Origin of the sequence: Clostridium yunnanense (genome assembly GCF_016595795.1) — a bacterium.
In the GTDB taxonomy this organism is placed as follows: domain Bacteria; phylum Bacillota; class Clostridia; order Clostridiales; family Clostridiaceae; genus Clostridium_AR; species Clostridium_AR yunnanense.
The window spans coordinates 57,672-115,342 of record NZ_JAENHN010000028.1; the positions used below are offsets into that span (position 1 = coordinate 57,672).

Consider the following 57,671-nt stretch of genomic DNA (forward strand, 5'->3'; position numbering starts at 1 on the left):
AATATTTTTCTTATCTTTATCCATTTATCTTCACTTTTGGTAATATAAGCGTGAACATCTTCTATGTTTTTTATTCCGCTATCATGCCAAGCTAATGCCACTTTTTCTATATATCTAGAGTCAGCCTTTCCTTTGGATACGCAGTATTCTATAAGCATTAATATCATTTCTGAAGAAAAAGAAAAATCATTTTGTAACCCAAGATATGTTGACATTTCCTTAGGGGATAGTGGTCTAGCTAGCAGCCTTTCGACTTCCTTAAGCATATCTTTAGTATTGTTCTTATTTAATTCATCTAACAAGTTAAGTGTAGATTCGGTATTTTCATCACCACTTAATTCCATAAACTTTATATTGAAATTATTCATTTTGTCTATAGGAACCAATTGTATTATACCTTCGTCATGCCAATAGTTTAAAGCATTCATTATATCGGATTCTAAAAGATTTAAGTTAGAAGCTATAATGGATGAGCTAACTCCTAATTCACCTGAAATACTATACTTAAGCATCATTAGGTAAACTTTTACAAATTCACCTCTTGCTTTTGGCATATATCTTTCTAGGAAGATATTGCTTACAGGAGTAAATTGTACAGGAGAATTTTTAAGCATAAATGTACTCATAGGGTAATAACCCTCCATTCAATGTAATTTGTAGATCTTTATCGTTATAAAACGATAAACTTTGATGTAATTATATTATAACAGAGGGGAGAGGTTCTCTCAATAATGATAGCCTGCCAATTAATAACTAATACTAGTTTGCTCATCATGGTATCAAATGATACATAAAGCCATGCATAATAAAGCTAACTAAAGGAGATATTAAAAAAGAATGCTGATTTTTTACCATTAATAATATATTACAGGAAAGGTAAAAGGTATATAAAATGGGTAGTAGAGATATTAAACTTTTCTTAATAAAAGTAATGATTTTATTAGTAGTACCAGCTGTCATTTATATAAATGTACTTAATAAGGTAGATTACTATTGCTTTTATGAAAATGGAGTATATGTTGCTTGCGTAAATGATAAGGAGGAAGTAAGGGAAGCCTTCAATCAGGTAAAAGGTGATATAAACAAAAGGTTTGGCGCTACTATAGATAAATCTAATAATATATCTTTTAAAAAATCAAGTGAAAATGTAGTATCTGAATATACATTAAATGAGCTAAAAGAGAGTATAGTTAAAAATTTAAATTTAAATGTAACTGCATTTAGATTTGTTATAGGAAAGAATAGTATAGGATATATAGCTAACAAAGAAGAAGGAAAACAGATATTAGAGAAGGTAGCAGATAGATACATAGATATAGGTAAGATAGATAAAAGCGACATAGTATCAATAAGTATTGATACTAATAGTGAGTATATAGAAGAGAAGACATCTGTATCCAATGTTTTGCCTACAGATGAGGTAGTAAATAAAATAATTGAAACAGATAAAGACAGTGAAGACCCTTTAGTGAAAGTTGAGGTAAAAACAAAAGATAAAACTATGATAGATGTAGAACCAGCTACTATAATAAATTCAAGCAAAGATTTGTTTATTGGTGAATCTAAGATAGATAAAGGCACTAATGGAAAGAATGAAGTAGAAGAAGAAGGTACATATATAAATGGTAAGAAGATTAATACAGAGAAATTAGGTGAAAAGGTTGTAGTGAAGCCAATAGATACAGTTATACATACAGGAACGAAAAATCCTATACCATCAGGTATAGCTTTCTTATCGAGACCTTCTAGAGGCAATATTAGTTCAAGTTTTGGAGCTAGGTGGGGGGAAGTACATCATGGGATAGATATTGCTTCAAATGTGGGAGATCCTATAGGCGCGGCTCTAGATGGTGTAGTAAAGGAAACCTCGTATAATAGTATATACGGTAATATGATAGTTGTTGACCATGGGGGAGGTATAGAAACTATATATGGTCATTGCAGTAAGGTATTGGTTAAGCCTGGTCAGAAAATAAAAAGAGGAGATACAATCGGTAAAGTAGGAACTACGGGAAGAAGTACAGGGCCACATCTTCACTTTGAATTAAGAGTTAATGGAACTGCTATAAATCCTAATAAATATATAAAGTAATAGAAAAAGCACTAAGCTTTTTAAATACTTAGTGCTTTGTATTATGTCAATAATTTATCTAAGTTTAGAGTTCCATCACCTTCCGCATATCTTGGGAGTTCATGTGAATCTGCAGATATTTGCAGCAATGATCTAATATCATTAAAGGTAAGGGACGGGTTTTTCTCTAGTATTAATGCACATACACCGCAAACATATGCGGCAGAGCAAGATGTTCCAGAGTAAGTCGTATAAGGCTCTGCGAGTTTAGATGGATATATTTTTAATCCATTTCTCTCTGAGATATAGTTTTTATCACAATTTAAGGATTGAATATTTACACAGCCTGCAGATATTTCTGGTTTTTGTAATTTACCTACAGGACCTGCTGACGAATAAGAATAAGGTTTGATGGTCTTAGATGTATCTAAACCACCTATAGTTAAACAACTACTTAATGTGGCTAAACCTCTTATTGAATATTCTTTGCTTGGGTTACTGCCAGAAGGAACTATTGGAATCAAGTTTTTAGATGTTGCGAGTGATAAGAGTTTATCAAATTGTTCTAAATAAAATATGTTATCATTTGCTAGTTCGAATGGAAGCAGAATTAATCTTATGTTTTCATCTTCAGATGAGGCTATTAAGGAATTAATAGCAAAAAGAATATCGGAGACGTATCCTTTTCCGGTACTATTAAAAGCTTTATAACAATAAAGGTTAGCTTTATCAGCAATGCCTTTATACAAACCATCTGAGTTACCACCACTTCCACACAATATGCCACTTATAAATGTTCCATGACCATTATCATCGTAGGGGTATTTTAAGTCATTTATAAGGTCTACAAAAAGTCGTATCTTATTCATCGGACTTAGAAGATCAGGATGAGGGAACACGCCGCTATCTACCAGTCCTATTCCTACTCCTCTTCCTGTAAATTTATATCTTCCACCTAAATTTACATTGTTTGCTGAAGCAACACTTGTTCCACACAGTAAACAATATCCATCTAGACTTACATATTCAACTTCAGGGTATTCAATAAGTCTATCTATAGCTCTAGGAGACACTTCAGCTGTTATAAGGTTTAGCCAATCAATTTTATTTATAATAGTACCTTTAAATGAAGATATTCTTTTTAAGATAGTATCGCTAAAAGATTTATATTTTATAATAATTCTATATTTTTTAAAATATTCTTTTGACATATAATATCTCAGAGAAGTATCAAGCTTGCTTTTTAAAGAAAACATTATACACTCCTTTAATATTGTTAAAAGATTTCGCGTATCATAACTATCCATAAGAGTAATAAAACAGTTAAAATTATAAAATTGGAAATCTCATACAATATATTATATGTAAGAGTGTAAATTTGCTATACGATACATATGATATAGTTTAAAAATTATATAAGGTTCTAAAAATCTATACATTGGCCTATATTAATTATCTTTATATTAGTATCGTTCAAAGAAACTAATCTATCATAAGTCTCTTTGAAATCTTCTAAGGATAATATGAAGGTCTTGTAATGAATTGGAACCATCTTACAACAATTCATCATCTTAAACATTTTATAGCTCTCTTCTGGTGTACAATGCATCTCTGAAAATCTATCTGGTTTATAGCAACCTACAGGCATTAAAGCTATATTAGCATCTAAGTTTTTAAATTCTTCTGTAAAAGCAGTATCTCCAGCATAAAAAACTTGTTTGTCACCGGAAGTTATTAGATAAGAGTTGGAGTAACTATTTTTTCCTATATAAAACCTTCTGCCATCATGCTTTGCTTCAAATGCTTTTACGGATACATTAGTATCAGAATAAATTTCACCAGGGCTTATAGCAAAAACCTTTTTAAAGCCTATAAGTTTTAATATATATTTATAGCCTTTAGGGCATAGAACAATAGCATTTCTATTTAACTTTCTTAGAGATGGAAAGTTTATGTGGTCAGTATGACCATGAGATAGTAATATATAATTCACCTTCAGATAATTAATATCATCTGGAACCTTTACCTGTCTCTTTATATGTCCTAGAAATGAATTAAATAATGGATCAGTCATAATTATATTGTTGTTTATGTTTATTAGTGAAGTTGCATGACCTAACCAACGTACAGAGTTTTCTTTAATCTGCTCTTTATGAGCTTCTTCCATTGGTTTACTATAAGTTTTTATATTTTTCCAAGCCATTTTAGATAAAAATATTAAATTAGAAAATATCATAACAAGTATCCTACCTTTTTTATCTTTTCCATTTAAATATTATTATACCAGCAATCATTATCATTACTCCAAGTATTTCATTTAAGCCGAAAGAAATTTTTTTGCATTCGAACAGGCCAAAGGCATCTATTAATGCAGCGGCTGTAAGTTGGGCTATTAATATAGTCGCTATTGAGTAAGTTGCACCAAGATTTTTTATACCTTCTATGACTGTAAATATAATAATTACGCCTAGAACACCGCCAAGGAGATATATTTTGCTAACATCTTTGATATTTTTAAAACTTCCTTTTCCTATTGTTAAAGCTAAAATAATAGTAATTGCAAAGGCTGATCCTTGGACAATAGCGTTTGTCTCCCAAGTGCCAATCCTTGATTCAACTCTAGTATTAAATACTCCTTGTAAACTCATAGCAATACCAGCTATTATAGAAAAAATAATTCCCATAAGAAAAATCACCTCAAGAATTATTGTAACCATTAAAATATAAAACCTATGCAAACTTATTTTTTATTCTTTAAAAATAAAAAAGTTGCTGAAGTGATCTTTTTCAGCAAGCTTTTTTAACGCATCTGCCTTTCCGAATGTATATGAGGAAAATCTGGCAGCGAATAAGCTATATTTTTTTACGGTACAGCCATAAAAAGCTTCTAAGACCATTGAAGTCTCTAGGTTTAGCTAATAAAAAGTTCATACTTTCCTTAACAGTAAAAAAAAAAGCCCTTAAAGGGCTACTTTACGTAAACTATTGTTTATAAATAATTCCTCAATTTGTTTTTCTGAGAAACAAAGGCTTGTTCCAAGGCTTAGATAATCTTCTAATAATGTTTGATAGTGGTCTTTTGACGGAGAGATTATTAAGTCATTAACATCTATGAATAAGTTTAAAAATTGGTCGCTTAAACAATAATCATTAGGCTTAATTACTAGTTCTTCTACTTCATCATATTTCTCATCTATTCCAATTGTTAGAATACTGCTTAAACAATTTATGTAATTGTCTAACACTGAAGATTTTATTAACTTTACATCTTTTTCAACCCAATACTTATAACATTTAGTTTCTTCTGCTAATACGCCTATCTTTATCTGAAGTTCTAAAAACTTTCTTTGAGTAAGTTTATAGTCATTTAAATTTGGGTCGAGGAGTAATGTCTTATTTAGTTCTTTTTGTTTTGTAAAAAACTTATTAAGATTCATATGTATATCCCCCTATCTTCTTGGGCAAATGCCACGATAATATTGTACAAAATCTTTTGACAAATGAAAAGTTCAGTAAACGAATACAGTTTAAAAATATTTTATTTTCTAAAAAAATATATAAATTACGCTAATAAATCATAAACTATTAGGATTGGCTAAAGTATATTAACTTTAGATTGTCAAAATTATATTTTCCAAAAATTAAGGTTTTTATAAATAATTATAGTAACAAGCAAAAAATGCTACAGTATTTACAATGTAGCATTTTAAAACTTAAATATTAAAGTTTTATTAAAATGGTTAGTTTAATATTCTTATGAAAATATATCATTAAGCAACGGTATAAGAAACTAAGTTATGTATAACTAATAAGTTTTTAAGTTATAAGTTTTAATAACCATATCTTTTTTGTTGTTCACTGGCTTCCATAATTCTATTCGATTTATCTTAGCCATATTGTAGAAACCTTCTATCTTTGCAGTACTGCAAGCTACCTCATACTCTTGCTTTTTCCATTCTCTCTGAGCAAAGTTAGTATTTGCTAGTGAGACATGCAGATCCCAGTCGCTTATATTTTCTCTTACTGAAAAACCATGCAGTTTTAAAGTATCATTTATATTTCTAGCTAGTCTCTTTATATAGCCTTTATTTTCTACCTTCAAATTGACAGACTTATGAGGTTCGCCAAAACAAATAATATCTTTAAGTTCAACTTTAAATTTCTTGTAAGGTTTGATTATTTTAGAAATTACTTCATCTAATTTATCTAAATTTGGATTTTCTATTACTTCTAATGTAATGTGCAAGGTTGGTAAGTTTTTATACAACCTATACTTTTTAGAAAGATTTTTTTGTATAGGTTCTATTGATTTGTAGGAGTCATCGTCGAATAGCGCAACTAAATAATACCTCATGTTTAACCTCTTTCAATACAATTCTCATTATATAATATACAGACTTTGTTATAAATTATAACATATTACAAGGTATAAAAAAATATGCGAATACTTAAAATAGATATGCAAATTGTAATTTTGCAAAAATTTAAATTTAGTATTAAGTAGGAGGATAAAGCCATGAAACATAATGATAGTATAGGATGTGTAGTTACAGAGTGCAAATACCACGCTAAGGATAAGAATTTTTGCAGCCTAGATCAAATAATGGTTGTAAAACATACTGCAAAAGCTGAAGATGTACAATGTACAGATTGTGGAAGTTTTGAAGAAGAAGGAAGATAAAAAATACTAGAAAGAGGGCAATGCTACAGGGCATTGTCCTTTTTTTAGTATAAAAGAATATATTATTGATTTTTTATTTGTAAAATAAATAAATATTTATTAAAATTATTACATAAATATAGAAATTTAATTAAAAATTTCATAAAGGTACATTTTTCCATGGTATCAACATAAAAAATCACTTTAATTATTATTACGTTATGATATAATGGAAACTATGGACAAGTGCTTTATTTAGCGATTTTTAACAATCTTGTATGTAATATTTTGTTGAAAATTGTAAGGCATTATTTGGATAATTGTTCTTTAGTTAGGGGAATTTATATATATAAAATAAGTGAGCAAGGGTGAAGTAGTATGGAAAGGTTAGTTATAAATGGAGGCTACAAGCTTAGGGGAGTAGTAGAAATTGCTGGTGCAAAAAATGCAGCTGTAGCTATATTACCTGCAGCTATATTAGCAAGTGAAGGGAAATCTATAATAGATAATATACCTGATATAGAAGATGTTCACTGCTTAGAGAGAATACTTAAAGGTTTAGGATGTACTGTAAATAAGATAGATAATAATACTTTAGAGATAGATTCATCAGATATGAATACGGTAGAAGCATGCACAGCAGATGTGAGAGCTATGAGAGCTTCTTACTATTTCATTGGGGCTATGTTATCAAGATTTAAGAGAGCAAAGGTAGATCTTCCAGGAGGATGCCCTATAGGGGTTAGACCTATAGATCAACATATAAAAGGCTTCGAAGCTATGGGAGCAGAGGTTATAATAGAGCATGGTGCTGTAAATATAAAAGCAGATAGATTAGTTGGAGCTAACATCTTTTTTGATGTTGTAAGTGTAGGAGCTACTATTAATGTTATGATAGCAGCAACTATGGCTGAAGGCGTAACTATATTAGAAAATGTTGCAAAAGAGCCACATGTAGTAGATGTAGCAAACTTCCTCAATTCAATGGGTGCTGATATAAAAGGTGCTGGAACTGATATAATAAGAATAAGAGGAGTAGAGTCTATGAAAGGACACAACTATAGTGTTATACCTGATCAAATTGAAGCAGGTACTTTCATGATTGCTGCTGCTGCAACTAAAGGTGATGTTACAATAACAAATGTTATTCCGAAGCATCTTGAATCAATAACTGCCAAGCTTTTAGAGATGGGAGCAATAATTGAAGAAGGCGATGACAGTATTAGAGTTGCGGTAGATAAGCCGTTAAGAGGAGTTAGCATAAAGACTGCGCCATACCCTGGATTTCCAACAGATGTTCAACAGCCTATGTCTACGCTTCTTTGTGTAGCTGATGGAAGAAGTATGATAACAGAAACAATATGGGAAAGCAGATTAAAACACCTTGATGAACTTAAGAAGATGGGTGCATCTGTGAAAGTTGAAGGCAGAGTTGCTGTTTTAGAAGGTGTAAACAAGTTGACAGGTGCAATTGTAAAGGCTACAGATCTTAGAGCTGGGGCTGCAATGGTTATTGCAGGCTTAGTTGCGGAAGGAAAAACTGAGATATGCAGTATTGAACACATTGATAGAGGGTATCCGCATATAGAAACTAAGTTTAGAGAATTAGGTGCAGATATATACAGAATACAAGAGGAATAAAAAATAGAATCATGGGGGAAAAGGCATGATATTTTGCTCATTATACAGTGGTAGTAGTGGCAATAGTATATTTGTGCGTTCAGATAGCGGAAAAGTACTAATAGATGCTGGGCTGCCAGGGAAGAAAATTGATTCAGCTTTAAGTGAAATAGGACAGAATCCTTCCGAAATAGATGGAATATTTATAACCCATGAGCATTCAGATCATATTAAAGGTATAGGAGTTTTATCTAGGAAGTACAATATTCCTATATATGCAAATGAAGCTACTTGGAATGCCATGGAGAATCAAGTAGGCAAAATAAAAGAAGAAAATATCAGAATTATAGATAAAAGAAGTACAATTGAAGTTAAAGACTTGGAAGTTAAGTGTTTTAATATACCTCATGATGCTGCTGGCCCTATGGGGTATACTATAAGGTCTAAAGGGAAGTCAGTAAGTGTTGCAACAGACTTTGGTACATTCACTGAGGAGATAAAGGAAAATATAAAGGATTCTGAAGTTATACTTTTGGAAAGTAATCATGACATACAGATGCTTAAATATGGACCTTATCCATATCCTTTAAAGCGAAGGATATTAAGTGAAATAGGGCATCTTTCAAATGAGGATTGTGGTAAAGCAATTGTAGATATACTTACAGGAGATGAGCCTAAGAAGATAATATTAGGGCATTTAAGTAATACCAATAATCATCCGGATTTAGCTTTCCAAACAGTATTAAATGTATTGAATGATAACAATATAAAAGATGGAAGAGATGTTTATCTAACTCTAGCAGATAGACATAAACCAAGTAGTTATATCGAGCTTAAATAATTTAAATATAAGAAAGGTATGATATAATGAGCGATTATATTGAAAAGCTAAGTTGTGAAGATCATGTGGATATGGCAATCGATGAGTACATAGATAAATTTGAGACCTTTCCTACTTTAGAAAATACGGATACTGGAATATGCAGTTATTGCAAGTTGAAGGCAGTATACAAAATCAGTGGGGAAAAATAGCAAATTATAAATTATAATCTTGAAAAACATAGAAGTAATTAGTATAATTTCAATAGAATAACATTAAGAAGGAGATAATATAATGAGTTTATATAGTCAATGGACAGATATGGTTGTAGATTATGTTAAGACTAAGGGGGAAGCAGCTTTTTGGTCAGAATATAGTGATATAGAAAGAAGAATATACACTGAACTGCTTGGTAGTCACAATACAGTAAAGAAAGCTACAATTGAACAGTTAGCTAAAGATTATAACACAACATCAGAATTTGTAATGGGATTCGTTGATGGTATAAACGAAAGTCTTAAAAATCCTTATGAGCTTGAAAGTATAGCTGCTGATCAAGAATTAGTTTTCGATATAGATTTTGAACAACTATATTTTAATATGTTAGATGCTAAAGCTGACTATCTTTACGATCTTCCTCAATGGGATGGAATATTCTCAGTAGAAAAAAGAAAAGAAATAGGTGTTCAGTATAGAGAATCAAAAATAGCAAGAAATGAAAATAAAATTGGTAGAAATGATCCATGTCCATGTGGAAGTGGAAAGAAGTATAAAAAGTGCTGTGGTAAAGGCGAATAGATACTAGGTTTAAACTAGGTATTGATATAAAGGGTTCGGTAGTTACATCTACTGAACCTTTTCCGTATTCCATAACTTCATATAAAATATATAGCAATAAAAATAGTGAGAAAGTGTTAATGAATTGGTAATGATAACGATAACTATGTGTGGAGATAAATACTAGAATATTACATAAATGACAAGTGGAAGATCACTAAGATGAATGTTTTAGTTTTATTTTAATCTTGCAAATAAAAACCAGGAGGAAAAGTATGAAGAAAGAAAAGCAAAAGAATAGTTTAGGGTTTAGAAGTATAAGAGTAAAATTAATATTATTTTTTATTTTAATATGTCAGATTCCACTATTAGCATTCGCTTTAATATCTAACTATCAGTCAAAAAGTACATTATATAATAAGTTAAAAGTGACTACTACTCAAGAAATTGATCTAACTAATAAGATAATTGATAATTATTTTTTAATATTTTCTAGCGCTATAGATACTATGTCTGAGTTGGATGATATAAAAGGTGATGATGCCAGTGTATTAGATGTGCTTAAAGGATTTAAGGACGAGAATCCGGATATAGTAAATGATTATGTAGGCTTGGTTAATAAAAAGATGACTATATATCCGGAGACTACTATGCCAAATGGTTATGATCCTACTACAAGACCATGGTATACAGATGCTATAAACAATAAAGGAAAGGTTTCGTTTAGTTCTCCATATAAGGATGCAGCAACAGGTAAGTTAGTTATTTCTCTATCAAAAACACTTGAGAAAGATGGGCAAGTTATAGGTGTAGTATCTATAGATTTAAGCTTAGAAAACTTAGCTAAAACTTTTTCAAATGTAAAGGTAGGAGAAGAAGGATACGTCTATATATCTGACAACAAAGGAGTATTAATTTCTCATCCTACAGCTAGTTTGGTTGGAACTGATGAAGCTAAGAAACAAAGTTTCTGGAATAATGTTGAAAAAAACCCAAATGGATTTGAAGAGTATACATTTAATGGAGATAAGAAATACGTAAGCTATGATAAGAATAAGGTAACTGGATGGATTATATTTGCATCTATGAATGAAAGTGAACTTACTAAAGATACTAAAGTGTTAATAAAGACTTCTATAATAGATATGATAATAACTTTAGTAATTAACATAGGTGTTGCATATGGAATAAGTACATATATAGCAAGAAATATAGATAAGATAAGACTAGGATTAAATAAAGCAGCGAACGGTGATTTAACTCATAAGGTTGTTATAAACACTAAGGATGAGTTTAGCCAATTAGCTGATAGCTTTAATGAGATGATAACTAGTATGAATTCATTAATAGCAGGAGTAAAAGAATCATCTTTAACAATGGAAAGCACAGCGGTAACAATAGCAACAATGAGTAGTGATGTTACCACTGCAATTAGTGATGTAGCAAAAACTGTAGACCAGGTTGCTGCTGGAAGTTCAGAGCAAGCTAAGGATATTGAAGAGGGAGTTTATGAGCTTCAACAACTTATAAGTGAACTTAAGGTTGCCTATGATCAAATAGAGAATATGACTAGTTTAGCAATGGTAACTCAAGATATGACTAATGATGGAATAACAACAATGGACGTACTTAGTGAAAAATCTGAAGAGACAAACAAGTCATCGCAAAATATTGAAGAAGCAGTAAATGATATGACAAGCTCGGTAGGAACTATCAAATCCTTCACTAATATCATAAATGAGATAGCGGAACAAACTAACTTGCTTGCTTTAAATGCAGCAATAGAAGCAGCTAGAGCAGGGGAAGCAGGAAGAGGCTTTGCAGTAGTTGCTGATGAAATAAGAAAGCTTGCTGAACAAGTAACAGAATCAACTAAGGAAATTGGTTCCATAATAGATTTAGTGGACTCAAAATCAAGGAATGCACTTAATGCAATGGAAAATACAAAAACGGCAATCAGCAGTCAATCAGAAGCTGTTGAACAGACTAAGAATAATCTTCAGACTATATCTGAATTTATGGGCTTATTGTCTGAGGCTATAAACAGTGTTAAAACATCTATAGATGTAGTGGACAAGAGTAAGGACCACATAATGGAGAACATGCAGAGTATGTCAGCAATATCTGAAGAAACTGCAGCAAGTACAGAAGAGGTTTCTGCATCAACAGAAGAAATATCTGCTACAATGGATGAATTTAATCAAAACGCAGAAGTGTTAAAAGAAATAGCAGTTACATTAGAAGAAAAGATAGATAAATTTAAATTATAATAAGTATATAAGAATAGAAATTAGCACCGAGTATATTAATCGGTGCTAATTTTTTTTGTTCTTTAGAGTTTTATAATTCAATTAGGTCTATTGCTATAGATGTATCACTTTTATCCGAAATCTATTTTTAAAACTCTCAAGGGTTTTGGTGCTATGATGAATTTAATGCCTGTGTGCCAAATTGAATAGAATAAACCTATGATATAATTATTTTAGCGATACAAGACTAGTTAGCAAGATTTATATCCTGTTAATTTAGAACTAAATGTAACTATAATATTTGGGGGTGTTTGCTTTGGATTTAAATGTGTGTTGGTCAAAGGAAAAAAAGATAGAAAGAACTATTGAAGCTCTAAATAAGAATAGTATTAATGGATACTATATAAAGAGTAGAGAAGAGCTTATAGAAAAGATTTGCGAGTTGGTTTCAGAAGGTGAAACTGTGAGCTGTGGAGGTTCTGCTACACTTACTGAGACAGGTTTACTTGAACATCTAAGAAGTGGAAGATATAACTTTTTAGATAGAGCAGCTAAAGGAATTACAAAAGAAGGAATGAAAGAAGTTCATAGAAAGACTTTTAGTGCAGATGCTTTTTTTACAAGTACAAATGCTTTAACTGAAGCCGGAGAACTATTTAATGTAGATGGTGGAGGAAACAGGATAGCAGCTATGCTTTTTGGCCCGGATAAAGTTATAGTAGTGTGTGGAGTAAATAAGATTGTTAAGAATATTGAAGAAGCTGTAGAGAGAAATAAGAGAATCTCAGCACCTATAAATGCAAAAAGACTTAATAGGAATACTCCTTGTGCAAAAGTTGGTTATTGTATGAATTGCAGTAGTAATGATAGAATTTGCAATGAGTATACAGTGATAAAAAGACAAGGTGACAATACAAGGATGCATGTATTAATCTTAAATGAAAACTTAGGCTTCTAAGAGAATAGGTTTATCTCATATTAAAAGGATCTTTAATAGCTGAATAGTATATTAAAGTTCTTTTTTTACTGTATAGGAAAGTATAGTGAAATGCACTCAAAACCGCATTTTATAAGTAAATTTTTAAAAAGTTATTTAGATAAGATTTTAACTTGTTTATGTGTTTAAGAATAATATACATCATTATGGAGTCTCATCACATATAATTAGTTGGGACAGATGGCAGGAAAGTTAAATAAATTCAGGTTAACGTTGCTACTACAAAATGGCTTGTTTACTCTTTTAGTTAGTAAATATATAATAAATAAGAAATAATATTAGGTATGAACTTATGAGCTAAGAGATAAAAACAGATTAGGAGATATAGATTTATGAACATAACCTTAATAACAGTAGGTAAAATAAAAGAAAAGTACTTAAAAGATGCTATAGATGAATATTCAAAGAGACTAAAAAGATATTGTAAGCTAGATGTTATAGAGTTAACTGATGAGAAGACTCCAGACAATGCATCGGAAAAAGAAGAGCTTCAAATAAAGGAAAAGGAAGGGCAACTTATACTAAAATCCATAAAAGATACAATGTATGTTGTAGCCTTAGATTTAAAGGGTAATATGATATCCTCAGAAGAATTTTCAACCCTTATAGGTGACTTGGGAGTTAAGGGGGAAAGTCAGTTATGTTTTGTAATAGGTGGGTCCTTAGGTCTATCAAAGGAAGTTATACAAAGAGCTAATTATAAGCTTTGTTTTTCTAAGATGACATTTCCTCATCAATTGTTTAGAGTTATGCTTTTAGAGCAGATATATAGAGCTTATAGGATAATGAAAGGTGAACCTTACCACAAGTAAATCAAGATAAATTAGAGCTAATCAAAATAAAGAAATCACCAGAAGGTGATTTCTTTATTTTCTTTGATGAAATTTAATAGAACTTGATTTTATCGGAAGATAGTGTTTGTTAGAAACTATAGGAAACTCCGTATCCTCATACATAGTTTCTTGTATTAAATAAAATTGGTTTTCTGGCGATATTGGGGATGCTTTTGCTGTAAAATTGCCAGAGGTTGAATATTTAATTTCGGTTAATACATTACTACATATATCATAAATGTCCTTTTCTACAAACTGTAGAACTTTATCTTTATCATTCAAATCTATATTAAACTTTGAGATGGTTTCTATTGGCAATAAGGTAAAAGAGTAAGCAGAGGTATACTCTTGTGATTTATACCATCTATCTATTAATACTACAGCAGCGGTTTTTTTTCCTAAGGTTTGATTGAAATAGTCTGTGGAAGGTTCTATACGTAGCTGCAACTTAACCTCATCTATGGTATCAGTTGAACAGCTATACACTGGATGTCCAATAGTCTCTAAGCCAATAGGTTTATCAGAGTGACACTTTATTATAAAGTTTCCCTTTCCTCTGATATTTTTAACTACTCCATCATCTTGCAGTAGCGCAAGTGCTTGTCTTAACGTTGTTCGACTAACCCCAAGTAGCTTTGATAGATCTGGTTCTGATGGTAGTCTACTTCCTTCAGGAAAAGTACCTTCATTAATCATTTTAAAAAGTCGATTATATACAGCTACAAACTTTAATTCCTTTTCCTTTTCAACAATACTAAATTGATCCATTAAAATAACACCTTTCTGCTGAGTATGAATTTGTCTAGACAAGTATATCCACTAGCCTTTAAGTTGTATACAAAATATTATTAATATTAATTATAGCTATAATTTTATGATTAAACAATAGAATACTTATAATAGCTTTGTTATAGCTATAAAGGAACTATATAAAGCGTGAATTTATTAAGTTAAAACTATCTTAACCACTTTAAATAACTGATAATTATTAAAAAATTAAAGCGTAACAGAGCGGGTAGAAAAGAACTTGACAGGAAAAAGTAGACATGCTAAACTCAGTGTATAGACAAAGTACAAGTAAATAGACATGTTAAAGATATATTTATTTTTTATAGCATATCTGTAAACGTATAACGAATATTATTTATATTAGAGATATATGGAGGGGCAAATATGATTTACTCACAAGGTTCAGGAAAACAATATCATATTAATGTTGGAGAAGGGGAAGTTGGAAAGTATGTAATACTACCAGGAGATCCAAAAAGGTGTGAAAAGATAGCAGCACACTTTGATAATCCTAAATTAATTGCAGACAGCAGAGAGTACGTTACATACACAGGATACTTAGATGGAGTTAAGGTAAGTGTGACCTCTACTGGTATAGGTGGTCCATCAGCTGCCATAGCTTTAGAGGAACTGGTAAATTGCGGCGCTGATACTTTTATTAGGGTTGGAACTTGTGGTGGAATGGATATAGATGTTAAGGGTGGAGATGTAGTTGTAGCTACTGGCGCTATTAGAATGGAAGGTACAAGTAAGGAATATGCACCAATTGAGTTTCCTGCAGTAGCTAACTTCGATGTTGTAAACTCATTAGTTAAGGCTTCTAAGGATTTGAATAAAAGTTATCATGTTGGTGTAGTACAATGTAAAGACTCATTTTATGGACAACATTCTCCAGAGACAAAACCAGTTAGTTATGAATTGATGGACAAGTGGAATGCATGGTTAAGATGTGGAACGCTAGCATCTGAAATGGAGTCTGCAGCTTTATTTGTAGCAGGTAGCTATTTGAAAGTAAGGGTAGGATCAGTATTCTTAGTGGTTGCAAATCAAGAACGTGAAAGAGCAGGATTAGAAAATATACAAGTACATGATACAGAAGCAGCAATAGAAGTTGCTATAGAAGGTATTAGAAACTTAATAAAGTCTGATAAAGAAAAAATAGGTTAGTAAGATAATTTGTAAAGCATAAGGAGGGGTAGAATGGATAAGTATCAAGATATCATAGATAGAGCATTTAAAGCAGCTGAAAATGCGTATGTACCTTATTCCAATTATCAAGTTGGAGCGTGTGTTTTAACGAAAGATAATAAATATTTTATAGGTGCTAATGTTGAAAATGCATCTTATGGTCTAACAAACTGTGCTGAAAGAAATGCAATTTTCCAAGCTTACTCAAATGGGTATAGACAAGAGGATATAGAAGCTATAGCCATTGTAAGTAATGGTAAAACCTTAGCAACTCCTTGCGGAGCATGTAGACAAGTGTTAGTAGAACTATTGGAGAGACACACACCAATAGTGTTATCTAATCATAAAGTAGAGAAGATAACTAATATTGAGGAATTACTACCAATGTCTTTTACTAAAGAAGACTTGGATTAATAAAGAGTAGGATAATCTCTAAGTAGATTATCCTATATGTAAAACAAATGTGGAAGCGCTTACAGAGGAAGGGTATATACAGGTAATGGATAATGCAATTAGTAATGTGAAGAATAAATCATATAAGAGTTTTATAATAAGGATAGTAATATCATTAGTGGGAGTTTCACTTGTAGGTTTTGGATTAGCTTTTAATTCTGCAGGGGCGTTAGGAAATGACCCTGTGGCAGTTTTATATGATGGTGCTAGAAATATGCTTGGGCTTCAGCCAGAAAAACTTGGACTCGTAACTAACTTAGTTAATTTTATTCTGTTGGCCATGGTGTTCATCTTTGGCCGTAGATATATAAATATAGGAACATTTATATATGCACTTCCTATGGGTAATTTCGTGAGTATAGGATTTAAGTTTTATGAATCCCTAAATATAACAAGTAGTTTAGGTGGAAGAATACTAACTTCTTTTTGCGGATGTTCAATGTTATTTTTAGGTATTGGTATATTTATAGCAGTGAACATAGGAATGGACCCAGTTACAGGTGTAATTATGGTCTTAAGAGATAAAATAAATGCTCAATATAAGATAGCTAAAATAATATGTGATGTTATATCGCTATTATTAGGTTTCACGCTTGGAGGAAAGATTGGTGTTGTCACAGTTATTGCAGCTTGTATAGCTGGACCGATTATACAAAAGATATCAGAAGTTTTTGATAAAACAATTCTAAAGAAGATGAACTTAAGTAAGTTAGTTGTTGAGTAACTAGATAAAAATAAAAGGAGATAGATGATATGAGATTTTTCTTAGATACAGCAAATGTAGAACATATTAAACAAGCCAATAGAATGGGAGTAATCTGTGGTGTTACTACAAATCCATCATTAATAGCCAAAGAAGGTAGAGACTTTAATGAAGTCATAAATGATATAACAGAAATAGTAGATGGCCCCATAAGTGGAGAGGTTGTGAGTGAAGATGCAGAAGGAATGATAAAAGAAGGTAGAGAAATAGCTGCAATTCACAAAAATATGATAGTAAAGATTCCAATGACAGTAGAAGGTTTAGCGGCTACTAAGGTTTTAGCTGGCGAAGGAATAAGAACAAATGTAACTCTTATATTTTCAGCAACACAAGCTTTACTTGCGGCTAATGCAGGCGCAACTTATGTAAGTCCATTTTTAGGAAGATTAGATGATATATCAATGGATGGAATGGAATTGGTAAGAGATATAGCAGAAATTTTTGAAATCCATGCTATAGAAACAGAGATAATAGCAGCTAGCGTAAGAAACTCAATTCATGTTATACAAGCAGCAAAGGCTGGAGCACATATCGCTACAGTTCCTTATAGTTTGGTGCTTCAAATGGTAAAGCACCCATTAACAGATCAGGGATTAGAGAAGTTTAAAGCAGATTGGGAATCAGCTTTTGGAAAGTAGAATTAAATTTAAGTAAAGTATTAGTAGTAGGTAGAAAGTTTATAATAGTAGTTGATATAATAAGTGAAAAGCTTGTGCAATTAAGTAGATTTAAAATCTAGACTAGATAGTTTTAATGGGTCAATAGCTAAATTTGTGTAAATCAAAATTAGCTATTGACCCTAGTTGTTTAGGCTTGCAATATAGACAGTTTGGATATACATGAGCTTATTACTTTATATTATTGACTTCTTTTAAGATGTCCTCAAGCTTTTCCACGGATTCTATTCGATCATTACATTTGTCACTATCCAAACATATAGTAAAGCCGATTGATTTATAGCCACCTTCTGCAGCGTTAGATGTCTTACAGATAGGAGAAACAAAGGCTACTTCATTTTCTACGTGTATACAATTGCACAAGGAACAAATATTAGCCTTTTTAGAGTCTGTACTTGTTATCCTACACGCCATACCTATAATTTTATCATCCATATTGTAAGCTACAAATAGTTTGTTACTAGCTTTATCAATCCAACCTAGGTATACATTTTTTGAATTTTCTTGATTTAGGTCTGGCAACTTAAGTTTCTTTTCTTTTTTAAACAGTTTGCTGATTTGAGTGCTTGTGATTACAGGCATACCATATGCATATTTATCTAAACTAGTTAAATAATTATTGATATCAGATGGATCATTTATTTTGTCAAGGATAAGTAGTTCTCGCTCTTCTTCTGATAAGCTAGGAAAAAGATTGAATATCTTATCCTGTGTATATGATTTAAAAGCATCAATGACATTGCTATCAGAACAAGTTTTGTAAGTGTTACTTAAATCATTTAAGCATCTTTTTATATAATTATATTGATGTTTCTTTATAAAAGCTTTCATAAAATTCATTGCCTCTTTTCTAAAGTATATCTTTAAGGTTTATATTGCCTTAAATAAGATGGTCTCTATGGGGTTACTACAATAAAATAATAACATGAGTTAAAATAAGTGCTCAATCTAATTAATAATTCTGTAATGATTATGAGCATAGAAACATTTTTGTTTGTGATCTTTACAGGTATAAAATTCTAATTGAGAACTTTATAAAAACACAGTATAATATAAGTATAATTTATTAAAACAATTAGATGTAAATATATATGAAAGGTGTAAATAGTATGATTTGCAAACATGAATTGGGATTAAGAATCACTCCTTGCGAAGGCCATAAAAACTAAATCGGCTATGCTTTGCTTGGAGATTAATTTATTAAAATAGCTGATGTTGAATTTTATGGTCTTATTTAAGTTCTTTTTGATTTTCACTAAAGAGCTTTAATTAGCGTTCAATTATTCAGCATTGGTTAATTTAATAGATAATTTCATACATTTATTCCTTTATATTAAGAATAAAAACTGTTGCAAACATAGCTTTGTAACAGTTTTTTTGGTCTTTGCTTCAACAAAAAATTAAATTTTTGGAGGAGTAAAGATATGAAGTATAGTAATGCATACAATGTTTTGCCAGATGATATAGTGAAAATTATTCAAGAATATGTGAATGGTGAATATTTATATATACCTAGAAGAGAAGAAGAGCAAAAGAAGTGGGGAGAAAATAGCGGTTCAAGAAGTTCTTTAAAAAGAAGGAATGAAGAAATTTACCTAAAATATATAAGCGGTGCTGCAATTTTGGATTTAGCTCAGGAGTATTATCTTTCTGATAAAAGTATAAGAAGGATTATTGGTCAGCAAAAGAAGATTGTGTTCAAGAATAATACAGAATGATAAATAAGATTAAAAAACTCTAGCATTTTTGCTAGAGTTCTCATCCTCAGTTATGAGTTCCGTTAGATTTAGAGGATTGATTATATTAAATCCATTTCCTCCATTCATACCTTTATTAGCACTAATATTTGTTGTTTTTTGGGTGTTAATTGATGAGATGCGTTTTATTATGTTGTTCTTTAAGAAAAAGTCATACGTATCTTTAAAAGCCATGTAAGATAAAATTACTAATAACGAATATACTGGGTATATATACCTAGATTTTATCTCCCGTAATATATATAATCCAATAAAGCCTAGGATTACTAAAACTAAAAATAATTCGTCATATCTTTTAGTCTTTATTTTCCTCTGAAGTAGTTATCAATAGATAAAAGTATAGAAAAAAATGATGTTTCTAATAGTTTTTTCTTTTACAAATCTAATTATAAAATATATAGAACTAGTTAATAAAGCTGTTCCTATAATGTCATTATATATGAAGTTACTCATTAGAAATGCTGGGATGTAAGTAGCACCAAATACTAAAACACCATAGTCATGTTCTTTTGACTTATAATTAATTTGTTTATATATTAGGTAATTCATTAGAGTAGTAACTAGAGTAAACAAAATGCTGAAGGTTTTTATAATCAGTATAAGATAGATACATTAAATAAAGCTTAAAAAATATATACTTTTTATATTTATTCACAAATACTATATCTACAACTTATAGTATAAATATAAATAGATTGGGTGGTAAATAATTACTATTAACAAACCTTAAAAGATGGTTTATAATAAAGATTATGAGAATTATTATCATTTAAAAATATTTTAATACTTTAATTTATAAAAAGGAGGCTAGATTTTGTATGAGATAAAAGAATTATCTAGTTTAATTATATTAGTAATGACTATAATAGCAGGTTTATTATATTCTTCTTTAATTGAATATTGTCTTCATAGGTTTCTGCTTCATAATTCTTATGAGCAAGAACATGTGAAAGTTCATCATAAAGTATTTCATGGAATAGATTCCTATGAGCTCGAAGTGATAGATAAGGAAACCGTTCTATCAAGTTTTGGTGAAATCTTAAGGAATATAGTACTGTACCTTCCTTTAGCTATTGTAATATTTATGAGGAGTAAGTTTCTTGGAATTTTGTTTCTTATAGTATGTATTCTTTATAATATGTGGGAGGAATTTGTGCATTATTATTTTCATAAAAGAAATGAACACTTATTTGTGTTGAAACTTAAGCTATTTAATAAACTAAAGGAACATCATAGGATACATCATTATATGTATAGATATAACTTTGGGATTGGAACTAGATTGTGGGATGTTATATTTGGAACTATAAAAAAGGTTAGATAAAGATGGTAACTTTAGACCTAGAACCATTTTAAACACTCTTCTAGTTTTTGGGCAAAGTTTTTAAATACAAATTAATTATAAGTTTTTATATAGGTGTATAAGTAAAAATATTTAGGAAATTAAAAAGAAGAAGAGGTCCAGAGGGGTGGACTATTCTTCTTCTTTTTTTACTAACTTTAATTTCTTATTAGATAATCGAATGCACCTAGAGCCGCATTTGCACCTGAGCCCATGGAAATAATTATTTGTTTATATGCACTGTTTGTGCAATCTCCTGCGGCAAATACTCCAGGTATGTTTGTTGCACCATGATTATCAACAATTATCTCGCCTATGCGGTTACGTTCGACTGAATCATTTAACCAATCTGTATTTGGTACAAGACCGATTTGAACAAATACTCCTTGTAATTCAATATGTTTAACTTCTTGAGTATCACGTTCAATGTAAGAGATACCAGTAACTTTATCAGTACCAGTTATTTCTTTTGTTTGAGCATTTTTTATGACAGTTACATTTTTTAAGCTATAAAGGCGTTCTTGAAGCACAGCATCGGCTTTTAGCTCTGGTAAGAATTCTAAAACAGTTACATGATTTACAACTCCTGCAAGATCAATGGCTGCCTCGATACCAGAATTACCACCTCCAATTACTGCTACATGTTTTCCTTTGAATAAAGGAGCATCGCAATGAGGGCAATATGCTACACCTTTTGTTTTGAACTCATTTTCTCCAGGAACATTAACGTTACGCCAACGAGCACCTGTTGAAATTATTACAGCCTTACTCTTTAAAACAGCACCATTTTCAAGCTCTACTTCAATTAGATCCTTTTTGGTCAATCCCTTTACTCGTTGTAAATTCATGATATCAACATCATATTCCTTTACATGCTCTTCAAGGCTTGCTGCAAGTTTAGGGCCTTCCGTATACTTTACACTTATAAAGTTTTCAATTCCTACAGTATCCATCACTTGACCGCCGAAACGTTCAGCAACAATTCCTGTACGGATTCCTTTACGTGCGGCGTAAATGGCTGCGCTTGCTCCTGCTGGACCACCTCCAACAACAAGAACATCATAAGGTTCTTTGTTACTGAATTCTGATGGATCTTGAGTAGTACCAAGCTTTGCAAGAATCTCTTCTACAGTCATACGTCCACTGCCAAAGAATTCACCATTTAAGAAAACTGACGGCACAGCCATTATATTTTTGCTTTCAACTTCCTCTTTGAAAGCTCCACCATCAATCATCGTATGAGTAATGTTAGGGTTAAGAATACTCATAAGGTTTAGAGACTGAACCACTTCAGGACAGTTGTGGCAAGTTAAACTAATATAAGATTGAAAATTGTATTGTCCTTTAAGGTTTTTAATTTGATCAATTATTTTTTGGTCAACCTTTGGCGGTCTTCCGCTAACTTGTAGCAAAGCTAACACCAATGAAGTAAATTCATGACCTAAAGGAATACCAGCGAAAGTTACGCCTGTATCTTCACCGATGCGATTGACACTAAAGCTAGGGGTTTTTGGTAATGCTGCTTTCTCTACTTTAATTTTTGGTGACATAGAGGCTAGTTCATCTACTAATGAAATCATATCATTTGATATATTATCAGATCCTGCACTGATTTTAATAAGGACGTCGTCCTCCATCAATTGAAGATATTGGGCTAATTGACCCTTTATATCTGAATCAAGCATAATAAGCTTCTCCTTAGATCTTTCCTACAAGATCAAGACTTGGTTTAAGTGTTTCAGAACCTTCTTTCCATTTAGCAGGACAAACTTCACCAGGATTATTTCTAACGTATTGAGCAGCTTTAATCTTATTAACAAGAATGCTTGCATCACGACCTATACCACCAGCGTTTATCTCAACAGCTTGAATAACGCCATCTGGATCTATTATAAAAGTACCACGATCAGCTAGACCATCTGCTTCTATTAATACATCAAAGTTACGTGATATAGTATGTGACGGATCTCCTATCATAGTGTAAGTAATTTTCTTAATTGCCTCTGAAGTGTCGTGCCATGCTTTGTGAGTGAAATGAGTATCAGTAGAAACTGAATATGCTTCAACTCCTAGTGACTTTAAAGTTTCATAGTTATCTTGTAAGTCTTCTAGTTCAGTTGGACATACAAATGTAAAGTCTGCAGGGTAGAAACAAACTACGCTCCATTTTCCTTTAAAATCTGCTTCTGTAACATCTAAAAACTTGCCGTTTTTATAAGCTGATGCTTTGAATGGTTTTACTTCTGTTCCTATTAGTGACATAATAAAAATACCTCCTAAATTTGGTTTTATAATTAAAATTGAATTTTATATACGGTGTATAGTTAGTGATAAGTAATAATAATTATTACTTAATATTAATTATAAAACTAAAGAATTATTTGTCAATAGTTTTGTATAAATTTTCTTAATTTATTCCAAGAACTATTTAACATAATATAAAGATTGTACTTGTTGTATATTGTTTATAATCTAAGATATAAAGTATAAATAGAAAAAATTTTAATAAGCAATTTATATATAGATATTATTTCTACATGACAGAGAATGAGTCTTTTTATATAATATTAAGGTACTAAAAGTTTTGAAGAGGGGTTAAAGTATACCATGAAAAGAATAAATGAAATTTTTAGTGACTATGAAACAAGTGGCAACATAAATACTGCTATTGTAGAGTCGGTAGTCTTAAGTAAGAAGAGTAAACGGCTGGAGATGAAAATCAGCTCAGATAAATATATTGAAGTAAATGAATTTGAAAGACTTAATAAATTTATAAAGAAAAGATTCGCTTTAAATGATTCTATAATTTCTGTTAAGTATGCGGATGGAACGGATAAAAAGCCAATAGAACAGGAAATTAGAAATATTATTCTTCTTATGGCAGACAAACATCCTATGCTGAAGACAATTATAAACAACAGTGAATACAATGTGGATGATAATACAATACACTTTGATTTTAAAATTGCAGCATCTGGTTTCTTAAAAGCTATGAGTTATGATAAGCAACTGCGAGAGGCTATAAAGTCTCTTTACGGTACTACATATAATATAAAATTTGTTGATAAGATAAATAATGAAGAGCTAATGCTTCATGAGGAAGCACGTGAGAAAGAAATGCTTGCAGCTATAAAACAAATTAAAACTGAACAAAGTAGTAATGTACCTAAAGAAGCTCCAGTTAAAAAGGATGAAGTAAAAGAGGAGTCTGATGGTAAGAAAGGGGATCCGTTTGTAATCTTAGGAAGGAGTTCTAAGATTAAGGATACTGTGATAAAAATTACTGATATAACACCTGATGAAGGAAGAATAGCTTTAGAAGGTGAGATATCTAATATAGAAGCGAAGGAATTAAGAAGTGGAAAGACATTAGTGTCCTTTGATTTATATGATGGATCTAGTTCTATGACCTGTAAATCTTTCTTAAAACCAGGAGAGTATGAGATTGTACTATCAAGGCTTAAAAAAGCAAAAGGTGTCAGACTGGTTGGAAGTGCAAGCTTTAGTAAGTTCTCTGGCGAAGTTGAGATGATTGCTAATATTATAATTGAAACTCAAGGTATTAAAAGGGCGAAGAGGATGGATAATGCTGAAGTTAAGAGAGTAGAACTTCATATGCATACACAGATGAGCCAAATGGATGCTATGACTAGCGCCACTGATCTTATAAAAAGAGCCATGAGCTGGGGGATGAAATCAATTGCTATAACCGATCATGGAGTAGTTCAGGCTTTTCCAGAAGCACATAAGCTTTTAGGAAGAAATAATCCTGATATGAAGGTTTTATATGGAGTAGAGGCTTATTTAGCTCCTGACAAAAAGCCATCTGTAACAAATCCAAAAGGGCAGAGTATTGATACAACTTATTGTGTGCTAGATTTAGAAACTACAGGTTTTTCACCAGTAACTGAAAAAATCACTGAAATAGGAGTGATGAAGTATCAAGGTGGTAAGGTAATAGACCAGTTCAGCTGTTTTGTAAATCCTGAAAAGCCAATTCCTGAAAGGGTTATTGAGGTTACCAATATAACTGACGATATGGTAAAAGATGCAGAAACCATAGAAGTGGTTTTTCCAAAGTTGTTGGAGTTTATTGAGGGAAGCGTTTTGGTTGCTCATAATGCTGGCTTTGATGTGGGGTTTTTAAAGCATAATGCAAAGGTGCTAGGCTATGATTTTGATTTTACATATTTAGATACCTTATCTCTTGCTCAAGCTCTTTTCCCTGAGTATAAGAGTTATAAACTAGGAAGGATTGCTAAGAATCTTGGTATAAAAGTAGAAGTTGCTCATAGAGCATTGGATGATGTAGATACTACCGTTAAGGTTTTTGAGATAATGCTTGAAATGTTAAGTGAAAGAGGAGCAACCACTGTTGAAGATATAGATTTATATGGCTCTGATGAAGAATCTAAAAAGGAAGAATATAAAAAGCTTAGAACACACCATGCAATAATATTTGCAAAAGATTACGTGGGATTAAAGAATCTATATAGGCTTGTATCTTACTCTAGTTTAGATTATTTTTATAAAAAGCCTCGTATATTAAAAAGCATGTACAAAAAATATTCAGAGGGCTTAATTATTGGAAGTGCATGCAGTGATGGAGAGTTATATCAAGCAATACTTCTCGGAAAATCTGATGAAGAAATTGAAGCTATTGCAGAAGAATATGACTATTTAGAAATTCAGCCTATAGGAAACAATGACTATTTAGTGAGAAACGGGCAGGTACCTGATAGAAATTATCTAAAGGAAATAAATAAAAAAATCGTAGCACTTGGTGAAAAGCTTAATAAACTTGTAGTGGCTACAGGAGATGTGCATTTTATGGATCCTGAGGATGAAATATATAGACGTATACTTGAAGCAGGTCAGGGCTTTAAGGATGCAGACAATCAAGCACCGCTATATTTGAGAACAACTGAAGAAATGCTTAAGGAATTTGAATATTTGGGGAAAGTAAAGGCATATGAAGTAGTAGTTACAAATACTAATAAAATCGCTGATATGTGTGACCCAATAAGTCCAATATCTCCAGATAAAGCAACTCCACATATAGACGGTTGTGAGCAGACCATAAAGGATATTACTTATGGAAAGGCTCACGAACTATACGGGGAGCCGCTTCCACAATTAGTTCAGGACAGATTGGAGAGAGAGTTAGACTCAATCATAAAAAATGGTTTCTCTGTAATGTATATAATAGCTCAAAAGCTAGTGTGGAAATCTAATGAAGATGGATACTTGGTTGGTTCCAGAGGTTCTGTTGGTTCTTCTGTTGTTGCATACATGACTGGTATAACGGAAGTAAATGCGCTACCACCTCACTATAGATGTCCAAAGTGTAAGTATTCCGATTTTGAAGATCATGGTTTTAAGAATGGCTTTGACTTGCCTGATAAAGCTTGTCCTGTTTGTGGAGAACAGCTTGCTAAGGATGGCATAGATATTCCTTTTGAAACTTTCCTTGGGTTTAATGGAGATAAAGAACCAGATATAGACTTAAACTTTTCAGGTGAATATCAAGCAAAAGCTCATAAATATACTGAAGTTATCTTTGGAAAAGGAACAACTTTTAAAGCTGGAACTATTGGCACTATAGCTGAAAAGACAGCCTTTGGATATGTAAAAAAATATTTTGATGAAAAGAACATGACAGTAAGTAAGGCTGAAATCATGAGGATCTCAAAAGGCTGTACAGGTATAAAAAGAACCTCAGGACAGCATCCAGGAGGAATTATCGTTGTACCTAAGGGAAGAGAAATTTTTGAGTTCTGCCCAGTTCAACATCCTGCTGATGATCCGAATTCGGATATTATAACAACACATTTTGATTATCACTCCATTGATCAGAATCTATTGAAGCTAGATATACTTGGGCATGATGATCCAACAGTTATAAGAATGCTTCAAGATATAACAGGAGTAGATCCAAAAACCATACCGATGGATGAGAAGAAAACTATGTCTATATTTTCGTCTACTGAAGCTCTAGGAGTAACACCACAACAGATAAATTCTAAAGTGGGGACCTTTGGTATTCCTGAGTTTGGTACTAAGTTCGTAAGAGGAATGCTTTTAGATACTATGCCAAAAGCTTTTACAGATTTGATATGTATATCAGGACTATCCCATGGTACTGACGTATGGCTTGGAAATGCTAAAGACTTAATTGATCAAGGAGTAGTAACTCTAAGTGAAGCAGTATGTACGAGAGATGATATCATGATATATCTTATTAAAAAAGGGCTTCCTCCAAACACTGCTTTTAAGATAATGGAGACAGTGCGTAAGGGTAAGGCGTTAAAGGATCCAAAATGGCCAGAATACGAAGCGCTAATGAGGGAATGTCAGGTGCCAGAGTGGTATATAGATTCTTGTAGAAAGATAAAATACATGTTTCCTAAGGCCCATGCAGCAGCTTATGTAATGATGGCTTTCAGAATAGCTTGGTTTAAAGTTCATATACCTAAAGCCTACTATGCAGCCTTTTTCACTATCAGAGCAAAGGCTTTTGATGCAGAGTTTATGATCTTCGGAAAAGAAAGAGTTAAATCTAAGATGAAGGAAATTGAAATGCAAGGCATTCAGGCTGCTCCTAAAGATAAGGATATGTACGACGATTTGGAATTGGTTTTAGAAATGTATGAGAGAGGCCTTAAATTCCTCCCAATTGATTTATACAAGTCCCATTCTACAAACTTTCTTGTAGAGGAAGAGGGAATAAGACCTCCAATAAACAGTATATCTGGTATGGGAAATGTAGCGGCAGAAGGAATATATAATGCAATACAAGAGGCAATTAAAGATGATACACCTATAAATTCCATAGAAGATTTAAAGAAACGTGCTAAAATAGGTAATTCAGCTGTAGATTCACTTAGAAAGTTTGGATGTTTAAACGGCCTACCTGAAAAAGATCAGTTGAGTTTCTTTGACTTAATCTAATAACGAAAAAAATATGTAATTAAAGATGTTTTGCAGCCTTTATTAGTTAAAAGGCTGCATTTTCTATTTAGCAAAAATACTATTGTATATCAAAGGTTACTTCGCCTGTATCCATATGATATTTAGCCCCTACTATATTTACTTTCTTTTCGGTAGTTAATTTTTGGATAACTGAACTTTTATTAATCAAACTAATAGAATTTCTTACATTTTCATCAATTGTAAGATTATTAACTTCGTCTGAATTTTGGCTTTTTCCTTTAACCTTATCATAAGATGGCTTTATTTGATTTATTATTGCTGTGATATTTTCTGAGAAGTGCCCACCTTCTATTGCAGCTTTTACAGCTCCACATTTCTCATGACCTAAAACAATTATTAGCGGTGCACCTAAATGTTCACTTCCATATTCTATACTGCCTAGTGCTATAGGGTCAATTACATTACCAGCGTTTCTAATAATAAATAAGTCTCCGAGACCTTGATCGAATACTAGTTCAGGTGGGACTCTTGAATCTGAACAGCTTAATACTACGGCAAAAGGTTTTTGACCTTTAGTTGATAAATCCTTGCGTCGAGTATTACTTATGTCATGCCCAAGTATCTTGTTATCGACGTATCTCTTATTGCCCTCCATTAACAGTTGTTTTGCTTGATCGATGCTAACTGTTTCAGATCGCGTATACATCTGAGCAGTTGTTGCTTTATTTTCTGTAGTTGTCTTGTTTTCAGTACTGTTATTGCTAGCCGAATTATTAGCATTTCCGTTACTTGTACATCCAGTCAGCAAAAATGCTGCAACAAGAACTTTAGAAGTTATTAATGCAATACTGTGAAACGTTCTTTTGTGCATAATGAATCCTCCTAAGTTAAATTTAGATTATATAAATCGTTCATATTTTGTCATATAAATAAGGAATTTATCCAATAAAAAGTTATGTAATATGTGGCACATCTTTAACAATAATTTATAAAAAGCTAAAAAATCACTCAACAAATCTACGTTTTAAGAATACAGGCTTCTTTTTACTGTAAAGAGAATATTTTTAAGTTTTATTTGTATAAGTAAAAGCTTAGTAAAAATATTGGTGATTTTACTAAAAATATATTGAAAACGATTTACTAATAGTAGAAAATATAAGTATAGGTTTATATTAATATTTATAATAAAAGGGTTGGAGGAATTGTTATGGGTTTTAAGGTTCCTAGTACAGATTGGCTTTCTGATACTTCGATTTTTCAGGTGAATAGAATTGAAGCACATTCGGATCACAAATACTATATAACAGAAAAGGAAATGAACTCTGGAGATATGAAGCTAAGACAAAGTTTAAATGGAAACTGGAAGTTTAGTTTTGCTATAAATCCTAGTTCAAGAATTAAGGATTTTTATAATCTTGATTTTGATTGCAATTCATGGAAGGATATACAGGTTCCCGGGCATATACAACTCCAAGGATATGACAAACTTCAATATATAAACACTATGTATCCTTGGGATGGACACAGCGAATTGAGACCACCACAGGTATCTGAAGAATATAATCCAGTGGGAAGCTACGTTAAGTATTTTAATTTAGAGGACACTATAAAAAATGGTCCTGTTTATATATCATTTCAAGGAGTAGAAAGTGCCTTCTATGTTTGGCTAAATGGAAATTTTGTTGGATATAGTGAAGATAGTTTTACTCCGTCAGAGTTTGAGTTAACTCAATATATAAAAGAAGGGGAGAATAAGCTTTCTGTTGAGGTTTATAAAAGATCTACTGGTAGTTGGCTAGAAGATCAGGACTTTTGGAGATTTTCAGGGATTTTCAGGGATGTATATATATATTCAATTCCTAAGATTCATGTTCAAGACCTTTTTGTTAAAACTATATTAGATAGTGAATACAAAAATGCTGTCTTAGAATCTGAGCTAAAAATTGTAGGGTCCACTGTTGGATTTATAGATTTGGAGCTGAAAGATAGTAAAGGTATAGTTTTAGCTAATATTGATGGAAATAAATTAGAGAATGAGATGACCTTAAAGTTGGATGTCAACGATGTAAGGCTTTGGAGTGCTGAAGATCCGTATTTATATACTCTCTATATTACTGTAAGAGATGAGAATGATAATATAGTTGAGTTTGTTCCACAAAAGATAGGTTTTAGAAGTTTTGAAATGATAGATAAAGTGATGCACATAAATGGTAAACGTATAGTTTTCAAAGGTATAAATCGTCATGAGTTTAATTGCCGCACCGGAAGAGCTATAACTGAAGAAGATATGCTTTGGGACATAAGATTTTTAAAACAGAATAATATAAATGCTGTGAGGACTTCTCATTATCCTAATCAAAGTCTTTGGTATGAACTTTGCGATGAATACGGAATTTACTTAATAGATGAAGCCAATCTAGAAACCCATGGGTCTTGGATGAAGATGGGACAAGTAATTCCAGACTGGGTTATTCCAGACAGTAAACCAGAATGGCTTGATATTGTATTGGATAGAGCCAAATCTATGGTAGAAAGAGATAAAAACCATCCATCTATATTGATATGGTCTTGTGGAAATGAGTCTTTTGGAGGAGAAAATATCTACAAGATGTCTGAGTACTATAGAAAGAAAGACCCATCAAGATTAGTACACTATGAAGGCATTTTTCATGATAGACGCTTTAATGAAACTAGTGATATGGAAAGTAGGATGTACGCAAAGCCTCATGAAATTGAGGAGTATTTAAATAATAATCCGCAGAAACCATATATAAGTTGTGAGTATATGCATGCTATGGGTAACTCCTGTGGAGCAATGCACAAGTATACGGAATTAGAAGATAAATATGAGCTTTATCAAGGTGGTTTTATCTGGGATTATATAGATCAAGCTGTTATGAAGAAAGATAGATATGGCAATGAATTCTTTGCCTATGGTGGAGATTTTGATGATAGAGCCACAGATTATAATTTCTGTGGTGATGGAATAGTATATGCTGATAGAACCATATCTCCAAAGGTACAAGAAGTTAAAAAGCTATATCAAAATCTAAAGTTATATGCAGATAAAAATGGTGTTAAGGTCAGAAATGAAAACCTATTTGTTGATACATCCAATTATATATTAGAGTACAGCTTGAACTATAACGGAGAAGAGATATATAAAGGCTATATGGAGGTTATAGTAAAAACAGGTGAAGAAGAATATTATGAGTTTGATTTACCTGAAGTAAATAGTAGTGGAGAGTATTGCGTAAATGTTTCTTTCAAATTAAAGAAAGATACTGCCTGGGCTAAGGCTGGTCATGAGATAGCCTTTGATCAATATGTATATTCTATTGTAGAAAAAGAAGATGTAAAGGTATTAAATAAAGTTAAGGTTATCCATGGAGATGTAAATATAGGAGTTAAAAGCAGAGATTTTAGTGTATTATTTTCAAAGCAAGAAGGCGGAATTGTATCACTAAGATATAATGGAAAAGAACTTATAACAAGAACTCCTATGCCTATATATTGGAGAGCAACAACAGATAATGATAATGGAAATAAACATGGATTTAGATGTTCGCAGTGGCATGAAGCAAGTCTGTTCCAAAAGTGCAAGGATGTACAAGTTTTTGAGTATGAATTTAGTGTCATAGTTGAGTATACTTATATGCTACCTTTAAGTGTACCAAGTGAGGTTAAAGTAGCTTATACTGCTTATGAAAATGGAGATATTAAAGTTAAATGTGATTATAAAGGTGTAGAAGGGCTCCCTGAAATGCCTATATTCGGATTAGCTTTTAGGTTGTCAGCAGATTATGATAGCTTCAGATTCTATGGAATGGGACCTGAAGAAAATTATATAGACAGAGTACATGGTGCTAGACTAGGTATTTATGAAAAGTTAGTTAAAGACAATGTTTCAAGATATTTGGTACCTCAAGAAAACGGCAATCATACTGGTGTAAGATGGGCAAAGATAAAAGACAAAGATAACTTTGGAATAGAGTTTGCATCTGTCAATAATCCTTTTGAGCTTGGAGTATCCCCATATACAGCTTTTGAACTTCAAAATGCACTTCATTACTATGAGCTTCCGCCTGTTAACTACACTATTGTAACAATAGCAGCAAAGCAAATGGGAGTAGGAGGAGATGACAGCTGGGGGGCACCTGTTCATAAGGAGTATCTAATAGATTCTTCTAAAGATATAAACTTTGAATTTATTATAAGACCATGTAAGTAAAAGTTTTTACAAGTGTGTATTAGTATGAAAATACCTAAAATCACATATTAAGTGCTATAGTTATATATAAAAAAGGTCGCTTCAGCGACTTTTTTTATTACTAACTTAAAGCAACTATAATAGCACCAATAGCTATTAGGCACACTCCAATTACATTCATTCTACTAATCTTCTCTCCTAAAAATACAACGGCAAGAATAGTTGCAAGAACTACACTGAATTTATCTACAGGAGCTACTTGAGATACCTTTCCATATTTTAATGCTAAAAAGTAAAACAACCAAGATAGGGCTCCTGCTAGACCGCTAAGTATGATAAAAGAAAAAGTTTTTTTGTCTGCTATAATTTCAGGTATCTTACTTAACTTTCCTTGAAAGACTACAACTAAAATAAGAAATATAGCCATTATTACAGATCTTACAGCAGTTGCAGTATTGGCATCTACTGACTTCAAACCTACCTTGCCCAAAATACCTACTAAAGCTGCAAATACTGCAGAAAGCATAGCAAATATAAACCATAAACTATTCATTATAAACATCGCCCCCTTTATATATTTATTTTATTACTAAATTTTAGAAAGTAAAACACATAAAAGTAGTTGATGGTATTTTAACTCTGTTTAATAGATGGTTAGACGTATATAAGTGTTTTATAAAGATAAAGTTTAATAATGGTGAAAATACTATTTTTAGTAGTATGGTAGATTAATGAATTATAACCATTATATAAGTATCATAAAGACAGCTTTCATAGTAAATAGTATATAAGGAAACTATATCTTGTAAGAATGTAGGTCTTATATATCTAAATAAAAACTATTAAGCTATGAGGTGATAATCTTGAGAAAAAATTTAAAGAAATCTATAGTTAGTCTTTTAGTATTAATAACATTAAGTGTATTTTGCTCTTGCACATTGCAAGAAAAAAGTAAGTTTTTAAGCGTATCCAATACCCCAGCTGAAGGTGGGGCAGTTTCTCTAGTTATGGATACAACAAATTATCAAGAAATGCCGAGAAATTTTAGGAAAACTTCTGATTTAAGTAATATTGAGAAGGATAAGACACTGGATTTAAAAGGGCTAGGTGAACTAAACATATCTGGAAGTCAGCAGTTCTCAGGTTTTAACTTACCACTTGTAGTAAAGGGGATAAGCACAAAGTCACCTATAACAGTAATAGATTTGAGGCAGGAGTCTCATGGATTTATAAATGATATTCCTGTAAGTTGGAAGAATGAAAAAAATGATGCTAATATAGGATTAACCAAAGAACAGGTATTAGCAGATGAACAGAGTAAACTTAAAAGTATTAAATTGAATGTTCCTATCACCCTTGCAAATCATCCAAATAACACAATAATTCCGACAAAAGTTCAAGACGAAGAACAGTTAGTTAAGGATAATAAACTTGAATATATCCGAATTACTGTTACTGATGGAAAGATACCTACAGATGATATGGTTGATTATTTTATGCAGGAAATGAAAAAACAACCTAAGGATTCCTGGTTACACTTTCATTGCAAAGAAGGTATAGGAAGAACTACTACCTTTATGATAATGTACGATATGATAAAAAATTCTAAGCAGGTTACTGCTGACAACATTATAAAAAGGCAGCTATCACTAGTTGGCTTCAATGAACAACAAATTAAATCATTTAATAATAACGAAAGAATTGGCTTTTTACAAAATTTCTATAAGTATTGCAATAGCAATAACAATGATTTTAATACTAGTTGGAGTGAATGGAAGAAGACTATTACTACAAGTAATAGTCCTTTTTCGATGTACATGAAAAATACCATAAGACCAACTTTTTTATATGTTATTTCACAAGATAATATGACTAAAAGCGAAAAAACATTGATAGCTACTCTTCAAGGAATAGTCAATAATAAATCTAGTCACCAAATATATACACTAAGTTCTGAGCAGCCAGATTATCAAATATGGTTAGAGGATTTAAAGAAGAATTATGGAGTGGCATATAAAAGTATTTCAGACCCATGGGAATTACTTCGTAGTTTTAAAAATTATATAAATGGATATGTACTATATGATGAAGGAAAAAATCCATCAATAAATAATGCCTGTTCTCTTTGTTCTTTAAAAGATTCAATAGCAGTGGACACTAGTATTGAATATAAAGCAAAGTCACATGGCATAACAAAAATAACAGGAGATTGTAGAAACACGGATGAAAGCTGGGCATACGATAACTTATGGAATAAAGGACTAAACCACTCTATTGTAATACAATTAGAACCTAATAAAAGTTCTGCACTTAGAGACTATGCTATTATGAGTAAAGCACTAATATTTTATGAAAATGATATAAAAAATACCTCTCTGAGAGATAAAATATTCTCGTCTATGGAGGGAAACAGAGTTTGTATGGGGTGGGGGCCAGATGAATTTACTAATGTAAGTACAACATCAAAACATGGTGTAAGCATGGTAGCTGCTGATTGGTCTTATAATCTCACTGTTTTAAGTGCATTTGACACAACACCTGTTAAACAAAAATTTATATCTAAAAATATACCTAAGGAGGATAATGTACACTATGTAACTTTTATTATGTCTGATGGAGATAATCAGCAATGGAATCTTGGTACAAACTACAGCTCACAAAAATGGTATGGATCTAGTTATAGAGGAAATTTTAATTTAGGATGGGGTATAAGTCCATCAATGTATTATCTATCTCCAACAGTGTTTAATAGATACTATGAAAGTGCAGTAAGTGGAAATTATAGTGACTACTTTATAGTGCCGCCTTCTGGTAATGGTTATATATACCCAAGTAAGTTTGATAAAGAAAAACTTCCAACATATATAAGCCAATTGAATAATTATATGAAGCAGACTGATGAAAGATATTTAGCTGTAATTGATGATTCAAGCTTTCATAATACTGAACTTTGGAGTAAGTTTACCAGTAAAGAAAATATAATGGGGTTGTTTTACTTGGACTACCACAAACATGATAACTACAAAGGAGAAATAATTTGGTCTAAGGGTAAGCCAATAGTATCCTGCAGAGATTTACTATGGAGTGGGTTAGAAGATGAAGAGCAGCTAACTAAAAATATTAATTCTAGAATAGAAAAAGGGCAAACAGATGTAAAAAAGGCTGAAGCATATACTTTTGTATATGTTCATGTTTGGAGTAAGGACTTAAGTAACGTTAAAAATGCTATAAGCATGCTAGAGAAAAATCCAAAAGTTAGAGTGGTTGATCCTAAAGCATTTATGGAATTAATTAATAGAAATATTCAACGGTAATAAAATTGGAAGTGTAAGTATATATTTACACTTCCAATTTTATTTATTACTTAAAAAGCTCAATTGCACAGCAGTTACCTCACTTTGATAAGTAGGCATCTTAAGGCTAATACCATACTTACTACATGCGTTTGATAGAACATAACTTAGCTTTTTCATATTTTTAGTAGAACAACTATATCTATCGCCATAGCTCTTTTCATACTTTTCACGAATTCCTGGGAAATGTTTATCTAGCTTTATATAATAATAATCTCGCTGCCTATCTCTAAGTGACATTCCAAGCCAAGGAACAATATTTTTAACTCCATAGTAATTTGCTTTATTTACTATGTCTAAAATGTTTTCCTCAGTATCTTCAAGAAAAGGTAGAATAGGCATCATTGTTATACTTGTATGAATTCCAAGTTCAGAGAGAACTCCAAGTGCTTTAAGTCTATCTGTAGATGAAGGGGCACCTGGTTCTACTACACTTGCAAGCTTATCATCAGTAGTTGTTATAGTTATAGCAACAGAAGCATAGATTTTATTTATTTCTTCTAAGATATCTATATCTCTAAGAATAAGATTACTTTTGGTAGTGATGTGAACTGGAAATCTATACTTTGCAATTGCCTCAAGACATCCGCGGGTTAATTGATAGTGTTTTTCTGATCTAGTATAAGGATCACTCATAGCACCAGTCCCTACTACGCCCTTTTTTCTTTTATTCTTAAGTTCTTTATTTAATAGTTCTACTGCATTTCTTTTCACTATAAGCTCATCAAAATTATCTATTCTATAGCATAAGCTTCTTGAATCACAATATATACAATGGTGTTCACAGCCTCTATAAATATTAAAGGTATAATTAGTACCAAACCAACCGCTAGGATTTTTACTTGTAGAGAGTAGCATCTTCGCATCTATTTCTTTTGGCATTTTGTTAACCTCCATTTAAATCCTTAATCTTATACTTGATTGTACATCATCAAATAAGACATAAGCATGTCATATTATAAATAAACTTAATGTTTATCGTGAAAATGAGGTCTTCTTCTTTTTTGTCTTTCATGATGTTGCGGGTCTACCTCAAACAATAGATTTAAAACAGAAGATGCAACTGGTAGGCCTATAAACAGTATTATTGATATCCTTGGATAATAAAAAGCAATTAGGATTATAATTGAGCTTATAACTGGCATAATAAATATGCGTGAATATAATTTATATTTATGTTCAAATAGTGTAGTAGGTATTATAAGTAAAAACATAAAAGTCATGCTAAAATTGACACATAAAAAAACTATTGCATATCCAACTGCTGGTGCAACTGCATTAGGGTTCTGAATAACCCATTTTGTAAACAGTGGCACTAGTGATAAGAAAAACAGGAATATTATGTTTATCCATACAACTCTATTAGTGACATGTTCTAATTCATCAAAAAGTCTTCTATGCTGGTTCCAAAAGTTTCCCACAACCAAGAAGCTGACTAGATATACAACAATTGAATTAATTAATGAATAAATTGAAGCAGCGTCAAAGGTATTTGGTGTGGGAATATTTAAAACTATTATAGTAACAATAATTGCGATTACTCCGTCGCTAAAGGCTTCAAGTCTATTTTTTGAAATTTTCATTTGTAATCTCACTTTCTTTTTACGCAAATCTATTTATAACCAAGTTATGACTGTATTAAAATCATTTCATATTGGGAAATACAAAAATTATAGTCTATAAATAAACGAAATACAAGAACATAAAACATTAAAAACAAAATAAGTTAAGGTACCTTAATAAATCTGTTGACAACAAAGTTATTCAGATATATGATAAATATATTAAGGTACCTTATTAAATTTGAAGGAGATAAATACATGTATAATATAACTTCTGAAAAATTGTTGCAACAAATAAATTATTTTACTAATCTTGTTAACAGGCAACAGCATAATGTAAGTTCTAAGGAAAATGAAATTATGGTTAGTAGAGCTCAAGGACATCTACTAGGACTATTATTAACACAGGATGGTTTAACTCAAAAGGAATTAAGTGCAAAACTCCAAATAAGACCAGCATCACTAGGCGAATTAGTTGATAAGCTACAGCAAAGTGGATATGTAGAGAGACGAGTAAATGAGAAAGATAAACGGGTTTCAAATGTATATCTTACAGCGCATGGCAGAAAGTCAGCAAATGAAGTGATGCAGGCTAGGATGCAGCTAGTTGATAATATATTTTCAGGTATATCAGAAGAAGAAATGGATCAACTTTCTAGTCTAATGAGTAAGCTAATTGACTCAATTGAACAAAGTTCAGGTGAAAATATTGAGGAATTACGTAAAGAGCATCACGGCATTAGAGGAGAGCAGGATTTTCCTGGAGGAGCTAATTTCTTTAGAGATAATCACCGTGAACGTTAAAAATAGAATAGTATAAGTTTTTAACAACATAAATTCTTAACAATATATGATAGTGCTAGGTTTATATAAATTTAATAGCTTATATAAACTGAGTTTTATGACCATTCCTTATATCAATAGAAGCAGAAAATTTGTTGCTTTATCAAGATTACAGTTTAAGCAGTTTAAAGGAGGATAAGGAAATGGAACAAGTTGAAATAGAACAAATTGATTCGTATTATTTTGAAAAATCACCTATTTGGAAAGCGATAGCACACATGTCATTACCAATGATGCTTGGTATGTCGCTAAATTTGATTTACAACATTATTGATGCGTATTTTATCGGAAAGTTAAATAATACAGAGATGATGACAGCTATTACTCTCACATTACCTTTTAGTGTGGTTATAATGGCAGTAGGAAATCTATTTGGAACAGGGGGAGGTACCTTTATCTCCAGACTTTTAGGGGAAAAGAAGCTTGAGGAATCTAAGAAAGTAGCTTCGGTATCATTTTATTTTAGTATAATTTCAGGATTTCTGCTTATTTTACTTTGTATTGTATTTATTCAGCCAATTTTGACATTGTTAGGTGCAGAAGGACAGACTATGGCATTTACTAAAAGTGTTATTTTAGTTTTTACAATTGGAAGCCCTATAATAATCGCAAACTTTGTATTGGAACAGCTTGTCCGTGCCGAAGGAGCGTCTACAGTTTCTATGTATGGTATGGGGATAAGTGTTATAGCTAATATCATATTAGATCCAATTTTGATTTTTGGTTGTCATTTAAACATTATGGGAGCAGCATTAGGAACGGTATTAGGTAATCTTTGTGCTGTAGTGTATTTTGTTTGGTATATAAGCAAAAAAAGCTCAGCCTTAAGTGTTTCTCTTAATAGGTTTAAGCCTACTTCATTAATAACTAAAGATATTTTTAAAATAGGGGTAACATCTCTACTAATGGATGTATTTTTGATTATATCAAGTTTGTTATTTAATAATCTTTCTATCAGATATGGAGATTATGTGGTTGCAGGTTTTGGTATATCCCAAAGAGTTGTACAGTTATCAGACTTTATAGGCATGGGGCTATTTATGGGAGTAATACCTCTAATAGCATATTCCTATTCGGCAAAAAATATAAAGAGAATGCAAGAAATAATTCGTACTACAGCACTTTATATTGTGATTTTAATCGGTGCTATTTCTGGAGCTTTACTTATATTTAGAATTCAAGTTTTTGAGCTTTTTAGTAAAGATAGTGAAGTACTTGCAATTGGTACATTGATTTTTGCGGCAATGCTGTTATCTTCTTTATTTACAAGTCTTTCTGGTTTATTTGTAGGGATATTCCAAGGAGTTGGAAGAGAAAAAGAAGCTGCAATTATGTCTGTAGCAAAGGGATTGATTGTAATACCTATAATGATTTTATCAAATGAATTTTGGGGACTTCATGGACTAATATGGTCTTTAACTGCATCAGAAGTTTTAGCTTGCATAGTGGGAGCAGCGTTGTGGTTACATTTTAAGAAAGATCCTTCAATGAAGGTCTCAATTTAATAAGCATGTATTAAAGAAAATTATTAAAAATATAGAGTTAAGTACTTTACTTTAAAAAAATGCATGTTATAATTCAAATAAATTAAGTAAAGATGTACCACTTCAATCCGAAATCTATTTTTAAAACTCTCACGGGTTCTGGTGAGAGAATTTAAAAATAATAAGTTTCAATATGAAGTGGTACATCAATAAATATCTGAGCAATCAAAGGGATGTAAAATCACAAATGTGATTTTACATCCCTTTTTAGTCTTTTCTATATGAGAGGCTAGATAAATATATTAAATTAAATGGAGGTATAAAAATGATAGAGGAAATGGGATATAAGAGAACAGATAAGTTACTTATAATTAATGCAGATGATTTTGGCATAGCCAAGTGTATAAATGAGGCTATTATTGAATTGTTTAATCGTAATGACATAACATCTACATCAGTAATGATGCCTGGCAGTAGGTCAAAAGAGATAAAAGATTTTTTCAAAAGAACTTCATGTAAAAATGTAGGTATTCATCTTACGCTTACAGATAAATTTAAACCAGTAAGTAGAGCTAAAGATGTTAATACATTGATTATGGATAATGGAATCTTTCCAAGTAGTTCAGAATATATAGAATCAAATGGTGATATAAATCATGTTAAAAAGGAATTGAGAAATCAAATTGAGTTAGCCTTATCACTGGGAATTGATCCTACACATTTAGATAGTCATCAAGGAAGTGTATTTGGGTTATTCTTAGGCAGAGATTTTATGGAAGTAGTTTTTGAACTCTGTATGGAATATGGTCTACCTTTCTTATTACCTAAACAAGTAGTAAATCAGGTTTCATTTGATGAAAGAATGATAAGTTCATTTAAGAGGTATATAAGAAGGGCTAAAGAATTAGGAATAGCGCTTATTGATGATGTTATTTGCTTGCCTTATGAATTGCAAAACGGTGAAGACTATAAAACTGTAAAAAATACTATGATAAATAAATTAACCCAAATACAACCTGGGATTACTCAGGTTACTATTCATCCTTCTTTTGTGACTAAGGAACTAAAGGAAATAACCCTTCATTGGCAAAAGAGAGAAATGGAATATAATTTGTTCTTAGATGATGACATTAAAAGAATATTATTAAGTGAAAATATTAAGCTGATTTCATGGAAAGAGATAAGAGAATATCAAAGGTCTATAAATAATTATTCAAAGAGTTTTTAAGATATATTCAGAGTATATATTAATGATATAATATTAATTGTAATTTGTAGGAGTGTCATACTTATTTTTTCTTAATAGAGATACTTTGTTAAATTGTAAAGGAGATTAAGTAAAGGTATGAATGCTGAATTTATAAAAATAAGAGATTATTTGGATACAGGCGGAGTCGAATACATAAGGCAGTCTATGATTGGGATACTAGGATTAATTAATTTATTTGACTTAGCAGTTATCAACTTTCTGAATGACATGGGGCTAAAGCAAAGTATACATCAACCAAAGAATATTATTTACTTAGGTATATTGATTTTTTTTGATTTATGGGGAATTTACATACTAATAAATACAGAAAAAAAACAAAAAAGTTTTATATTATATTCTGGAATGATTGGGCTTGTATCATCTATTTTTTATATGATTATTTTCTGCAGTAGTATATATTTTGAGTTAAAGAATAAGGCTACAATTTATATTGTAGTATCCATAATTATATATATGTATATTGTACTAACTGAGATTTCTATAATAAAACAATATGAAAAAGAAGGATATAGTATTTTTAAAAGAAGAATATATAAGAGAAAAATATTTAGTATTTTTGCTTCAATAGCCGTTGTAGTTATTTGCTTTATGGATATGGCAACTAAATACCCTAATAAGAATTTTGCACTTATATCAGTAGGCTTTGCTACTCTTATCTTTGGTTATATCTTTGAGAATCTAATTCATAATATTTACAGGTATTGTCTTATTAAGAAGTATGAGGTAGAGTTTGATAGGTATATGAATAAGAAATCGAAAAGATAATGCTTTTATATAGGGGCTATAGAAGTATTTTGTAAAAGTTTATATGATTGGAGTGAAGAAATTGAAAAAAACTTCTAAATATGTTTTTGTTATTATTGCAGTGATTGTCATAACTTTAGCTACATTAAGCTTTTTATATATAAATAATAAATATAAGAAAAGTGATATAAGTAGTGGACTTACTGAAATTAATTCTAAAGACAGTTTTTTCAAGGATATAAATACTAAGAGTAATATCGATTTAAAGCGTATAATGACAGTTTCGTTACCTAGTGATTTAGATAGCATACAAAACATAATTACAGACGAAACTAAATTTGTTTATCAAGAAAAGACGGTGTTGAACGGAGTTAACACCCAGGGGAAATTTAAATTAAGTAATGGGTTAAAAGAGATGATTTCTTTTAGATATAGTGATAACAATTATTTGTATGTTGATACTCAAGTATGGAGCAAAAGTGAACAAGCTGATCAATGGCTAGATAAAAATTTTGATTCTAATAGTGAGATAATAAAACAATACGAAGATGGTAGCGGTAAATGTTATGTTATATATACTAAGGACAATAGAGTGGCCAAAATTGCAATTAAACGAGAGAACCTTATTATATATATAAAACAAATGGGTGATAGTAATAATAATTCTAGCATAGATAGTCTAGTAAAATTACTTTCGGATGATCTAGCTAAATTAAAGTGATTTTATAAAAACTATAGTAGGATAATAATAATATAAACTTAGAATGATAAAATTTTAATCATAATTACAAACCAGTCTCAACTTTTGGAGACTGGTTTTCATTTTAAGAAAAAGGTATTATTTAACTTTAGTTTTGTTGTTAACTAACTTTAAATAAGAGTATAATTAAATATGTGCTAGTTAAATCCAAGAATTGTCTGAAACATTAATCTATAAATAATGATTGTGAGAATATAAATGAATTTTATAGGTATTAATCTGATATATATTAAGCTTAATGGAGGTGCATTATGAACAAACCAAAAGTATATATAGCAAAGCCAATTCCACATGAGGTGGAGGAATATATAGCACAGCATTGTGATTTAGAAAAATGGGATTCGAATGAAGATATAACAAGAGAAGAGCTTTTAGAAAGATTAAGTGATATAGATGGACTTTTAACTTCTGGAACTAAGATAGATGAAGAGTTATTAAAAAAAGCTCCAAACCTTAAAGTGGTTAGCAATATGTCGGTAGGTTACAATAATTTTGATTTAAAAGCTATGAAAAATAGACATATAATAGGCACTAATGTAGCTGGTGCGCTTGATGATACCGTTGCTGATTTAATATTTGGACTTATGCTTGCTTGTGCAAGAAGAATAACTGAATTAGACAGATATGTAAAGGCAGGAAAGTGGAATAGAGATGATGATTTGGAGCTTTACGGTGCTAATGTTCATCACAGAACCCTTGGTATTATAGGAATGGGTAGAATAGGTGAGGCAGTAGCAAAAAGAGCAAGTTTAGGTTTCGATATGAATGTACTTTATTACAACAGAAGCAGAAAGAAAGAGGTTGAAGAAAAGTTAGGGGTAGAGTATTGCTCTATGGAGGAGCTTTTAAAAAGATCAGACTTCATAGTTATCATGACTCCACTAACCGAAGCAACTTTGCATCTTATAGATAAAGAACAATTCAATCTAATGAAGCCTAGTGCAATATTTATTAATGCTTCAAGAGGAAAGACTATAAATGAGAAAGCACTGATAGAAGCTCTTCAAAGCAAGAAGATAAGAGGTGCTGGTTTGGATGTGTTTGACGTTGAACCAGTAGAAATTGATAATCCGTTGCTTAGGATGGATAATGTTGTTACTCTTCCGCATATAGGGTCTGCCAATATGGATACAAGATTTGATATGGCTAAGCTTGCAGCTGAAAACTTAGTAAAGGCTTTAACAGAAGGAGCTGCACCAAATATTGTTCCAGAGTTAAGAGCATAAGATTTGATTTAGATATTAAAACTTTTATTTACTAGGTTTTTATGACAATATAATTGTGTAAGTATATACGTGAACCCGCATGTTTACTATATATTTATATAATTATATGTTTTTATAATTAAATAATTATTTAATTTAATGATTATTTAAAGAAATAAATTTGCTTTTAAACGTAGGAAGGAATGAATTTATATATGGAGCTTACTAAAATAAACGGAAACACCTATTATATCAAAGCTCCAACTAATATTGGAGTTTATAGTTATAAAAATAAAAACTGTCTTCTTATTGATACTGGAATAAATAATTCAGCAGCAAGAAAGATTGAAGAAGTATTAAAGGAAAATAATCTTCATGTTAAGTATATAGTAAACACTCATAGTCACCCTGATCATTGTGGTGGAAACAATTATTTCAAAAACAACTATACTGGATGTATAGTTTATACCTCAGAAAAAGAGAGATTATATATGGAAAACATGGAGCTAAGGACAAACATGTTATATACAGCTACTAGTCCTAAAAATCTTTCTGATGACGCTAAAGACTCAACTGTAGACTATGTTTTAGCTGAAGGTAATACTAAGATAAATGATGATAAGTTTGAGATTTTTCACTTAAGAGGACATTCGCCTCAAAGTATAGCAATAGTTACTTCAGATAAGGTATGTTTCTTAGGAGATGCTTTATATAGTGAAACAATACTGGGAAAATACTCTTTTCCCTATTTATTTGATGTAGGTAGCGCACTTATTTCCTTAGAGAAGATAAAAGAGATAGATGCAGACTATTTTGTTATAAGTCATGCAGAGGAGATTGTTACGAAAGAGAATCTTCCAGAGTTAGTAGATAGAAACATTGATAATATCAAGGATTACTGCAATCAGATGATAGAGCTATTAGAAAAGCCTTTAACAAAAGAGGAGCTATTAGAAAATCTAACAATACTTAATGATTTAGATGTTGACTTTAGGCAATACCATTTAAACTATTCATCAATGTCAGCATTTTTATCATATCTATATAACAAAGGAACAATTAACTCTTCGGTAGAGAACGGAAGGCTATACTATTATAGTGTTAATAGTTAAGTAATATGTTTATCAGAAGTTTTACTATGAAGTGGTACATCATTAGCAGTATAAAAATATTTTATTGTGAGGTAATATAAATGGATAATGCAAAGTTTTACGAGACTATTTACAAAAGAAAATCTGTAAGAAAGTATGATATGAACTCTTTAGATGATAAAACTTTAGATGATGTTAAAGGTTTTATAAGTAAAATTGATCCTTTAATACCTGGTATTAAGACTGATTTACAGGTTATATCTCAAAATGATGTTAAAAGTTTTATGTCTATAAAAGCGCCTCATTACGTAGTTGTATTTTCTGAGAATAAAGAAGGATATTTAACCAACATAGGTTTTATGCTTCAACAACTAGATTTATATTTATCAGCTAATGGTTTAGGTGCTTGCTGGCAAGGAATGGCTAAGCCAGCAAAGGATATAGTAAGCAAATCAGAGCTAGAATTTGTTATAATGTTAGCCTTTGGGAAACCAGCTGAAAACTTATATAGAAGCGATAGATCAGAATTCAAAAGAAATTCAATTGATGCTATAAGAAATAAAGCTGATTTTGATGAGTTATTAGAATCTGTAAGAATAGCACCATCTGCTACAAATAGTCAACCATGGCATTTTGATATAGAAGGAAATAAGTTATATGTTAATTGCATAAAACTTAACCCTATCAAAGCACTTATAATGGAAAAGATGAATAAAATTGATATGGGAATTGGATTGTGCCATCTATCCATAGCAGCTAAGCATTTAGGTAAAAATGTTAACTTCTCATTAGGTGAATCATCAGCACAAAATGTTCCAAAGGGATATTTTAATATTGGACATGTGGAAATCAATTAAATATATAATAATGATTATAAAGTTACTTAAGATGTGGTTAAGGCATTATAGAGTAAGAGTTTATAAAGTTGTTTATTAACCAATGAAAGCATGAAAAAGGAGTTATCACATATAAACTAGTGTTGTTTATACAGTAATAACTCCTCTTTTACTATCTTAAGGCAGCTTGAAATCTGCTATTAACGTCTTCCCAATTAACTATATTCCACCAAGCTTCTACGAAGCCGGCTCTCTTGTTTTGGTATTTTAAGTAATAAGCATGTTCCCATACATCAACAATAAGAAGCGGACATACTTCCCATTGAGTTAAGTTTTGATGTTTTTCTACTTGTAGAACAACTAGTTTGTTAAATAGTTTGTTCCAGCAAAGAACAGTCCAACCAGAACCTTCTACAGCTACTGCTGCTGCACTAAATTGTTTTTTGAAGGCATCATAGCTACCAAAGTCTTTATCAATTTGATCTGCAAGATTTCCAGTAGGTTCTCCACCTCCATTTGGACTCATGTTTTGCCAAAACATTGTATGTAGAATATGACCAGCACCATGGAAAGCGTATTCTCTTTCCCAATGTTTTATTAAAGCAAAATCTCCTTTTTCTCTAGCTTCTGCTAGTTTTGTTTCTGCGTTATTCAATCCATCTACATAAGCTTTATGGTGCATATCGTGGTGAATTTTAACAGTTTCTTGATCATAGTGTGGTTCTAGTGCATCATAAGCATAAGGTAGATCTGGTAAAGTATATGGCATAATATCACCTCTTAATAAAATTTAATCCCTAATATATTACCCACAATATAGAAAGTTATAAGTAAAATTATAAGATTGGGATATATGATTTTGGTTGGGATAATTAGGTATATAAATTTTTTTATAGTTAATAATACCAATGTAATTATATTTTGAGAGAGGATGTGTCTATATTGGCAGTAAACAATGCAATGACTGCTGACTTTTTACGTTCAGCATATGGTGGAGAAAGTATGGCTCATATGAGATACCTTGTATGGGGGGATTCAGCTGAAAAGGATGGCTATCCTAATATAGGTAAACTGTTTAGAGCGGTAGCTTATGCAGAAAGGGTTCACGCAACAAACCATTTTAATGTGTTAAAGGAGCAAGTAGGAGATAGTACAGTTGTAGCAGGTGCTGTGTTTGGTCACACAAATATTATAGAAAACCTACAAGGTGCTATTGATGGTGAATTACACGAGATAAAGCAAATGTATCCTGTTTATCTTGAAACAGCAAAGTTCCAAGAGGAAAAAGAAGCACATAGATCCTTCCATTACGCTTTAGAAGCAGAAAAAGTTCATGCCAAGGTATTTGAGTTCGCTCAAGAGACTGCAAAGCAAGGAAAGGATTTAGATATAGCTACAATGTATGTTTGCCCGGTTTGTGGCTATACAGAAATCGGAGATAATGTTGAAAAATGCCCAATATGCGGTGTAAGCAGTGAATTATTTAAAGCATTTGAATAAAATAGAACAGTAACTATTTATAATTTGAAATTACTATAGAGAACCTGTTTAAACTGTATTATTTTTATCTTTTGCAGTTTTTGAAAATATCTATAGTTAATCTCGATATCTTTGAAAGCTAGGATAATTATTAAAATTATGCAGTAAAAAGCACTACTAGATCTTTTATAGATTTAGCAGTGCTTTTAAAGATTTATCACTTCAAACTGAAAGCTACTTTTTAGTAAATGCTGTCAACATCCATAAGTCCTTCTCATATTTAGATATAAACCCTGCCATAAGATCAACGGTACCTTGGTCGTTTGCATCATCTGCAATGGTTAATATATTTCTTGATGCTTCTAATAATAATGAAAAATCTTTTCTTATAACTTCTATTGAATCTTCAGGTGTAACATCTTTACTTTCTCTTTCAGCTATTGTAGATAGACTTAGATATTCTTTTAAAGAAGCGGCAGGAGTATGACCTAAAGTTAATATTCTTTCTGCAACAGCATCTAGATCTATATTTATTTTATCGTAGTATTCTTCAAACTTTGTATGAAGCTCAAAGAAAGCAGCTCCTTTTATGTTCCAATGGAGATTATGAAGTTTGGTATATATAATATTTAAATTTGCAAGATACTTATTCAATTCTCTAACTATAGTTTCCAATCCATCTTTTTCTAAACCGATATAATTCTTACCCATAAAAAAGTCCTCCTTATTAATTATAATTTTTTATATGAAGTCATAATAAAGTATAACCATTTAGTAATCGTAATATTTGTGTAATCTAGTATTAAGTTAACCTTAATAATAGTTTTTGCTTATGACAATTTTATAACAATATTAATAAAACTAATTGAAAATTAATTACCGCCTATATAAAAATGTAATAAGTACTATTTTATAATTAATTTAATAACAGCAAGTTTTTCTAAAATTGTTAATGGAACATACTGGTTATAAGTGTCATTAAGTTGTACTATATAAAGGTAATATGAAAATTTTAGGAGGATATATGTCTAGTAAATTTGAGCAGGAAAAATCAATAATATTTTTAAGATACATATATATTTTTACATTTATATTAGCTTTCTCGAATAAAGGGGATAAAATAGACGGTTTTGACATAGTATTTTTATTACTATTTATAATAAATAATCAAGTAAGATATTTCATATTACCTAGGAAATATGTATATATCATTATATCTATTGTTCTTGAAACTGTTTTGGCATATAAGTTATTCAGTGTAGGTGGCATCTTTGGTGAGTTTATTTTTGTGTTGCCTCTATTAGATATAATATATAACCTAAAAAAGATATATTGGATAGTTTATGCTTTATTTATTGCTACTTTGTTATACAACCAAAACCTAGATAAAATACTTGGGTGGATTATAGTAGCGATACCTTTAATTATAATTTTGGATAAGGTTAAGAATGAAGAGTATAGAAAAATAGAAGCACAAGATTTATATGATAAATTAAGGGAAAAAGATGAAGAATTAAAGAAGGTTAATAATGAACTTGAAGCTTATGCAAATACGATAGAGGAGATAACACTTTTAAGGGAAAGAAATAGAGTATCAAGAGAGATTCATGATAATGTTGGACATGCATTGGCTACTATTATAATTCAGCTCGGAGCAATAGAAAAGATATCAGAGAAAGATGGAAAAACAGCAAGTCAAATGGCTAAAAATCTGGGGCAATTCTCTAAAGAAAGTATGGAACGAGTGAGAGCTGCAGTAAGAGCTATGAAACCAAGAGAACTGGAAGAGTATGAAGGTGTAATAGCTATCTCTGAAATGATCAAGAATTTTGAGAAACTTACTGCAGTAAAGGTTAGATTTAGAGTGTCGGATAATGTATGGAAGTTAAATTCAGATCAAACCATGGTTATGTATAGAATAGTCCAAGAATTTTTATCAAACTCTGTTAGACATGGAAAAGCAACTGAAATAAGGGTGTTCTTAAACTTCTTAGATGATTATCTTAGGTTGCATCTAAAAGATAACGGGAATGGATGTGATGATGTGGTGCCAGGTGTTGGACTTGCTAGTATAAAAGAAAGAGTTTCTGTATGGGGAGGAACTATAGAATATTTCACTGAGGTTAATAAAGGATTTGAACTTGTTGTAACAATGGACAAAGGTAAGTTGAGTTTAGATGAAGTATAAGATATATTGGAGGTTTTATATTTGGATAAGATAAAAATAATTATAGTAGATGATGAAAAGTTAATAAGAGAAGGTTTAAAGATAATACTCTCAACTTATGAAGATATAGAAGTAATGGCCTTGTGTGAGGATGGTTACATAGCATATGAGTTTTGTAAGAAAAATGAGGTTGATGTGGTGCTAATGGATATAAGAATGGATAACTGCGATGGAGTATTAGGGACAAAACTCATTAATCAATTAAAAGGTGATACAAAGATACTTATACTAACCACCTTTAAGGACAGTGAATATATTGAGGATGCTCTTAAAAATGGTGCATCTGGATACTTGTTGAAGGATAGTTCTTACGACTTAATATATGGAGGAATAAAAGCGGCTTTTGGAGGAAATATAGTTGTCCACCCAGACATAGTTTCTAAGCTTGTAGTCAAAGAGAATGATAAAGATGATTCTTTGATAAAGGAAAGATTAAAGGAAGAAATGGGGCTAACAGATAGAGAATTAGCTATAATAGAAGAAATAGCAGATGGATTATCTAATAAAGAAATTGGAGAAAAGATGTATCTTACTGAAGGAACTATAAAGAATAATATAACTACTATTCTTTCTAAACTAGCTTTAAGAGATAGGACTCAAATAGCTATATTTGCTTTTAAAAATGATTTGGTTAAATAAATTCAAAGTAAAAAAATAAAAATTATTCGTCTGCCAGATTTTCCTCATATACATTCGGAAAGGCAGATGCGTCAAAAAAGCTCGCTGAAGAAGGTCGCTTCAGCGACTTTTTTACTTTATAGGAAACTACATAGTATTATTTGTTTTCGAAATATCAAATAGAATAAATATGAATGACTTAAGTCATTCAATATGATGACCTAGGCTAATATGTAATAAGTAGGAATCGATATATAATTAACTCATAGATAAGAATTAAATCAGGTTGGCTTTGAAAGATAAAAGGAAGTCTAACTGTTCAATATAAGGAGGATTATAAAATGAATATAGTAGAGGTAAATAACATAACAAAGAGATTTAACGATAAACTCGTTTTAGACAATGTTTCGTTTAATATAAAAAAGGGTGAGATATTCGGATTACTTGGACCTAATGGAGCTGGAAAATCTACTCTTATAAATCTAATGGTTGGACTTTTAAAGATGGATAAGGGGCAGGTTATAATTGGTGGAAATGACATAAGCAAAGAGACAATTAGGGCTAAAGAAAGAATAGGTCTTGTACCTCAAGAAATTGCATTGTTCGAAAGTTTAAATGCAAAAGAAAACTTAGAGTACTGGGGAGGTCTTTACGGATTAAAAGGTAAACTTCTTAAGGAAAGAATAGATGAGGCTATAGAGATATCAGCGCTTAAAGATCACTTGAAGAATCCTGTAAAGAAGTATTCAGGTGGCATGAAGAGGAGATTAAATATCGCAGCAGCTATGATGCATCACCCAGAAGTACTAATAATGGATGAGCCTACTGTAGGGGTAGACCCACAATCAAGAAATCATATATTCGAAGTTGTTAAAAAGATGAATAAAGATTTTAGTACTTCAATCATATACACATCTCATTATATGGAAGAAGTTGAACTTCTATGTGATAACATTCTTATCTTAGATTTAGGAAAGGAAGTTGCATATGGAAGTAAGGAAGAGTTAAAGAGAATGGTAACCAGTGATAAGGTAATCAAGATAAAAGCTTTAGGAAAGTTAGAGGAATTGGCTTTTGCAATGAAGAAGCTTCAAAATATAAGAGGTACTGAAGTTATAAACGATGAAATCAAGGTAATATGTAATGAGGTAATGACTATAAATGAAATACTTCAGGTTATATCAGAGTATAAGATTTCAGTGAAAAATATAGGAATTGAAGAACCTAGCTTAGAAGAAGTATTCTTAACACTTACAGGCAAGAATCTTAGGGATGAGGAGAAGTAAAAATGAATCTTTTGACAGAGATAAGAAAGAATTTGATATCATTTATTAGACAAAACAAGATAATATTTATACTATTTATAATCTGCCCTATGATTGGGGCATACGTATATGGTGTAATGCAAGAAGATGTATTTTCAGGCAAAAGTTCCTTTGAGCCTATAACGGTTGAGTTTCAATATGATAAAACCTCACTGGAAGGAAAAGTTTTAGAGGGGATGTTGAGTACAAAAGAGGTTAAGAATTTTATAAATAGCGAAGCTAAGGACGATATAAAGTGCAAAGTAGTTATAGATAAAACATTCAACGATATAGAAATAGAAAAGATATCTGGTTCAGATAGCAGCCTAGATATGGTTCAAAGTTTTATGAGAACTTTTTCTGATAATATTAATCAATACAAGGTATTGTATAAGAATATAGAGGGTGTAAGTTCAAATGATCAAGAAAAAAAGGCATTAACAAACAATATAATCGGTAAACTGCAGGAAATACAGAAGGTTGCTTCAGTTAAAGATAAGATAATACAAGGATATAAGTCTTTAGGTTCAAGAGAATATTACACAATATCAATATTTAGTTTTTCATCCACTATGATAATGCTTACTTTAATAAAACTGTTTTATAAAGAAAAGAGAATAGGAATATTGAGAAGAGCCTTTTCAACTCCTAATAAAAAGACAAATTATTTAGCTGGATATTTAAGTTCATCTTTTATAATTGTATTTATTATTAATGTAGCCTATATATTAATAAATAGAATTTTAGGAATAGCCTTTACCACATCAATATTATGGATACTGATTACAGTTATTCTTCAAAGCCTGCTTCAAGCATCTGTGATAGGTTTTATAATAGCTTTTGTAAAAAGTGAAAAGGTAAGCAACGCAATAATCTCTGCTGCTACGGCTTTACAACTAATGATCGGAGGAGTTTTCTATAGTATAGATATGACAGGGTCTAGTGTTTTAAAAGTAATATCTAACTTTTCTCCTAATACACTAATAATAAATTCATACAAAAACTTAGCTATAGTTAGTGGAGATTATGGGGCATTAAACCAGATTATAATTATGTTATTGGTTGCTGCTCTATTCTTAGTTATAAGTTTTATTAAAATCAATATTGTATGGGAGGACTAACCATGAGGTTTTTGATATTATTAAAAAGTAATTTAAAGAGATTAATTAAAAATAAAACCACAATGATAGCGACAGTTGCTATTCCATTTAGCATAATTCTAGCTTTAGGGTTTTTATTTAATAATATAATTGGGTCTGATAGTAAAAGTGTTGTTGTTAACATGGATAAAGGAAGCTATGGAAGTGAGTTTGTTAAAGAGATACAAAGTAATACTAAGATAGAAGTTTGCGATAAGAATGAAGCAACTAAAAAGTTGAAGAATAAAAACATAAGTGTATTTTATGAGATACCTGAAGACTTTTCAGCTAAACTGGAAAAGGGAGAAAAACCACAGATATTTTCATATAAATCCGAAAATAATTCTGAGTTTGGAAATTTTCAATTAAATGCAGATTCACTCATTAATCATATGCTTCTAAGAAATGAATTTAAGAATAATAATAAAGATGTAAGTTTAAAAGCATTAAGTTATGAAGATTCTAATATCACTATTAAAGGAAATGACAAGAATAGCTTGGGAGATACTATGGTTCTTAACCTAATAATAAGCTTTGCTTTATTTAGTTCAATCGGTATATCTATGGAATTGTTTCACCTAAGTGAGCAGAATATATTAGTAAGAAGTTTTACTACTGCTAATAAACCAGGAGTGATAATTGGAGCTGTATTAGCTGCGATGTTTATAATATCAGCAGTGTCTTATAGTTCGATTTATATGCTAAGTGCTTTATTCAATTCTCATAATATGATTGCAAAAGCCCCTATAGCAATACTAAATATAACATGTTTAGCATTAGTATCTTTAAGTTTAGGTATCCTTGTTACTAGAATGGTAAAAGGAGAGAGTTATATTAATGTAGCGTTGCAGATAATTGTTGGAGTAACTTGTTTCGTCGGTGGAAGCTTTATGCCTTATGAATTATTACCTAAATCTATAACTGCATTTTCTAAGTTTACCCCTCAATACTGGGCTATACAGTCAATAAATACTCAAAAGCCAGAGTATGCTTTGATAGTATTATTATTCTCAGTAGCATTGTTTACTGCTGGAACCTTTAAAGTTAGAAAAATAGCGTAGTTTTCATTTAAGTAATTGGGATTAAAACAATAAAAGATATGGCCTTTAAGTATTAAAGGTATTGAAAGAACTCTGCTGGGTTGTGAGCAGAGTTCTTTCAATATAAGTATTATTATATCTATAATAATTAAAAATATAAGCTTATCTAAATAAGTTATTTAGTGATTTCATCTATTAATCTAAGCTCTTCTTCTGAGAAGTCTAGGTTATTTACTACCTGAACATTTTCTATTATTTGAGAAGTTTTACTTGCACCTATAAGTGCAGAAGTAACCTTTCCATTTCTTAAAACCCATGCAAGTGACATCTGAGCAAGAGATTGATTTCTATTTTGTGCTATATCATTAAGCTTTTTTATTTTTTCAACCTTTTCTGCAGTTATTGCATCAGAATTTAGGAACGGAGAAGTTGGGTTAGCTGCTCTAGAATCTTGAGGAACTCCGTTGACATATTTATTTGTCAATAATCCTTGAGCAAGAGGGCAAAATGCTATAGAGCCTATTCCTTCTTCCTCTAAAACTTCTTGTAGTCCGTCTTCAATCCATCTATCAAACATTGAATATCTTGGTTGATGAATAAGGCAAGGAGTTCCAAGTTCTTTCAATATCTTAGAAGCTTTTTCTGTTTGTTCAGCACTATAGTTTGATATACCTACATATAAGGCTTTACCTTGTCTAACTACTTGATCTAAAGCCATCATAGTTTCTTCAACAGGAGTATTTGGATCTGGTCTATGAGAGTAGAATATGTCAACATAATCTAAATTCATTCTTTTCAAACTTTGATCTAAACTTGATATTAAATATTTCCTTGATCCCCAGTCACCATAAGGGCCTGGCCACATTCCGTAACCAGCTTTAGTAGATATAACTAGCTCATCTCTATACCCAGAAAGCTCAGAGTGAAGGATTCTTCCAAAGTTCTCTTCAGCAGATCCTGGAGGTGGTCCGTAGTTATTTGCTAAATCAAAATGTGTTATTCCTAAATCAAAAGATGTGGTTATTAATCTTTTTTGGTTTTCTAAGGTGTCTACGCCACCGAAGTTATGCCATAGACCAAGAGATATTGCAGGTAGCTTTAGACCGCTTTTCCCACATCTATTATATTTCATATTATTATATCTTGAGTTTGATGGAGTATGTGCCATGAGTTTTCCCCCTTTAATATGAATATTTATAAAAGATAACTTTGCTTAAACATGCAAAACACTATTGATAATGTTTACATTATACCATTATGTATGTATAAAGTATATATTTTACATGTGGCAATAAGATTAAGACTGTACCATTTCAATCCGAAATATATTTTTAAATTCTAAAAGTCTTTAAATAAAAACAAAATTTACTTGCCTGCCAGTTTTTCCTCATATGTATTGGGAAAGGCAGATGCGCAAAAAAAGTTCGCTGAAGAAAGGGGCTTCAGCGAATTTTCTAGTGAAATAATCGTATGTTCTATAATAATGCAGTATCAAATACTTGCTTTATTTTTTCTTTTGTTGCAACGCCTTCATGTACCTTCTCTCCATTAATATAATAAGTTGGTACATAATAATAATCGTACTGATCTGCTAGATCTGGTTCTAAGTTTTCATCAATAGTTTTTATTTCTATATCTGAATATGCTGGATTCTCTTGTTCAAGCTCTTTCATCCAGTTTATTGCTTGTTTGCAGTAAGGGCAGGATTTCATCATAAAAAATAGCACTGGTCTCATATAATCTCACCACCTTAAATAAGTAATTTTTATATATTATACCTCTCTATTTAAGTTTTTATCAATATTATAGTGTGTTATTATTAAAGATATACAACTTTAATAAATATAGAATATAAATTTAATTGTAATAAGTGCGTAAGGCTTATAAGAGTGATAACTTACTCTATAATAATATTCAATTTTGTATTTGGGGAGGAAAACTATGTTAAATAAATTTATTGATTTAAGAAGTGATACAGTAACACAACCAACAGAAGCAATGAGAGAGGCTATGTTCAAGGCGATGGTTGGAGATGATGTATACGGTGATGACCCTACAGTAAATGAACTTGAAAAATACGCTGCAGAGCTAGTAGGAATGGAAGCGGCATTGTTTGTGCCAAGTGGAACTTTTGGTAATCAATTAGCGCTTTTTACTCATTGTAGAAGAGGAGAAGAAGTTATTCTCGGAGAAGACTGCCATATAGTGGCTCATGAAGTTGGAGCTGCAGCTGTTATAGCAGGTGTGCAACTAAGAGCTCTTCCTACAGAGAGAGGAAGAATGAATTTAGATAAGATAAGAGATACTATAAGAACTGAAGATATTCATTTTCCAGAAACATCATTGATTTGTGTTGAAAATGCTTATTCAAATGGAGCTGTAGTAGGCCTAGATTATATACAAGAAATAAGCCATATAGCAAAGAAAAATAATCTTAAGGTTCACTTAGATGGAGCAAGATTGTTTAATGCAGCAGCATTTTTAAAGGTAGAAGCCAAAGAGATTACAAGGTATTGTGATTCAGTAATGTTCTGCTTATCAAAGGGGCTTTGTGCGCCAGTAGGATCTATTCTAGCAGGTAATAAGGAATTCATAGATAAGGCTAGAAAAAAGAGAAAATTAATGGGTGGTGGACTTAGACAAGCTGGTTTCTTAGCAGCGGCAGGGTTAATTGCTTTAAAGGATATGACTAATAGGCTTAGTGAGGATCATGAAAATGCTGTGTATCTAGCAGATGAACTTGAAAAGATTGAAGGGATTAAAGTAGATAGAGACAATTTAGATATAAATATGGTTTTCTTTACTATGGATAAAGTTAAAGATATATCGGATGAAATAGTTAAGCATTTTAATAATAGCAATATAAAAATAAATGGACAAGAAGGTGGGAAACTAAGATTTGTTACTCATTATTGGGTTTCAAAAGAAGATATAGATTATACTATAAGTACTTTAAATAGCTTTTTGAATAATAGTGGTAAATAGCATATTAATTCATAATAAAGTATTCAAGCTTTAATTTAAATTAAAATGGAATGAAATTTTAACTGATAAGATGGATCATTAGATAAAAATGGTCCATCTTATTTACTTTTTATTTATCAAAATTAATATCAACTTCTTTATTCATAGTTCCGTCAATCTTTAAATGTACAATATTTTTATCTTTTTGTGTTAAAGTATATTCTTTGTTTGTAAATGGTCTATCTGCCTCATTGGCTGTAAAAGAAATATGCAAACTTTTCTTGAAAACCCCAAAACTTTTTCTATATAAATCTGATTGAACTAATCTAAATTTGAAGGTTTCCATAACTACTAAAGTATTTTTATTATCAGGTGTCTTTATATGAACTTCCTTGGTATCATACTTAAACATTAATATTACTAAATTTAATACTATCAATGAAAGTGATATAGGATAAACTATAGTTTTCCAACGTTTCCTTGCAGCTACGAGTGAACTTATTAGTGTACAAAAGTTTATAATATCTATGCTATATAAACCTAATAACTTGAGTCCATATGATAGTTCTAGTATAAGTAAGGCTATTCGAATAATTAGAAAAACACAGAAAAGGTATAAAGGTATCTTATGTCCTTTTAATCTAAACAATTTTTCACCTCCTTAATTAGGTAATATTATATAAAGAATATTTAATATATTGGTTACAAAAAACTTTAATAATTAATATATAAACACTAATAAATATACGAAAATATAAATATAATTTTAGGGCTTTATAATTAACTTGTATTAAAAAAATATGCCTTGGAAACTGTGGTAAATATACCTACACATATGAATTTATTATGTGGAAAATATATAAATGAAAGTCTTAATGTTAAAGAATATAACATTAAGACTTTCATTTATATATAGATAATCCAGTTCAATCTAGTAAAACTAAGTGATATTTCTGTTAAATATTAATGTGATAGGACTATGAAATATATATTTCACTTCGAACTGGTTTATCTATACTAATGAATTTTAATAGCTTACTTATATAATATCTTCATTAGTAAAGGTTAAATTTCAATAATGGTCTTAAATTAAAAGATTAAGACTACTTTAAATATTTAGTAGGGGTGATGAAGTTCATGAAAAAAAAGATAATTCCAGTAATATTAATGGTTTGTTTACTGTTTTCCTATGAAGCGAGAGCTAAAATAAAAGAATCTGATTATAATATAACAATGAAGCAAGATTTACTAACTCTCATGATGGCATATCCTGCTTACATAACAGGAGTGGAAAAAAATAATGAAAATGTGTATATAGTTATGAAGTCAGGGAAGAAAATCATTTATGATGATAAAAAACAAAAAACTTTTGAGCAAAAGTTAGCGAATCCAGATCTCCAAGATATGCTTGAACAGATTTATCCACTTGAATCAATAGATGGTGTTGTAGCAGATAAATTTGACCCAGGAAGAATGAGAGTTTATGAATTATTACATGATGTATATGGGCATAGTAAAGGTGAAATAGAAAAAAATTTAAAGTCAGTGGCAGGAGGAATGCAGTTTAATGTACAAAATGATGCTGCAAGAAACCTAAATACCGTTATAAAGTC

General features: G+C 31.0%; 54 protein-coding genes (2 of these 54 cut by a window edge). 34 read left to right on the plus strand and 20 right to left on the minus strand.

Annotation, left to right across the window (positions count from 1 at the left end; genetic code table 11):
- On the minus strand, window positions 1-626 hold the 5' portion of the coding sequence (locus JHL18_RS09645; protein WP_200268547.1) for a DnaD domain protein. The gene continues 376 nt to the left of window position 1, outside the view; only the first 626 of its 1,002 coding nucleotides appear in the window; it begins with the start codon at window positions 624-626; the stop codon falls past the left edge of the window.
- A gap of 266 nt (window positions 627-892) precedes the next feature.
- On the opposite strand from JHL18_RS09645, the gene JHL18_RS09650 reads away from it, so the two are divergent.
- Window positions 893-2,092 (plus strand): peptidoglycan DD-metalloendopeptidase family protein, encoded by a 1,200-nt coding sequence (locus JHL18_RS09650; RefSeq protein WP_200268549.1) that lies wholly within the window; start codon window positions 893-895, stop codon window positions 2,090-2,092.
- A gap of 41 nt (window positions 2,093-2,133) precedes the next feature.
- Here the strand turns inward: JHL18_RS09650 and JHL18_RS09655 are convergent, their stop codons facing one another.
- The 5 genes from JHL18_RS09655 to JHL18_RS09675 all read right to left on the minus strand — a co-directional run bounded on the left by JHL18_RS09655 (window position 2,134) and on the right by JHL18_RS09675 (window position 6,425).
- Window positions 2,134-3,327, minus strand: a complete 1,194-nt coding sequence (locus JHL18_RS09655) for a S8 family serine peptidase (RefSeq protein WP_200268551.1) — start codon at window positions 3,325-3,327, stop codon at window positions 2,134-2,136.
- 167 nt (window positions 3,328-3,494) lie between these two features.
- A complete protein-coding gene (locus JHL18_RS09660; protein ID WP_200268553.1) occupies window positions 3,495-4,307 on the minus strand; it encodes an MBL fold metallo-hydrolase in 813 nt (270 codons plus the stop codon).
- Window positions 4,308-4,326: 19 nt separating this feature from the next.
- Window positions 4,327-4,755 carry a DMT family transporter gene (locus JHL18_RS09665; protein WP_243277851.1) on the minus strand — a complete coding sequence of 143 codons (429 nt, stop codon included), beginning with the start codon at window positions 4,753-4,755 and terminating at the stop codon, window positions 4,327-4,329.
- 276 nt (window positions 4,756-5,031) lie between these two features.
- On the minus strand, window positions 5,032-5,508 hold the full coding sequence (locus JHL18_RS09670) for a dUTP diphosphatase (protein WP_200268556.1): 477 nt from the start codon (window positions 5,506-5,508) through the stop codon (window positions 5,032-5,034).
- Between the two features lie 368 nt (window positions 5,509-5,876).
- The gene (locus JHL18_RS09675; protein WP_200268558.1) at window positions 5,877-6,425 is read right to left on the minus strand and encodes a 2'-5' RNA ligase family protein; all 549 of its coding nucleotides are present in this window, start codon (window positions 6,423-6,425) and stop codon (window positions 5,877-5,879) included.
- Window positions 6,426-6,587: 162 nt separating this feature from the next.
- On the opposite strand from JHL18_RS09675, the gene JHL18_RS09680 reads away from it, so the two are divergent.
- The 8 genes from JHL18_RS09680 (at window position 6,588) to rlmH (ending at window position 14,006) form a co-directional block, all read left to right on the plus strand.
- Complete coding sequence (locus JHL18_RS09680; RefSeq protein ID WP_200268560.1) at window positions 6,588-6,752, plus strand: DUF1540 domain-containing protein; 165 nt, start codon at window positions 6,588-6,590, stop codon at window positions 6,750-6,752.
- A gap of 357 nt (window positions 6,753-7,109) precedes the next feature.
- Entirely contained in the window at window positions 7,110-8,372 is a 1,263-nt protein-coding gene (locus JHL18_RS09685; RefSeq protein WP_200268562.1) for a UDP-N-acetylglucosamine 1-carboxyvinyltransferase, read from the plus strand.
- A 25-nt stretch (window positions 8,373-8,397) separates the two neighbouring features.
- Window positions 8,398-9,192, plus strand: coding sequence for an MBL fold metallo-hydrolase (locus tag JHL18_RS09690; protein WP_200268564.1), 795 nt, complete (start codon window positions 8,398-8,400; stop codon window positions 9,190-9,192).
- 26 nt (window positions 9,193-9,218) lie between these two features.
- Window positions 9,219-9,383: a CxxH/CxxC protein gene (locus JHL18_RS09695; RefSeq protein ID WP_200268567.1), complete on the plus strand. Its 165-nt coding sequence runs from the start codon at window positions 9,219-9,221 to the stop codon at window positions 9,381-9,383.
- Window positions 9,384-9,465: 82 nt separating this feature from the next.
- Window positions 9,466-9,969 carry an SEC-C metal-binding domain-containing protein gene (locus tag JHL18_RS09700; RefSeq protein WP_200268569.1) on the plus strand — a complete coding sequence of 168 codons (504 nt, stop codon included), beginning with the start codon at window positions 9,466-9,468 and terminating at the stop codon, window positions 9,967-9,969.
- 254 nt (window positions 9,970-10,223) lie between these two features.
- Window positions 10,224-12,218, plus strand: coding sequence for a methyl-accepting chemotaxis protein (locus JHL18_RS09705; RefSeq protein ID WP_200268571.1), 1,995 nt, complete (start codon window positions 10,224-10,226; stop codon window positions 12,216-12,218).
- Window positions 12,219-12,513: 295 nt separating this feature from the next.
- A complete protein-coding gene (locus JHL18_RS09710; protein WP_200268573.1) occupies window positions 12,514-13,155 on the plus strand; it encodes a lactate utilization protein in 642 nt (213 codons plus the stop codon).
- 371 nt (window positions 13,156-13,526) lie between these two features.
- Window positions 13,527-14,006: a 23S rRNA (pseudouridine(1915)-N(3))-methyltransferase RlmH gene (gene rlmH / locus JHL18_RS09715; RefSeq protein ID WP_200268575.1), complete on the plus strand. Its 480-nt coding sequence runs from the start codon at window positions 13,527-13,529 to the stop codon at window positions 14,004-14,006.
- Window positions 14,007-14,060: 54 nt separating this feature from the next.
- Here the strand turns inward: rlmH and JHL18_RS09720 are convergent, their stop codons facing one another.
- A complete protein-coding gene (locus JHL18_RS09720; protein WP_200268577.1) occupies window positions 14,061-14,795 on the minus strand; it encodes a GntR family transcriptional regulator in 735 nt (244 codons plus the stop codon).
- Between the two features lie 405 nt (window positions 14,796-15,200).
- Here JHL18_RS09720 and udp point away from each other — a divergent pair, with 405 nt between their 5' ends.
- From udp to fsa, 4 genes are all read left to right on the plus strand, one after another.
- Complete coding sequence (udp, locus tag JHL18_RS09725; RefSeq protein ID WP_200268579.1) at window positions 15,201-15,983, plus strand: uridine phosphorylase; 783 nt, start codon at window positions 15,201-15,203, stop codon at window positions 15,981-15,983.
- A 33-nt stretch (window positions 15,984-16,016) separates the two neighbouring features.
- Window positions 16,017-16,418, plus strand: coding sequence for a cytidine deaminase (cdd, locus tag JHL18_RS09730; protein ID WP_200268581.1), 402 nt, complete (start codon window positions 16,017-16,019; stop codon window positions 16,416-16,418).
- An 85-nt stretch (window positions 16,419-16,503) separates the two neighbouring features.
- The gene (locus JHL18_RS09735; RefSeq protein WP_200268583.1) at window positions 16,504-17,181 is read left to right on the plus strand and encodes a YczE/YyaS/YitT family protein; all 678 of its coding nucleotides are present in this window, start codon (window positions 16,504-16,506) and stop codon (window positions 17,179-17,181) included.
- Between the two features lie 29 nt (window positions 17,182-17,210).
- Entirely contained in the window at window positions 17,211-17,858 is a 648-nt protein-coding gene (fsa, locus tag JHL18_RS09740) for a fructose-6-phosphate aldolase (RefSeq protein ID WP_200268585.1), read from the plus strand.
- A gap of 210 nt (window positions 17,859-18,068) precedes the next feature.
- Here the strand turns inward: fsa and JHL18_RS09745 are convergent, their stop codons facing one another.
- Window positions 18,069-18,728, minus strand: a complete 660-nt coding sequence (locus JHL18_RS09745; protein ID WP_200268586.1) for a FusB/FusC family EF-G-binding protein — start codon at window positions 18,726-18,728, stop codon at window positions 18,069-18,071.
- A 593-nt stretch (window positions 18,729-19,321) separates the two neighbouring features.
- Here JHL18_RS09745 and JHL18_RS09750 point away from each other — a divergent pair.
- Window positions 19,322-19,615: a CD3324 family protein gene (locus JHL18_RS09750; RefSeq protein ID WP_200268587.1), complete on the plus strand. Its 294-nt coding sequence runs from the start codon at window positions 19,322-19,324 to the stop codon at window positions 19,613-19,615.
- A 9-nt stretch (window positions 19,616-19,624) separates the two neighbouring features.
- Here JHL18_RS09750 and JHL18_RS09755 read toward each other — a convergent pair whose 3' ends face one another.
- Window positions 19,625-19,828 carry a hypothetical protein gene (locus tag JHL18_RS09755; protein ID WP_200268588.1) on the minus strand — a complete coding sequence of 68 codons (204 nt, stop codon included), beginning with the start codon at window positions 19,826-19,828 and terminating at the stop codon, window positions 19,625-19,627.
- Between the two features lie 640 nt (window positions 19,829-20,468).
- On the opposite strand from JHL18_RS09755, the gene JHL18_RS09760 reads away from it, so the two are divergent.
- Complete coding sequence (locus tag JHL18_RS09760; RefSeq protein WP_200268589.1) at window positions 20,469-20,978, plus strand: sterol desaturase family protein; 510 nt, start codon at window positions 20,469-20,471, stop codon at window positions 20,976-20,978.
- Between the two features lie 176 nt (window positions 20,979-21,154).
- Here the strand turns inward: JHL18_RS09760 and ahpF are convergent, their stop codons facing one another.
- Both ahpF and ahpC read right to left on the minus strand, forming a co-directional pair.
- The gene (ahpF, locus tag JHL18_RS09765) at window positions 21,155-22,684 is read right to left on the minus strand and encodes an alkyl hydroperoxide reductase subunit F (RefSeq protein ID WP_338025462.1); all 1,530 of its coding nucleotides are present in this window, start codon (window positions 22,682-22,684) and stop codon (window positions 21,155-21,157) included.
- A 10-nt stretch (window positions 22,685-22,694) separates the two neighbouring features.
- Window positions 22,695-23,258 (minus strand): alkyl hydroperoxide reductase subunit C, encoded by a 564-nt coding sequence (gene ahpC / locus JHL18_RS09770; protein WP_200268591.1) that lies wholly within the window; start codon window positions 23,256-23,258, stop codon window positions 22,695-22,697.
- Window positions 23,259-23,603: 345 nt separating this feature from the next.
- Between ahpC and polC the strand changes: the two genes are divergently transcribed.
- Window positions 23,604-27,947 (plus strand): DNA polymerase III subunit alpha, encoded by a 4,344-nt coding sequence (gene polC, locus JHL18_RS09775; protein ID WP_200268593.1) that lies wholly within the window; start codon window positions 23,604-23,606, stop codon window positions 27,945-27,947.
- A gap of 79 nt (window positions 27,948-28,026) precedes the next feature.
- On the opposite strand, the gene JHL18_RS09780 is transcribed toward polC, so the two are convergent.
- Window positions 28,027-28,800 carry a carbonic anhydrase gene (locus tag JHL18_RS09780; RefSeq protein WP_274600949.1) on the minus strand — a complete coding sequence of 258 codons (774 nt, stop codon included), beginning with the start codon at window positions 28,798-28,800 and terminating at the stop codon, window positions 28,027-28,029.
- Window positions 28,801-29,136: 336 nt separating this feature from the next.
- Between JHL18_RS09780 and lacZ the strand changes: the two genes are divergently transcribed.
- Window positions 29,137-32,160, plus strand: a complete 3,024-nt coding sequence (gene lacZ / locus JHL18_RS09785) for a beta-galactosidase, LacZ type (RefSeq protein ID WP_200268596.1) — start codon at window positions 29,137-29,139, stop codon at window positions 32,158-32,160.
- Between the two features lie 100 nt (window positions 32,161-32,260).
- Here lacZ and JHL18_RS09790 read toward each other — a convergent pair whose 3' ends face one another.
- Window positions 32,261-32,692 (minus strand): EamA family transporter, encoded by a 432-nt coding sequence (locus tag JHL18_RS09790; RefSeq protein ID WP_200268598.1) that lies wholly within the window; start codon window positions 32,690-32,692, stop codon window positions 32,261-32,263.
- 310 nt (window positions 32,693-33,002) lie between these two features.
- Between JHL18_RS09790 and JHL18_RS09795 the strand changes: the two genes are divergently transcribed.
- On the plus strand, window positions 33,003-35,453 hold the full coding sequence (locus JHL18_RS09795; RefSeq protein WP_200268600.1) for a GxGYxYP domain-containing protein: 2,451 nt from the start codon (window positions 33,003-33,005) through the stop codon (window positions 35,451-35,453).
- Between the two features lie 39 nt (window positions 35,454-35,492).
- On the opposite strand, the gene JHL18_RS09800 is transcribed toward JHL18_RS09795, so the two are convergent.
- On the minus strand, window positions 35,493-36,374 hold the full coding sequence (locus tag JHL18_RS09800) for an SPL family radical SAM protein (protein WP_200268602.1): 882 nt from the start codon (window positions 36,372-36,374) through the stop codon (window positions 35,493-35,495).
- Between the two features lie 86 nt (window positions 36,375-36,460).
- The gene (locus JHL18_RS09805) at window positions 36,461-37,075 is read right to left on the minus strand and encodes a TMEM175 family protein (protein WP_200268604.1); all 615 of its coding nucleotides are present in this window, start codon (window positions 37,073-37,075) and stop codon (window positions 36,461-36,463) included.
- A 237-nt stretch (window positions 37,076-37,312) separates the two neighbouring features.
- On the opposite strand from JHL18_RS09805, the gene JHL18_RS09810 reads away from it, so the two are divergent.
- The 8 genes from JHL18_RS09810 (at window position 37,313) to JHL18_RS09845 (ending at window position 45,308) form a co-directional block, all read left to right on the plus strand.
- Window positions 37,313-37,858: a MarR family winged helix-turn-helix transcriptional regulator gene (locus tag JHL18_RS09810; protein ID WP_200268606.1), complete on the plus strand. Its 546-nt coding sequence runs from the start codon at window positions 37,313-37,315 to the stop codon at window positions 37,856-37,858.
- A gap of 182 nt (window positions 37,859-38,040) precedes the next feature.
- A complete protein-coding gene (locus JHL18_RS09815) occupies window positions 38,041-39,402 on the plus strand; it encodes an MATE family efflux transporter (protein ID WP_200268608.1) in 1,362 nt (453 codons plus the stop codon).
- Window positions 39,403-39,706: 304 nt separating this feature from the next.
- A complete protein-coding gene (locus tag JHL18_RS09820; protein ID WP_200268611.1) occupies window positions 39,707-40,609 on the plus strand; it encodes a polysaccharide deacetylase family protein in 903 nt (300 codons plus the stop codon).
- 117 nt (window positions 40,610-40,726) lie between these two features.
- Complete coding sequence (locus tag JHL18_RS09825) at window positions 40,727-41,416, plus strand: hypothetical protein (RefSeq protein ID WP_200268613.1); 690 nt, start codon at window positions 40,727-40,729, stop codon at window positions 41,414-41,416.
- A 61-nt stretch (window positions 41,417-41,477) separates the two neighbouring features.
- The gene (locus tag JHL18_RS09830) at window positions 41,478-42,116 is read left to right on the plus strand and encodes a hypothetical protein (protein ID WP_200268615.1); all 639 of its coding nucleotides are present in this window, start codon (window positions 41,478-41,480) and stop codon (window positions 42,114-42,116) included.
- Between the two features lie 290 nt (window positions 42,117-42,406).
- Window positions 42,407-43,381, plus strand: coding sequence for a 2-hydroxyacid dehydrogenase (locus JHL18_RS09835; RefSeq protein WP_200268617.1), 975 nt, complete (start codon window positions 42,407-42,409; stop codon window positions 43,379-43,381).
- Between the two features lie 194 nt (window positions 43,382-43,575).
- Window positions 43,576-44,472: an MBL fold metallo-hydrolase gene (locus tag JHL18_RS09840; protein WP_200268619.1), complete on the plus strand. Its 897-nt coding sequence runs from the start codon at window positions 43,576-43,578 to the stop codon at window positions 44,470-44,472.
- A gap of 80 nt (window positions 44,473-44,552) precedes the next feature.
- Window positions 44,553-45,308 (plus strand): nitroreductase family protein, encoded by a 756-nt coding sequence (locus JHL18_RS09845; protein ID WP_200268621.1) that lies wholly within the window; start codon window positions 44,553-44,555, stop codon window positions 45,306-45,308.
- Window positions 45,309-45,459: 151 nt separating this feature from the next.
- On the opposite strand, the gene JHL18_RS09850 is transcribed toward JHL18_RS09845, so the two are convergent.
- Complete coding sequence (locus tag JHL18_RS09850; protein WP_200268623.1) at window positions 45,460-46,056, minus strand: superoxide dismutase; 597 nt, start codon at window positions 46,054-46,056, stop codon at window positions 45,460-45,462.
- 173 nt (window positions 46,057-46,229) lie between these two features.
- On the opposite strand from JHL18_RS09850, the gene JHL18_RS09855 reads away from it, so the two are divergent.
- Window positions 46,230-46,787 carry a rubrerythrin family protein gene (locus tag JHL18_RS09855; protein WP_200268625.1) on the plus strand — a complete coding sequence of 186 codons (558 nt, stop codon included), beginning with the start codon at window positions 46,230-46,232 and terminating at the stop codon, window positions 46,785-46,787.
- A 213-nt stretch (window positions 46,788-47,000) separates the two neighbouring features.
- Here the strand turns inward: JHL18_RS09855 and JHL18_RS09860 are convergent, their stop codons facing one another.
- Window positions 47,001-47,477 (minus strand): Dps family protein, encoded by a 477-nt coding sequence (locus tag JHL18_RS09860; protein WP_200268627.1) that lies wholly within the window; start codon window positions 47,475-47,477, stop codon window positions 47,001-47,003.
- A 313-nt stretch (window positions 47,478-47,790) separates the two neighbouring features.
- On the opposite strand from JHL18_RS09860, the gene JHL18_RS09865 reads away from it, so the two are divergent.
- The 5 genes from JHL18_RS09865 (at window position 47,791) to JHL18_RS09885 (ending at window position 53,115) form a co-directional block, all read left to right on the plus strand.
- Window positions 47,791-48,954, plus strand: a complete 1,164-nt coding sequence (locus tag JHL18_RS09865; RefSeq protein WP_200268629.1) for a sensor histidine kinase — start codon at window positions 47,791-47,793, stop codon at window positions 48,952-48,954.
- A gap of 21 nt (window positions 48,955-48,975) precedes the next feature.
- The gene (locus JHL18_RS09870; RefSeq protein ID WP_200268631.1) at window positions 48,976-49,632 is read left to right on the plus strand and encodes a response regulator transcription factor; all 657 of its coding nucleotides are present in this window, start codon (window positions 48,976-48,978) and stop codon (window positions 49,630-49,632) included.
- A gap of 320 nt (window positions 49,633-49,952) precedes the next feature.
- Window positions 49,953-50,897 (plus strand): ABC transporter ATP-binding protein, encoded by a 945-nt coding sequence (locus JHL18_RS09875; protein WP_200268633.1) that lies wholly within the window; start codon window positions 49,953-49,955, stop codon window positions 50,895-50,897.
- Window positions 50,898-50,899: 2 nt separating this feature from the next.
- Window positions 50,900-52,036 (plus strand): ABC transporter permease, encoded by a 1,137-nt coding sequence (locus tag JHL18_RS09880; protein WP_200268635.1) that lies wholly within the window; start codon window positions 50,900-50,902, stop codon window positions 52,034-52,036.
- A gap of 2 nt (window positions 52,037-52,038) precedes the next feature.
- A complete protein-coding gene (locus JHL18_RS09885; protein ID WP_200268637.1) occupies window positions 52,039-53,115 on the plus strand; it encodes an ABC transporter permease in 1,077 nt (358 codons plus the stop codon).
- 154 nt (window positions 53,116-53,269) lie between these two features.
- On the opposite strand, the gene mgrA is transcribed toward JHL18_RS09885, so the two are convergent.
- Both mgrA and JHL18_RS09895 read right to left on the minus strand, forming a co-directional pair.
- A complete protein-coding gene (gene mgrA, locus JHL18_RS09890) occupies window positions 53,270-54,262 on the minus strand; it encodes an L-glyceraldehyde 3-phosphate reductase (RefSeq protein ID WP_200268639.1) in 993 nt (330 codons plus the stop codon).
- A gap of 307 nt (window positions 54,263-54,569) precedes the next feature.
- Window positions 54,570-54,830, minus strand: coding sequence for a thioredoxin family protein (locus JHL18_RS09895; RefSeq protein ID WP_183279473.1), 261 nt, complete (start codon window positions 54,828-54,830; stop codon window positions 54,570-54,572).
- Window positions 54,831-55,035: 205 nt separating this feature from the next.
- Between JHL18_RS09895 and ltaE the strand changes: the two genes are divergently transcribed.
- Window positions 55,036-56,079: a low-specificity L-threonine aldolase gene (gene ltaE / locus JHL18_RS09900; RefSeq protein WP_200268641.1), complete on the plus strand. Its 1,044-nt coding sequence runs from the start codon at window positions 55,036-55,038 to the stop codon at window positions 56,077-56,079.
- Between the two features lie 109 nt (window positions 56,080-56,188).
- Here the strand turns inward: ltaE and JHL18_RS09905 are convergent, their stop codons facing one another.
- A complete protein-coding gene (locus JHL18_RS09905; protein WP_200268643.1) occupies window positions 56,189-56,707 on the minus strand; it encodes a hypothetical protein in 519 nt (172 codons plus the stop codon).
- Between the two features lie 518 nt (window positions 56,708-57,225).
- Between JHL18_RS09905 and JHL18_RS09910 the strand changes: the two genes are divergently transcribed.
- Window positions 57,226-57,671, plus strand: partial view of a M15 family metallopeptidase gene (locus JHL18_RS09910; protein WP_420839219.1) — the 5' portion only. The gene runs 421 nt beyond the window's last position; only the first 446 of its 867 coding nucleotides appear in the window; the start codon lies at window positions 57,226-57,228; its stop codon lies beyond the right edge, outside the window.

Excerpts from the sequence above, each read along its gene's own strand:
- JHL18_RS09845 (WP_200268621.1), top strand. The coding sequence starts at position 44,553 with ATGGATAATGCAAAGTTTTACGAGACTATTTACAAAAGAAAATCTGTA.
- JHL18_RS09815 (WP_200268608.1), top strand. The coding sequence starts at position 38,041 with ATGGAACAAGTTGAAATAGAACAAATTGATTCGTATTATTTTGAAAAA.
- JHL18_RS09750 (WP_200268587.1), top strand. The coding sequence starts at position 19,322 with ATGAAGTATAGTAATGCATACAATGTTTTGCCAGATGATATAGTGAAA.
- JHL18_RS09745 (WP_200268586.1), bottom strand. The coding sequence starts at position 18,728 with ATGAAAGCTTTTATAAAGAAACATCAATATAATTATATAAAAAGATGC.
- JHL18_RS09800 (WP_200268602.1), bottom strand. The coding sequence starts at position 36,374 with ATGCCAAAAGAAATAGATGCGAAGATGCTACTCTCTACAAGTAAAAAT.
- JHL18_RS09885 (WP_200268637.1), top strand. The coding sequence starts at position 52,039 with ATGAGGTTTTTGATATTATTAAAAAGTAATTTAAAGAGATTAATTAAA.
- JHL18_RS09820 (WP_200268611.1), top strand. The coding sequence starts at position 39,707 with ATGATAGAGGAAATGGGATATAAGAGAACAGATAAGTTACTTATAATT.
- JHL18_RS09650 (WP_200268549.1), top strand. The coding sequence starts at position 893 with ATGGGTAGTAGAGATATTAAACTTTTCTTAATAAAAGTAATGATTTTA.
- udp (WP_200268579.1), top strand. The coding sequence starts at position 15,201 with ATGATTTACTCACAAGGTTCAGGAAAACAATATCATATTAATGTTGGA.
- JHL18_RS09875 (WP_200268633.1), top strand. The coding sequence starts at position 49,953 with ATGAATATAGTAGAGGTAAATAACATAACAAAGAGATTTAACGATAAA.
- JHL18_RS09675 (WP_200268558.1), bottom strand. The coding sequence starts at position 6,425 with ATGAGGTATTATTTAGTTGCGCTATTCGACGATGACTCCTACAAATCA.
- JHL18_RS09655 (WP_200268551.1), bottom strand. The coding sequence starts at position 3,327 with ATGTTTTCTTTAAAAAGCAAGCTTGATACTTCTCTGAGATATTATATG.
- JHL18_RS09705 (WP_200268571.1), top strand. The coding sequence starts at position 10,224 with ATGAAGAAAGAAAAGCAAAAGAATAGTTTAGGGTTTAGAAGTATAAGA.
- JHL18_RS09735 (WP_200268583.1), top strand. The coding sequence starts at position 16,504 with ATGGATAATGCAATTAGTAATGTGAAGAATAAATCATATAAGAGTTTT.
- lacZ (WP_200268596.1), top strand. The coding sequence starts at position 29,137 with ATGGGTTTTAAGGTTCCTAGTACAGATTGGCTTTCTGATACTTCGATT.
- JHL18_RS09850 (WP_200268623.1), bottom strand. The coding sequence starts at position 46,056 with ATGCCATATACTTTACCAGATCTACCTTATGCTTATGATGCACTAGAA.
- JHL18_RS09695 (WP_200268567.1), top strand. The coding sequence starts at position 9,219 with ATGAGCGATTATATTGAAAAGCTAAGTTGTGAAGATCATGTGGATATG.
- JHL18_RS09720 (WP_200268577.1), bottom strand. The coding sequence starts at position 14,795 with ATGGATCAATTTAGTATTGTTGAAAAGGAAAAGGAATTAAAGTTTGTA.
- JHL18_RS09810 (WP_200268606.1), top strand. The coding sequence starts at position 37,313 with ATGTATAATATAACTTCTGAAAAATTGTTGCAACAAATAAATTATTTT.
- JHL18_RS09825 (WP_200268613.1), top strand. The coding sequence starts at position 40,727 with ATGAATGCTGAATTTATAAAAATAAGAGATTATTTGGATACAGGCGGA.
- JHL18_RS09840 (WP_200268619.1), top strand. The coding sequence starts at position 43,576 with ATGGAGCTTACTAAAATAAACGGAAACACCTATTATATCAAAGCTCCA.
- JHL18_RS09860 (WP_200268627.1), bottom strand. The coding sequence starts at position 47,477 with ATGGGTAAGAATTATATCGGTTTAGAAAAAGATGGATTGGAAACTATA.
- polC (WP_200268593.1), top strand. The coding sequence starts at position 23,604 with ATGAAAAGAATAAATGAAATTTTTAGTGACTATGAAACAAGTGGCAAC.
- JHL18_RS09790 (WP_200268598.1), bottom strand. The coding sequence starts at position 32,692 with ATGAATAGTTTATGGTTTATATTTGCTATGCTTTCTGCAGTATTTGCA.
- JHL18_RS09865 (WP_200268629.1), top strand. The coding sequence starts at position 47,791 with ATGTCTAGTAAATTTGAGCAGGAAAAATCAATAATATTTTTAAGATAC.
- JHL18_RS09670 (WP_200268556.1), bottom strand. The coding sequence starts at position 5,508 with ATGAATCTTAATAAGTTTTTTACAAAACAAAAAGAACTAAATAAGACA.
- fsa (WP_200268585.1), top strand. The coding sequence starts at position 17,211 with ATGAGATTTTTCTTAGATACAGCAAATGTAGAACATATTAAACAAGCC.
- ltaE (WP_200268641.1), top strand. The coding sequence starts at position 55,036 with ATGTTAAATAAATTTATTGATTTAAGAAGTGATACAGTAACACAACCA.
- cdd (WP_200268581.1), top strand. The coding sequence starts at position 16,017 with ATGGATAAGTATCAAGATATCATAGATAGAGCATTTAAAGCAGCTGAA.
- JHL18_RS09805 (WP_200268604.1), bottom strand. The coding sequence starts at position 37,075 with ATGAAAATTTCAAAAAATAGACTTGAAGCCTTTAGCGACGGAGTAATC.
- JHL18_RS09780 (WP_274600949.1), bottom strand. The coding sequence starts at position 28,800 with ATGCACAAAAGAACGTTTCACAGTATTGCATTAATAACTTCTAAAGTT.
- mgrA (WP_200268639.1), bottom strand. The coding sequence starts at position 54,262 with ATGGCACATACTCCATCAAACTCAAGATATAATAATATGAAATATAAT.
- JHL18_RS09685 (WP_200268562.1), top strand. The coding sequence starts at position 7,110 with ATGGAAAGGTTAGTTATAAATGGAGGCTACAAGCTTAGGGGAGTAGTA.
- JHL18_RS09880 (WP_200268635.1), top strand. The coding sequence starts at position 50,900 with ATGAATCTTTTGACAGAGATAAGAAAGAATTTGATATCATTTATTAGA.
- JHL18_RS09700 (WP_200268569.1), top strand. The coding sequence starts at position 9,466 with ATGAGTTTATATAGTCAATGGACAGATATGGTTGTAGATTATGTTAAG.
- JHL18_RS09895 (WP_183279473.1), bottom strand. The coding sequence starts at position 54,830 with ATGAGACCAGTGCTATTTTTTATGATGAAATCCTGCCCTTACTGCAAA.
- JHL18_RS09835 (WP_200268617.1), top strand. The coding sequence starts at position 42,407 with ATGAACAAACCAAAAGTATATATAGCAAAGCCAATTCCACATGAGGTG.
- rlmH (WP_200268575.1), top strand. The coding sequence starts at position 13,527 with ATGAACATAACCTTAATAACAGTAGGTAAAATAAAAGAAAAGTACTTA.
- JHL18_RS09680 (WP_200268560.1), top strand. The coding sequence starts at position 6,588 with ATGAAACATAATGATAGTATAGGATGTGTAGTTACAGAGTGCAAATAC.
- JHL18_RS09660 (WP_200268553.1), bottom strand. The coding sequence starts at position 4,307 with ATGATATTTTCTAATTTAATATTTTTATCTAAAATGGCTTGGAAAAAT.
- ahpC (WP_200268591.1), bottom strand. The coding sequence starts at position 23,258 with ATGTCACTAATAGGAACAGAAGTAAAACCATTCAAAGCATCAGCTTAT.
- JHL18_RS09690 (WP_200268564.1), top strand. The coding sequence starts at position 8,398 with ATGATATTTTGCTCATTATACAGTGGTAGTAGTGGCAATAGTATATTT.
- JHL18_RS09755 (WP_200268588.1), bottom strand. The coding sequence starts at position 19,828 with ATGGCTTTTAAAGATACGTATGACTTTTTCTTAAAGAACAACATAATA.
- JHL18_RS09665 (WP_243277851.1), bottom strand. The coding sequence starts at position 4,755 with ATGGGAATTATTTTTTCTATAATAGCTGGTATTGCTATGAGTTTACAA.